The organism is Dysgonomonas gadei ATCC BAA-286, from assembly GCF_000213555.1.
Taxonomy (GTDB): Bacteria; Bacteroidota; Bacteroidia; order Bacteroidales; family Dysgonomonadaceae; genus Dysgonomonas; species Dysgonomonas gadei.
The window spans coordinates 110,821-168,491 of sequence record NZ_GL891981.1; the positions used below are offsets into that span (position 1 = coordinate 110,821).

32 protein-coding genes are annotated in these 57,671 nt (G+C 41.9%); 16 read left to right on the forward strand and 16 right to left on the reverse strand.

Annotated elements, in window-relative coordinates; genetic code table 11:
• Window positions 1-121: 121 nt before the first annotated feature.
• The 9 genes from HMPREF9455_RS07215 (at window position 122) to HMPREF9455_RS07255 (ending at window position 14,979) form a co-directional block, all read left to right on the forward strand.
• Window positions 122-2,956 (forward strand): helix-turn-helix and ligand-binding sensor domain-containing protein, encoded by a 2,835-nt coding sequence (locus HMPREF9455_RS07215; RefSeq protein ID WP_006798981.1) that lies wholly within the window; start codon window positions 122-124, stop codon window positions 2,954-2,956.
• A gap of 189 nt (window positions 2,957-3,145) precedes the next feature.
• Window positions 3,146-5,128 (forward strand): urocanate hydratase, encoded by a 1,983-nt coding sequence (locus HMPREF9455_RS07220; RefSeq protein WP_006798982.1) that lies wholly within the window; start codon window positions 3,146-3,148, stop codon window positions 5,126-5,128.
• Window positions 5,128-5,949: a hypothetical protein gene (locus tag HMPREF9455_RS07225; RefSeq protein ID WP_006798983.1), complete on the forward strand. Its 822-nt coding sequence runs from the start codon at window positions 5,128-5,130 to the stop codon at window positions 5,947-5,949. The genes HMPREF9455_RS07220 and HMPREF9455_RS07225 overlap by 1 nt, the downstream gene beginning before the upstream one ends.
• Window positions 5,950-5,961: 12 nt before the next feature.
• Window positions 5,962-6,864, forward strand: coding sequence for a glutamate formimidoyltransferase (ftcD, locus tag HMPREF9455_RS07230; protein WP_006798984.1), 903 nt, complete (start codon window positions 5,962-5,964; stop codon window positions 6,862-6,864).
• A gap of 65 nt (window positions 6,865-6,929) precedes the next feature.
• Window positions 6,930-8,180, forward strand: coding sequence for an imidazolonepropionase (gene hutI / locus HMPREF9455_RS07235; RefSeq protein WP_006798985.1), 1,251 nt, complete (start codon window positions 6,930-6,932; stop codon window positions 8,178-8,180).
• Window positions 8,181-8,399: 219 nt separating this feature from the next.
• Window positions 8,400-8,738 (forward strand): biosynthetic peptidoglycan transglycosylase, encoded by a 339-nt coding sequence (locus tag HMPREF9455_RS21320; RefSeq protein ID WP_148401854.1) that lies wholly within the window; start codon window positions 8,400-8,402, stop codon window positions 8,736-8,738.
• 4 nt (window positions 8,739-8,742) lie between these two features.
• Window positions 8,743-9,366 carry a cyclodeaminase/cyclohydrolase family protein gene (locus tag HMPREF9455_RS07245; RefSeq protein ID WP_006798987.1) on the forward strand — a complete coding sequence of 208 codons (624 nt, stop codon included), beginning with the start codon at window positions 8,743-8,745 and terminating at the stop codon, window positions 9,364-9,366.
• 3 nt (window positions 9,367-9,369) lie between these two features.
• Window positions 9,370-10,878, forward strand: coding sequence for a histidine ammonia-lyase (hutH, locus tag HMPREF9455_RS07250; protein WP_006798988.1), 1,509 nt, complete (start codon window positions 9,370-9,372; stop codon window positions 10,876-10,878).
• A gap of 510 nt (window positions 10,879-11,388) precedes the next feature.
• Window positions 11,389-14,979 carry a glycoside hydrolase family 2 TIM barrel-domain containing protein gene (locus tag HMPREF9455_RS07255; RefSeq protein ID WP_006798989.1) on the forward strand — a complete coding sequence of 1,197 codons (3,591 nt, stop codon included), beginning with the start codon at window positions 11,389-11,391 and terminating at the stop codon, window positions 14,977-14,979.
• 57 nt (window positions 14,980-15,036) lie between these two features.
• Here HMPREF9455_RS07255 and HMPREF9455_RS07260 read toward each other — a convergent pair whose 3' ends face one another.
• The 10 genes from HMPREF9455_RS07260 to HMPREF9455_RS07305 all read right to left on the reverse strand — a co-directional run bounded on the left by HMPREF9455_RS07260 (window position 15,037) and on the right by HMPREF9455_RS07305 (window position 35,078).
• Window positions 15,037-17,256: a S9 family peptidase gene (locus HMPREF9455_RS07260; RefSeq protein ID WP_006798990.1), complete on the reverse strand. Its 2,220-nt coding sequence runs from the start codon at window positions 17,254-17,256 to the stop codon at window positions 15,037-15,039.
• 341 nt (window positions 17,257-17,597) lie between these two features.
• Window positions 17,598-20,033: a glycoside hydrolase family 127 protein gene (locus HMPREF9455_RS07265; protein ID WP_006798991.1), complete on the reverse strand. Its 2,436-nt coding sequence runs from the start codon at window positions 20,031-20,033 to the stop codon at window positions 17,598-17,600.
• Between the two features lie 21 nt (window positions 20,034-20,054).
• Window positions 20,055-22,139 (reverse strand): family 43 glycosylhydrolase, encoded by a 2,085-nt coding sequence (locus tag HMPREF9455_RS07270; RefSeq protein WP_006798992.1) that lies wholly within the window; start codon window positions 22,137-22,139, stop codon window positions 20,055-20,057.
• Window positions 22,140-22,143: 4 nt separating this feature from the next.
• Window positions 22,144-22,971, reverse strand: a complete 828-nt coding sequence (locus HMPREF9455_RS07275; protein ID WP_006798993.1) for a M90 metallopeptidase family protein — start codon at window positions 22,969-22,971, stop codon at window positions 22,144-22,146.
• Window positions 22,972-22,981: 10 nt separating this feature from the next.
• Window positions 22,982-25,447 carry a glycoside hydrolase family 127 protein gene (locus tag HMPREF9455_RS07280; protein WP_006798994.1) on the reverse strand — a complete coding sequence of 822 codons (2,466 nt, stop codon included), beginning with the start codon at window positions 25,445-25,447 and terminating at the stop codon, window positions 22,982-22,984.
• A gap of 13 nt (window positions 25,448-25,460) precedes the next feature.
• Window positions 25,461-27,479, reverse strand: a complete 2,019-nt coding sequence (locus tag HMPREF9455_RS07285) for a DUF4859 domain-containing protein (protein WP_006798995.1) — start codon at window positions 27,477-27,479, stop codon at window positions 25,461-25,463.
• A gap of 4 nt (window positions 27,480-27,483) precedes the next feature.
• Window positions 27,484-28,944 (reverse strand): DUF4859 domain-containing protein, encoded by a 1,461-nt coding sequence (locus tag HMPREF9455_RS07290; RefSeq protein WP_006798996.1) that lies wholly within the window; start codon window positions 28,942-28,944, stop codon window positions 27,484-27,486.
• A 42-nt stretch (window positions 28,945-28,986) separates the two neighbouring features.
• Window positions 28,987-30,681 carry a RagB/SusD family nutrient uptake outer membrane protein gene (locus HMPREF9455_RS07295; protein ID WP_006798997.1) on the reverse strand — a complete coding sequence of 565 codons (1,695 nt, stop codon included), beginning with the start codon at window positions 30,679-30,681 and terminating at the stop codon, window positions 28,987-28,989.
• A 13-nt stretch (window positions 30,682-30,694) separates the two neighbouring features.
• Window positions 30,695-33,772, reverse strand: a complete 3,078-nt coding sequence (locus tag HMPREF9455_RS07300) for a SusC/RagA family TonB-linked outer membrane protein (RefSeq protein WP_006798998.1) — start codon at window positions 33,770-33,772, stop codon at window positions 30,695-30,697.
• Between the two features lie 67 nt (window positions 33,773-33,839).
• Complete coding sequence (locus tag HMPREF9455_RS07305; RefSeq protein ID WP_006798999.1) at window positions 33,840-35,078, reverse strand: glycoside hydrolase family 27 protein; 1,239 nt, start codon at window positions 35,076-35,078, stop codon at window positions 33,840-33,842.
• Window positions 35,079-35,354: 276 nt separating this feature from the next.
• Here HMPREF9455_RS07305 and HMPREF9455_RS07310 point away from each other — a divergent pair, with 276 nt between their 5' ends.
• Entirely contained in the window at window positions 35,355-39,398 is a 4,044-nt protein-coding gene (locus HMPREF9455_RS07310) for a hybrid sensor histidine kinase/response regulator transcription factor (protein WP_006799000.1), read from the forward strand.
• A gap of 2 nt (window positions 39,399-39,400) precedes the next feature.
• Here the strand turns inward: HMPREF9455_RS07310 and HMPREF9455_RS07315 are convergent, their stop codons facing one another.
• Window positions 39,401-43,369: a hybrid sensor histidine kinase/response regulator transcription factor gene (locus HMPREF9455_RS07315; RefSeq protein WP_185095955.1), complete on the reverse strand. Its 3,969-nt coding sequence runs from the start codon at window positions 43,367-43,369 to the stop codon at window positions 39,401-39,403.
• Window positions 43,370-43,532: 163 nt separating this feature from the next.
• Here HMPREF9455_RS07315 and HMPREF9455_RS07320 point away from each other — a divergent pair, with 163 nt between their 5' ends.
• The 6 genes from HMPREF9455_RS07320 to HMPREF9455_RS07345 are packed head-to-tail and all read left to right on the forward strand — an operon-like array spanning window position 43,533 to window position 53,179.
• The gene (locus HMPREF9455_RS07320; RefSeq protein ID WP_006799002.1) at window positions 43,533-44,576 is read left to right on the forward strand and encodes a glycoside hydrolase family 130 protein; all 1,044 of its coding nucleotides are present in this window, start codon (window positions 43,533-43,535) and stop codon (window positions 44,574-44,576) included.
• A gap of 17 nt (window positions 44,577-44,593) precedes the next feature.
• On the forward strand, window positions 44,594-45,856 hold the full coding sequence (locus HMPREF9455_RS07325) for an MFS transporter (protein ID WP_006799003.1): 1,263 nt from the start codon (window positions 44,594-44,596) through the stop codon (window positions 45,854-45,856).
• Window positions 45,837-47,573 carry a hypothetical protein gene (locus HMPREF9455_RS07330; protein WP_006799004.1) on the forward strand — a complete coding sequence of 579 codons (1,737 nt, stop codon included), beginning with the start codon at window positions 45,837-45,839 and terminating at the stop codon, window positions 47,571-47,573. The genes HMPREF9455_RS07325 and HMPREF9455_RS07330 overlap by 20 nt, the downstream gene beginning before the upstream one ends.
• 31 nt (window positions 47,574-47,604) lie before the next feature.
• Window positions 47,605-50,616, forward strand: coding sequence for a SusC/RagA family TonB-linked outer membrane protein (locus HMPREF9455_RS07335; RefSeq protein ID WP_006799005.1), 3,012 nt, complete (start codon window positions 47,605-47,607; stop codon window positions 50,614-50,616).
• A gap of 12 nt (window positions 50,617-50,628) precedes the next feature.
• Entirely contained in the window at window positions 50,629-52,065 is a 1,437-nt protein-coding gene (locus HMPREF9455_RS07340; protein WP_006799006.1) for a RagB/SusD family nutrient uptake outer membrane protein, read from the forward strand.
• 19 nt (window positions 52,066-52,084) lie between these two features.
• Entirely contained in the window at window positions 52,085-53,179 is a 1,095-nt protein-coding gene (locus HMPREF9455_RS07345) for a LamG domain-containing protein (protein ID WP_006799007.1), read from the forward strand.
• 86 nt (window positions 53,180-53,265) lie between these two features.
• Here HMPREF9455_RS07345 and HMPREF9455_RS07350 read toward each other — a convergent pair whose 3' ends face one another.
• The 5 genes from HMPREF9455_RS07350 to HMPREF9455_RS07370 form a co-directional block, all read right to left on the reverse strand.
• Window positions 53,266-54,099 (reverse strand): hypothetical protein, encoded by an 834-nt coding sequence (locus tag HMPREF9455_RS07350; protein ID WP_006799008.1) that lies wholly within the window; start codon window positions 54,097-54,099, stop codon window positions 53,266-53,268.
• A gap of 11 nt (window positions 54,100-54,110) precedes the next feature.
• The gene (locus HMPREF9455_RS07355) at window positions 54,111-54,476 is read right to left on the reverse strand and encodes a GntR family transcriptional regulator (RefSeq protein WP_006799009.1); all 366 of its coding nucleotides are present in this window, start codon (window positions 54,474-54,476) and stop codon (window positions 54,111-54,113) included.
• A 3-nt stretch (window positions 54,477-54,479) separates the two neighbouring features.
• Entirely contained in the window at window positions 54,480-55,322 is an 843-nt protein-coding gene (locus tag HMPREF9455_RS07360; protein ID WP_006799010.1) for a hypothetical protein, read from the reverse strand.
• 13 nt (window positions 55,323-55,335) lie between these two features.
• Complete coding sequence (locus HMPREF9455_RS07365; RefSeq protein WP_044215755.1) at window positions 55,336-56,166, reverse strand: ABC transporter ATP-binding protein; 831 nt, start codon at window positions 56,164-56,166, stop codon at window positions 55,336-55,338.
• Window positions 56,167-56,438: 272 nt separating this feature from the next.
• A complete protein-coding gene (locus HMPREF9455_RS07370; RefSeq protein WP_006799012.1) occupies window positions 56,439-57,119 on the reverse strand; it encodes a helix-turn-helix domain-containing protein in 681 nt (226 codons plus the stop codon).
• Between the last annotated feature and the right edge of the window lie 552 nt (window positions 57,120-57,671).

Sequence of the window (57,671 nt, forward strand, 5' to 3'; positions counted from 1 at the left end):
GAGAGAGAGAGAGAGAGAGAGAGAGAGTAAATACGAGTTGTACACCATCAGGAAACCTTATTCCAAATAGTTGAAAAAATTATTTGGAATAGGGTTTTTTGTGCATATATCTTAAATCGACATGAAATATATATATATTCTAATCATAGCTTTTCTTGTGTCTGCATATAGTTATGCAAACCCTGTATGGAAACGGAAAGTTATTAATTATGAACGCGGGCAGTATGAGGCAGGGCCTCAGAACTGGATGATAGATCAATCTGAAAACGGATGGATATACTGTGCGAATAATAACGGACTACTTGAATTTGATGGGGTTAACTGGTCTTTATATCCAATCAGGAACAGGATTTTACGTTCGTTAAAAATTGTCAATAATAAAATATTTGTAGGCGGAAGTTCTGAGTTTGGCTACTTTGCACCTAATCAGATGGGATTTTTGGAATACAGATCTTTATCAGAAAAAATTACCGGTTGGACAGGAGAAGTGTGGAAGATATTACTGAACGATAATATTATATATTTCATTAGTGATATGCATATACATATGTATAAAGACGGCCTCGGGATAAGAACTATAGCTATAGATAAAAAGATAGATTGTTCGGGCATAGTAGGAGGGAAGTTATATATAGGCACTACAGAAGGAATCTTTTTTTTGAATAAAGATAATAAGATGGAATTTTTACCCACATCCTCTTCATTATTGTCTCATAAGCTAGTTAGTATTCTTCCATATGAGAATCGGTTATTGGTGACTACTGCACAATTTGGCCTGTATTTACTGGATAATAATAGTATACAACGGGTACATTCTGTTGCTGATGATTTTATCTCTACCAACCAGATGTTCAGCACTTCTATACTGGGGTCGGTAGTTGCGTTAGGTTCTGTACAGAGCGGAACATTGCTCTTCGATTTGAAGAATCCGCGATTTAAGGAGATCTATAATCTTGATAATGGTCTGAAGAACAATACTATTCTGAGTTCATTTTTCGATAAAGACAATAACCTTTGGCTGGGGCTCGACAAAGGTATTGGCCTTATAGATCTGAATACTCCCGTAAGCCACCTTTATGCGACTGTTTCTCCCATTGGCACCGGATATTGTTCGGCCCTTTACAGGAATGAATTTTACCTGGGTACCAACCAGGGATTATATAAATCGGAACCCGATGGTACTTGCCGGTTAATAAAGGGATCGGAAGGGCAGATATGGTCAATGCTGGAATATGATAATTCTCTTTTTTGCTCCGGAGATAATGGAATTATGGTTATAGATGCTACAGGAACATATAAGATAAATATCCCCGGTATATGGGAAACTCATCCGATAGCTCCGGATAAGGATAAGCTGATAGCAGGAAGTTATTTCGGTTTGGATATAATAGAGAAAAAAAACGGCAGATGGGTACCATCGCATCGGGTGGAGAATTTTAACAATTCGAGTCGGGGATTCATTGAAGATGACGAAAATCCTTATAGTTTCTGGTTAGTAAATGATAAACAGAAAGTGGAAAAGATAACTTTCGATTCTGTATTCTATGGCATAACCAACAGAAAAGAATATACATTAGGTAGTTCGAGAACCAGTGAAAACCTGTTTTTCCGGAAGGTTGACAATAATCTTATTATCTGCGGGCTGGATGGAATTTACCAGTATAGCCGTATTACAGATAGTTTCGACAAATATACACAACTCGAATCAATGCTTGAAGGTCCCCGGTATTATGAGTTTTTATTTGTAGATAGACTGAAGAATATATGGTTTGTGACAGACAGTAAGCTGAAATTCAGGAAATATTCGCCTAATGGTTATAATGCTTCCATATACAACTGGGGACTGTCCAATGAACTGATAATTAATCACGAGAATGTTTATCTGCCCGATTCTAAATCTGCGGTTATATCTGTAGATAATGCTTTCATAAAGATAGATTTGACAAAAGATATTCATAAGTTAAAAAATATAAAGACTTATATAAAAAACCTTTCCAGTAGCCGGAATGATAGTATTATCAGTACAGGGCAGGCTACTGCACTTGTTTCTTTGCCCTATTCTTTAAATTCAATAAAGATAAATTTTGCAGCAACAGACTTTACACAGACATCGGATATACTATATGTATACAGGCTTAAGGGTGTAGATGATGAATGGAGCTTGCCGTCATCTATCGCATCAAAAGAATACACAAATCTGTCAGAAGGAAAGTATGTGTTTGAAGTAAAGGCATTTGTAAATGGGAGTGCGGATTCGACAAATACAGCTTCTGTTAGCTTTATGATTTTCCCCCCATGGTATAGATCCTCTTTGGCGTATATATTCTATTTCCTGATAATTATCATTTTCTTATTTGTTCTGTATAAAAAGACAATAAGTAAACAAAAGAAGATAATATACCAGAAAGGTGAAGAATTGATAGCGCAAACCAAGCGTTATGAAGAGGAAACCAAGCTGAAAGATCAGGAAATATATGAACTTCAGAACGAAAACTTGAAAACTGAATTACGATATAAAACACAGGAACTCAGTGGATATATGCTGAATGTAATCCGTAAAAATGAAATTCTTGAAGATGTTAAAAAGAATGCGTTGAGTATATCAAAATCTATAGATGAAGAGAAAGAAGTAAACATAATAAAACAAAAGGTAGTAAGGCTTATAAGTCAGATCAATAGCAATATAGAACATGATACGGATTTTGAGGTATTTAAATCCAATTTCGACCTTGTGCATCAGGATTTCTTCAGGCTACTGGATGAACGCTTTCCGGGGCTGAGCCGGAATGATAAAATATTGTGTGCCTACCTGTATATGAACCTTTCAACGAAAGAGATAGCTCCTTTATTGAATATATCTACACGTGGGGTAGAGGTAAACAGATACAGATTGCGAAAGAAGATGAATCTCGACAGGGATATAAATCTCTCGGAATATCTACAAAATCTCAAGTGATATTTTGACGTTTTGATATATTTGAAGGCTGGTATCTACTGATACCAGCCTTCATTTTTATTAAAATATTCAATTGAAGCTTTTTTATTATGAAAATTGTCGTTAAACATGCTTAGAAATATATCAAATATTTTCATCGGGAAAAATATAAATCTTATCTTCGAAAAATACAATATAGAATAAACAATCATGGAAATCAGACTCAATAACCAGCTGCCTGCATATCCTTCTTTCATTGAAGGAATACGCCGTGCTCCCGACCGGGGATATAAACTGACTCCTGCCCAAACAAGAATTGCTCTCAAGAATGCTTTACGATACATACCTAATGAACTTCATGAAACTATAGCTCCCGAATTTCTGAAAGAATTGAAAACCCGGGGGCGTATATACGGATACCGCTACCGTCCTGAAGGAGATATTTATCCGAAGCCAATAGATGAGTATAAGGGAAACTGTATAGAAGGAAAGGCTTTTCAGGTGATGATAGATAATAATCTGTGCTTCGATATAGCTCTTTATCCCTACGAACTGGTTACATATGGCGAAACCGGACAGGTATGTCAAAATTGGATGCAGTACCACCTGATAAAGCAATATCTGGAGATATTGACGCAGGAGCAAACCCTCGTTATAGAATCGGGACACCCTTTAGGTTTGTTCAAATCGAAACCGGATGCACCGCGTGTTATCATAACTAATTCTATGATGGTCGGTATGTTCGATAATCAGGCCGATTGGGAGATTGCCACACAGATGGGTGTTGCTAATTATGGACAGATGACTGCCGGCGGATGGATGTATATCGGGCCTCAGGGAATTGTACATGGCACATTTAATACGCTGCTGAATGCAGGACGGTTGAAACTGGGTATTTCGCAGAACAAAAACCTGAATGGTTACCTCTTTGTATCTTCCGGTCTCGGAGGTATGAGCGGTGCTCAGCCAAAAGCTGCCGATATAGCAGGAGCGGTATCTATTACGGCTGAGGTGGATTATTCTCGGATAGAAACCCGTTATAATCAGGGTTGGGTGCATCATATTGTTTTGGATGCGGGTGAAGCCTTTAAATTAGCTAAGAAAGCCAAAAGGGAGCGTAAGTCTTGCTCAATCGCCTATCTTGGCAACGTTGTCAACCTGCTTGAATATGCTCAAAAAAATCAGATACACATCGATCTACTATCCGACCAGACATCCTGCCATGCTGCATACGAAGGGGGATATTGTCCTGTCGGAATCTCTTTTGAGGAGCGTACACGTTTATTGAAAAAAGACAGGAACACTTTCCGCAAGCTGGTGGATGAATCGTTAAGACGCCATTTCGAAGTGATCCGTAAGCTCGTAAACCGAGGTACCTATTTCTTTGACTATGGTAATTCTTTTATGAAAGCAATATATGATGCCGGGGTAAAAGAGATTTCTAAAAACGGTATAGATGAAAAAGACGGATTTATATGGCCATCTTATGTTGAGGATATTATGGGTCCCGAATTATTCGATTACGGATACGGTCCTTTCCGCTGGGTGTGCCTGAGCGGAAAACATGAAGACCTGATAAAGACCGACCATGCGGCAATGGAATGTATAGACCCTGCACGAAGAGGACAAGATAAAGACAATTACGACTGGATTCGCAATGCGGAGAAAAATCAATTGGTAGTAGGTACACAGGCGCGTATCCTTTATCAGGATGCTTCAGGGCGTATGAATATTGCCCTGAAATTCAACCAACTGGTACGCGATGGTGAAGTAGGCCCTATCATGCTCGGTCGAGATCACCATGACGTAAGCGGTACCGATTCCCCTTTCCGCGAAACGGCAAATATAAAAGACGGCAGCAATGTAATGGCTGATATGGCTGTGCAATGCTTTGCCGGAAATGCTGCCCGTGGTATGAGTCTGGTTGCACTTCACAACGGAGGAGGCGTCGGAATTGGCAAGTCGATAAACGGAGGATTCGGATTAGTTTGCGATGGCAGTGAACGAATTGACGATATTATTCGTTCATCTATGTTGTGGGATGTGATGGGAGGTGTTGCCCGCCGTTCGTGGGCAAGGAATGGAAATGCAATAGAAACCTGCGAATCGTTCAATCAATCCCATAAAGACGGATACCATATCACGATGCCTTATCTGGCAGATGATGAATATATAAAGCAACTTTGTAAATAATGAAGAAACTAGTAACTCTGATATTATTGTTTATTTCACTAAACTCTTTCTCCCAACTGGATCTGGCTAAAGTGGCCATGGATATCACTATAGAAGGAAAATACCTGTATCAGCTCGAAAAGGCTGCGTGGAGTGGAACAGATATATTTTCCAAAAGCTATAAAGAACCTCACCGGATAGGAGGCTACTTCTCCTTTATGGATGGTAATAAACCCAAATGCCTGGTCTTTTCCAAAGGGAATAATCCGAGAGTTCTTGGTGTTGTGTCTTTTGGCGATATCAGTATAGTCGAAACTGCTACTATAGATTTTAAAGAAAGAGATTTCAAGACTTTTGAGAAAGAGTTATATACCATCCGCACAAAAGCTTTCGAAGAAGTGCAGCGGGATACATTATTCAAGGCTTATAACAATACCAGTCTGAATCTGATCCCCACAAATAAAGGAGGAGAAAAGATCGTATATGCTCTCACAGCGCCCAAAGTAACGGGTACAGTTCTTTTCGGGAACGATTACCTGATGGTCTTCGACAAAGATAATAACCTGATAGAGAAAGAAAAACTTCATCGCAACCTTATTCCCATTATGTTCGATGATGAGCAGGAGGCTGTTGCTTCGGTACATTCTCATGCAGAAGGAACAGACGAATTTATCACAGCTACCGATATATGCACACTGATGCTATATGCGAAGTTTGCCGGCTGGAAGCAGCATATTGTAATGTCCCGATATTATGTAAGTATCTGGGACTGCGAGAATGAATTGCTTGTTATAATGACAAGGGATGATTATGAGAAATTGGGGAAAGAACCTAAAGGATAAAAACAACATACCATGAGCACTAACAAAATCGTAGAATGCGTGCCCAATTTCAGCGAAGGGCGCGATTTGGAAAAGGTAGAAAAGATAGCGAATGCTTTCCGTGCAAAAGAAGGCGTAAAGCTACTCGATTACAGTACAGATAAAGACCATAACCGTATGGTAGTAACCGTAGTAGGTGAACCCGAATCTCTAAAGAAAGCTGTAATAGAAGCTATCGGCATTGCCGTAGAAATTATCGACCTTAACCATCACAAAGGCCAGCATCCGCGTATGGGCGCGGTAGATGTAGTACCGTTTATTCCTATTCGCAATGTGTCGATGGAAGAAGCCATCAATCTATCCAAAGAAGTAGCAAAAGAAGTCGCGGACAAATACAATCTACCTGTTTATTTATACGAAAAAGCAGCCTCTGCGTCACATCGCGAAAATTTGGCGGCTATCCGCAAAGGAGAGTTTGAAGGTCTGATAGATAAAATGCAATTGCCCGAATGGAAACCTGATTTCGGCCATGCACAGCCGCACCCGACTGCCGGAGCGACCGTTATAGGCGCACGTATGCCGTTAGTAGCTTACAATGTGAACCTGAATACGGATAAGCTGGAAATAGCCGATGCCATTGCCAAAAAAGTACGTTTCCTCGGCGGCGGACTTCGCTTCTGTAAGGCTATGGGTGTGGAGCTTACCGACAGAGGTATTGTACAGGTATCGATGAACCTAACCGATTTTACGAAGACAGCTATCTATCGTGCACACGAGTTGGTACGCATCGAGGCTAACCGCTACGGAGTAACCATTGTAGGGGCAGAGATTATCGGCCTTGTTCCTATGGATGCGCTGATAGATACGGCTGCCTATTACCTTGGTTTGGAAGGCTTTTCTACAAAGCAGGTATTGGAAACCCATCTGATGGAATAAAGTAGGATTTAAAGATTTGGCTTATGCCGATTTTCAATTCATGTTTCAAAATTTAAAGATTCAAAATGAAGCAGGGGAATATTATTATAAAGAACGCAGCGCAACTAGTTACTTGTAGCGGATTTTCAGCAAAGAAAGGAAAGGAGATGTCCGATCTTTCAGTGATAGAGAACGGAACGGTTATCATTACCGGCGGCATTATCACCTATGTGGGAAAGGATGCCAATTGTCCGCCTCTATCCGATTTTCCCGACCATGAAGTAGTTGACGCTACGGGCAAGGCTGTACTTCCCGGATTTGTGGATTCCCATACCCATTTCGTATTCGGTGGATACCGCGAAGAAGAATTCTCGTGGCGTATGCGTGGCGACAGTTATATGTCTATTATGGAGCGCGGAGGTGGTATTCACAACACGATGACAGCGACACGCAATGCTTCGTTCGATGAATTAAAAGATTCAGGCCGGAAACGTCTCAACAGCATGCTGGCAATGGGTGTCACTACCGTTGAAGGAAAGAGCGGATACGGTATGAATAAAGCAGCCGAGTTGAAGCAACTTGAAGTCATGAAATCGCTGAATGAAGAACATGCCGTGGATATTGTCAGCACCTTTATGGGGGCGCACGCTACTCCTGCGGAATATAAAGGACGGGAGAACGACTTCCTTGACTATATGATTGAAGAAGTAATGCCCGAAGTAAAAGCAAAAGACCTTGCTGAATGCTGCGACATCTTTTGTGAAAAAAATGTATTTGATATAGAGCAGTCACGCAGATATCTTATTGCAGCCCGCAATCTGGGTTTTAAACTGAAAATACATGCCGATGAGATTGTCACTCTGGGCGGTGCGGAACTCGCAGCCGAGTTGAAAGCCCTTTCTGCCGACCATCTGCTACAAGCCTCGGATAATGGAATCGGGGATTTGGCAGAGAGCGGAGTAGTGGCTACATTGCTTCCATGTACCGCATTTTCTCTAAAAGAACATTATGCGCGGGGACGTTATATGATAGACTCCGCTTGTGCAGTGGCTTTGGCTACCGACCTCAATCCGGGAAGCAGTTTTACGAACTCTATTCCGTTACTCTTTGCACTGGCTTGTATCTATATGCAGCTATCTCCCGAAGAAGCTGTAACAGCCTTAACCATAAACGGAGCGGCAGCAGTGGGAAGGGCTGATAAAACCGGCAGTATAGATGTTGGCAAGCAAGGCGATCTGGTTATTCTGGAATATCCGTCATATAAGTTTTTGCCTTACCACATAGGGATGAATATTGTAGAGAAAGTAATAAAAAAAGGAAATGTTGTCGTTTCATAATTTATTAATTTGAAAAAGGGAATAAAAATATTTTGTTTGATATCAGTAATTTTTATTACTGGTCTGTTCTTCTTTTTTCATTTCAGAGGTTTTTTCATTATAGATAAATCAGAAAGGGAAAAATTCATTTCCGAGATAAAAAATAGTCCTCAACTCCCTGAAAAGTTTTATACAATATACAATATAATTCATCCTCATTCTTTAGAGTCAAAATCATGGATGCATTTTATAAATCATCAGGCCGGAGAGAATCGTTATTGTGCTTGCCGAGAACTTGTATATGCAGGATTATATCCTTTTTATACAAAGGCTTGGGATATAATACCGATTATAACGATGGTAGAGAAATACGCAACACAGGAAGAATGCCTGAACTATTATATCCATAAAAAAATTAAGGATGAAAATATCGATATTCAAAATATAAATGAATTGGGTGATTCCGAAATAGCAGAGTTGATTCTATTAATTGAGAATCCGTCTTACTATAACAAAAAGCGATACCCGGAAAGGATGCATAACAGAGTTAGCGAAATATTAAACAAACTAAATAAATGATACCATGCTTGTAAATCTATCAGTAAAAGAATTCCTATCCCAAACCGCCGGCAATGATCCTGTTCCCGGAGGAGGTAGTATTGCCGCATTGAATGCCGCGATTTCGGCAGCCCTTGCCGAAATGGTTGCTAACCTTACCATTGGCAAGAAGAAGTATGAAGATAAAGAAGAGATGATGAAGAAGCTTGCAGCATCGGCAAACAACTATCGTGCACTCTTTATCCATGATATAGATGCCGATTCGGATGCATACGACCAAGTCTTTGCTGCATTCAAACTTCCGAAAGAAACTGATGAGGAAAAGGCCGAGCGTAGCAAACAGATACAGGCTACTACTAAAATAGCTGCCGAAGTGCCTATGGATGTCGCGCGTAAAGCCTTTGCTATAATGGAGATCATAAAGGAAGTTGCCGAACATGGCAACCAGAATGCTATAACAGATGCTTGCGTAAGTATGATGGCTGCGCGTACAGCTGTACTGGGTGCGATACTGAACGTGAAGATAAATCTCTCTGCATTGAAAGATGAAGAGTATGTCGCACGTATGAGAGAAGAATGCGGCCGGTTGGAAAAGGCGGCTGTAGCTGAAGAACAATCTTTGCTGGAAAAGGTAAATAAAACACTATAACCTATGAAGAACGTCTATTATGTAGGTTCAGGTGAACTAACCTTCGAGATACTGGAGCAAATCATAAACAGGAATCTGAAACTGGAACTGGCTCCCGAAGCCAAAGATCGTATCCAGAAATGCCGCGATTACCTCGATGAAAAAATCAAGTCGCAGAAAACTCCTATGTATGGTATCACCACAGGTTTCGGTTCGCTCTGCAACAAAAATATATCTCCCGACGAACTTACCCGTTTGCAGGAGAATCTTGTAAAATCGCATGCTTGTAGCGTGGGTGAAGAGATATCTCCGGTCATTGTCAAACTGATGCTGCTGCTCAAGGCGCATGCCCTGTCTCTTGGATATAGTGGCGTGCAGGTGATAACGGTTCAGCGTATTATCGACTTTTTCAACAATGATATTATCCCTATCGTTTGCGATCGTGGTTCTCTCGGCGCATCGGGTGACCTGGCTCCGCTTGCTAATCTTTTCCTCCCTCTGATTGGAGCGGGAGATGTTTACTATCAGGGAAAGAAGCGTGAGGCAATAAGTGTACTGGATGAGTTCGGCTGGAAGCCTATCCGCCTGATGAGTAAGGAAGGACTGGCGTTGCTCAACGGGACACAGTTTATGAGTGCCAACGGAGTGTTTGCCATGCTCCGTGCATTTGCCATATCAAAGAAAGCGGATTTAATAGCTGCCTTATCACTCGAAGCCTTCGATGGTTGCATAGACCCGTTCTACGAAGGCATACAAAAGATGCGTCCGCATCAGGGGCAGATCGACACAGCAGCCAACTTCTGTAAGCTACTTGAAGGTAGTGAACTTATTTCGCGGGAAAAGGCGCACGTACAAGACCCTTACTCTTTCCGCTGTATTCCACAGGTACACGGGGCAACCAAAGATGCAATGAACTATGTGGCATCAGTCTTGTTGACAGAGATAAACTCGGTGACCGACAACCCGACCATTTTTCCAGATGAGGATAAAATCGTGTCGGGCGGAAACTTCCACGGGCAGCCATTGGCTCTTTCTTACGACTTTCTTGCGATTGCATTAGCCGAACTCGGGAATATCTCTGAGCGGCGTGTGGCTCAGTTGATTATGGGGCTTCGCGGATTGCCTGAATTTCTTGTCGCTAACCCGGGTGTCAACTCCGGCTTTATGATTCCACAATATACATCCGCATCGATGGTTAGCCAGAATAAGATGTACTGCTATGCGGCATCGAGCGATTCCATCGTATCGTCCAATGGGCAGGAAGACCATGTGAGTATGGGGGCGAATGCAGCAGTCAAATTATTCAAGATAATGGATAACCTGAACCATATTCTGGCTATAGAGCTGATGAATGCCGCGCAGGGAATAGACTTCCGCCGTCCGGTGAAAACATCGCCGATCCTCGAAAATTTCCTGAAGGAATACAGGAAAGAAGTAGCTTTTATCAATGACGATATTGTAATGTACAAAGAGATACATAAGACAGTAGCATTCCTCAACAGGGTTTCTCTGGATTTTATTGATTGGCAATAATTTTTTCTATCTGCATAGATAGGAACCAGATATAAAAAGTAACAAAAGTAACACCTTCTCGGGTTTTGCTTCTTGTTACTTTTTGTATTTTACCAGAGTGCAAAAAGCCAGAAAAGACAAGGTTTTGTTTCTGTTAAAATATCTAAAAGGTAACACGGAAAGCAATTAATAATTAATAATTCCCTTGTCTTGTTGAGGAACGAAGCATCCCTTTCATTAAAAAGGTAACAAAGGTTACACTATTTCATTCATTTGCTAATTTACAAATCTGCTAATTCATTTTTTCAAAGAGCTATAAGCTAATAACTAAAGGCTATAGGCTTAAAAAATGTATAGATAAAATTTCAGCTAAAAATAGCAACTATACAGCTCTTTATTTACCCCCTTAATTCATAATCAATTGGTAAGAATAAAAGAGAAGTTTTTGAATATGAATTGTTAAAAGATTATCTTTGTTTGTCCAATAGAGAATGAACCTTATAAACCAGGAAACCATCAAAAATTAATTGCATGCGAAAACGAACAATCTATCACCTTCTATTTGTGATAAGCCTGCTGTTTATCAGCACGAAAGTATCCTCTCAGGAAATCAATCCTGATGTTTTATACAAATTGGTAAGCCCTTCGGGTCTGGTTATCGATAACCGTGATGCACCTGAAAATTCGGCAAATATGTATCTGGCCAAAGATGTGAAGAATAGTCATGGTCAGGTATGGAAGATAGTCAAGTTGGCTAGTGGTTATTATACTATTACCAATCCGTTTATCAATAAAAGCATTGATAACGATAATGAACCGGCTGGCAACGGAAATCCCATTATACAATGGGATGCTAATCCGACAAACAGAAACCAGCAATGGAAGTTTACTGTCACCGGAACCGGTGCATACAGCATTTCGCACAGAAGCAGTGGCCTGGCAATTGCTTTTGCCGGAGAAGATGCAATAGGTGCACGTATATTTCAAGTGCCGGCATCATCGCAGGTATGGAGATTGGTTCCGACCAACATAAAAGCCCCAAAAGAAGTAAAGCAGAAACCGAGTAAATATGATTGGGAGAACGAGACTATCTTTGCTATCAACAAAGAGCCCGGACATGCTACTTATTATACTTTCCCTTCCTTGGAAAGTCTCAAAGCGGATAAAACTTTTGACAAACCTTGGGAAGAACCGGCATCTTCTTTATATAAGTCTCTGAATGGCAATTGGAAGTTTCACTGGGTGAAAAAGCCGTCGGAACGCCCTGCCGATTTCTACAAGATGAATTATGACGTTTCTTCATGGAAAGAGATACCTGTACCTTCCAACTGGGAGATGCACGGCTACGGGACACCTATATATACCAATATAACATACCCTTTCAGAAACAATCCTCCGTTTATACAGCCGCAAAGAGGATATACCAACGAGATAGAAGTAAACCCTGTAGGGTCGTATCGCCGCGATTTCTCAATTCCTGCCGATTGGGATGGAAAAGAGATATTCCTCCATTTCGACGGAGTATATAGCGGACTTTATGCATGGATAAACGGAAAGAAAGTGGGCTATAGCCAGGGTGCGAACAACGTGGCCGAATTTAATATCACAGACTATGTAAAGACCGGAGACAATACAATTGCGGCGGAAGTATATCGCTGGACGGACGGTAGCTATATAGAAGACCAGGACATGTTCCGCCTGAGTGGTATCCATCGGAGTGTATTCCTGTTTGCTACTCCTAAAGTGCATGTGCGTGACTACTTCCTTCAGTCCGAGTTTAAGGGGGACGACTACAGTAGTGCGGCATTTAAAGTCAATGCTTCAGTAAAGAACTATGATAAGAAAGCGTCCCAACCTGCGACCGTAAATATATCCTTGCTTGATATGGCAGGCAAAGAGGTGGCCAGCCTTTCTCAACCTGTAGAGGCTCTGAAAGGCGGACAGGAACAGGTTTATGATCTGCAGACTACAATAAGCAAACCTACTCTATGGTCGGCAGAAAAGCCGAATCTTTATACGGCTGTTGTTACTCTGAAAGACAATAATGGAAATGTAGTGGAAGCGATGTCGTCCAAATTCGGCTTCCGTAAGATCGAGATAAAGAACAAGCGTGTATATGTAAACAATGAGCAGGTATTCTTCAAAGGAGCAAACCGTCACGATATTCATCCGCAGTTCGGTAAGGCCGTTCCTGTGGAATCTATGATACAGGACATCCTGCTGATGAAGCAGCATAACCTGAATACAATCCGTACAAGCCATTATCCGAACGACCCCCGTATGTATGCCCTGCATGATTATTACGGGCTGTATGTGATGGATGAGGCCGATTGCGAAAATCATGGTAATCATTCTATCAGCGGTATGCCAAGTTGGGCTCCTGCATATAAGGACAGGATGGATAGGATGGTAAAACGCGACAGGAATCACCCGTCTATAATCTTCTGGTCGTTAGGTAATGAAGGCGGAAACGGCGACAATTTCGATGAGATGTATAAAGTGGGTAAGGCGCTCGATTCTTCACGTCCGATACACTATGAAGGAAAGAATGAACTGGCGGACATAGATTCGCATATGTATCCGGATATGGCCCGGATGGCAGCTTTTGATCAGCAAGATTCCGATAAGCCATATTTCCTTTGCGAGTATGCCCACTCTATGGGGAATGCTCCGGGCAATCTCGCCGAATACTGGGATTATATCGAAAATCAGTCGCAGCGGATGATTGGCGGATGTGTATGGGACTGGGTAGACCAAGGGCTGAATATGTATGGAAAGCCTGCCAACCAATACTATCTGGGTGGAGACTTCGGTGATAAACCGAATGACTTCGACTTTGTAAACAACGGGCTCACTACCCCTGACCGCCGGGTTACTGCCAAGCTGTTGGAGGTAAAGACGGTTTACCAGTACATTAAGTTCAAAGCCCTGTCTCTAAATACAGGCAAAATCGAGATTGAGAACAAGTATGACTTTACTGATCTGAACGAGTTTGACATCACATGGGAAGTCATCAAAGACGGAGTAAAAACAGAGTCGGGCAAAATGAACCCTGTTGACTTGGCTCCTAACCAAAAGACAGTAATAACAATCCCTTACAATAAGAATCTGGATGCAGGCAGCGAATACTTCCTCAATCTGTCTTTCTCTTTGAGAAAGGATGCAAGCTGGGCTAAAGCCGGACATACAGTTGCTGCCGGGCAATTCGCCCTGAACAGAAGACTACCGTTGGCGGCAGTGAATACTTCGGCGATGCAGAATGTTGTCACTAGTGTGGACGGAGATAATCTGATAATCGGTGGCGCAGATTTCAAGACCGTATTCAATACTCGGACCGGAATTATGACCTCATTGCAATACAATGCCAAGGAGATGATATTCAATAACAACGGCTTCAATCTGAACTGGTATCGCAGTGTGAACAATGACAAATATACCGACCAGAATTACTACCCGACAACAAATGATAAGCCCTTGTTTACTTATCAAACGGCTGCTGATGGCAAGTCAGTTACCGTAATATCGAGCACTACAGCCACCATCAACAGCGAGAAACCGGTTCGTGTACCGTATCTGGTCAAATATGTGATCTACGCCGATGGTACAATAGATGTGGACGCCAGTTTCACTTCTCCGCAAGACGGACGGATCATACATCGTCTGGGACTACAGGTTGTACTGCCTGAAGACATGGAAAATATCCGTTACTATGGTCGTGGCCCGCATGAGAACTACTGGGACAGGAAACATTCCGCATTCTTCGGCCAGTATGCCACTACTGTAAAAGGCATGGAAGAAGAGCATTATGTCCGTGCCCAGAGTATGGGCAACCGTGATGATGTAAGATGGGTCAGCATTACAAACCAAAGTGGTCAGGGATTGAAGATATCATCCAAAGACAGGCTGGGATTCACTGCTTTGCATTTTACCGACCAGGCTTTGTGGGAAGCTATACATGACTTCAAGCTGGATGAGATCCGTAAACCGGAGATTTATCTCAGTCTGGATTGCATCCAACAAGGACTTGGAAATGCAAGCTGCGGGCCTCTGCCTCTGCCTGAATATATGATCCCTGCCAATCAGAATCTAAGTTATTCGTTCAGGATACAACCTGCAAAATAAATAGTTAAAGCTTTAAGAAATCCGTCTGTATTCTCAAAATACAGACGGATTTTTGTTTTATTTGTTCCATACCGGTGCTTCAATCCCAAGTAAGTGCTTCACAAAGAAATCGCGACGCTTACGTTCCCCGTAATCCCCGCCTAAAGTATGTCTTACTCCCGGTAGCATCACAAATTCAAATTCTTTATTCTGCTTTATCAGTTCATCTACCACCTGTAATGTGCTAGACGGATCTACATTACTGTCCAGTTCGCCGAGTATCAACATCAGATTGCCTTGCAGCAATTTGGCATTCACCACATTCGAACATTCTTCATATTCTTTGCCTACAGGATAACCCATCCATTGTTCGTTCCACCATATTTTGTCCATCCTGTTATCGTGGCAACCGCAGGCTGCTACACCCACTTTATAAAATCCGGGATGGAACAGCAATGCGCCCATTGCATTCTGTCCTCCTGCCGAAGCTCCGTAGATACCGACATGCTCTACATCCATTTCCGGATATTTGGCTGCTGCCGCTTTCATCCATGCGATGCGGTCGGGGAAACCTGCATCTTTCAGGTTCTTCCAACATACATCGTGGAATGCTTTTGATCGGTTAGCAGTGCCCATACCGTCGATCATCACCGTTATAAAGCCGAGTTCGGCCAGTTCGCTGCACCGTTGGCTGATGGCAAATGATTTTGGAACGTGCGAATCGTGCGGACCTGCATAAATATATTCGATCACAGGATATTTCTTATTCGGGTCAAAGTTCGTTGGGCGTATAATTACTCCCCATATATCAGTCTGTCCGTCCCGACCTTTTGCCGAGAATACTTCCGGCATACGCCATCCTGCTTCTACAGCTTTAGTTATATCCGGTTGTTGCTGAGGTTTCAATATAACCTTTCCATCTGTCGCAGACCGCACGACAAGGGTAGGGGGCAGGTCGACGCGCGAATAATTGTCGACAAAGTAAGAATAATCGGAAGAGAAGGTCACATTGTGATTCGCATTCTCCGGCGTAAGCGGCTGTATTTTACCATTATCTATATTTAATGAATAATACTTTTCCAGATATGGGTCTTCCCCTTTGTCCATGCCACAGGCTTTGAATATCAGTGTCCGTTTCTTTTCATCCACATTGACAACTGATTTTACCACCCACTCGCCTTTTGTCAATTGTTTCTTCACCATTCCTGTGAATACATCGTAGAGATAGATATGCCGCCAGCCGTCACGTTCTGATATCCATAGCAGTTCTTTTCCGTTTTCGAACCAATGTTGGTATAATGCATTGTAATAAACGAATGTTTGGCTTTTTTCATCTACAACAGGGCGTAATTTCCCCGTCGAAATATCTCCTGCATAAATAACATACTGTTGATGTCCGCGCTTATTGAAACTGAATGTAAAGTAACGGCTCTCTTTATCCCATTTTATATCATCCAGACTGAATTGCGCTTCCACATCAGGGACTTTAAACTCAATGGTTTTTCCTTCATCTACCAGAAATGCCACAGGACGCCTGATAGGGAGCGCATCACCCGGCTTCGGGTAATCATACTCCTCCGTTTTTGGCTGTAGCTGGTCTTTTGGAGAAGACGCGATAAGTAATAATTTACGTGTTTCGGCAGGACGGTATTTGCAGCATACTATCTTCTTAGAGTCGGGCGACCAATAGATATTTGACGAATAATATTCAGAAACAGAGCCGTCGATACTTATCTTCTTATTCTCTTTTGTAGCCAAATCGGTCACCCAGAGATTGCCTTCCGAGATGTACGCCTCTTGCTTCCCGTCAGGTGATTTCACCTTATCTTTCCTGTCTTCCTTAAAGATACCACCCCAATAATAATCATTACGGGGAGTTTGATCTTTGTCTTTGGAGATGGTGTAGTCGGCTAACAGACAGGTATATTTGGTTTCATCTACAGAGAAGTAGATCGAATCCATATTCTTACTGTATTGTAATGTCCTGAATGGTAGTTTATACGGATCAGTTTCCTTATTGATTACTTTGGCTAAAGCTGTAGCCAGCTTTTGCTGATCGAAGGCCGGACTGACCTCTTTTTTATCTGCATTTATCAGGAAGAATTCACTTCCTTTCGGTGTACGGGTCAGATACCAGAAGCTATGCGATTCGTTTACAGGCTTAATATCTGACAAACCATAATAGTATTTGTCAGTATATTTATCTCTGAACCTGTCAGCTTGCTTGTACAGGCTGTCGATAGTTTGCCCGTAGGCAAAAGAAGAAATAAGTAAAGTGAAAAGCAGTAATTTTCTCATTGTATATTTATTTGCATATATTAACGATATATAGTTAAAAAGTAACAGAGGTAACGGAAAATCAGTGAACAGTTAGCAGTCATCAGTTAACAACTCGTATCTCGTCTACTCGTAACTCGTAACTGCCCGCAGGGCGAAGTAACTCGTAACTCTTAAAAGGTAACAAAGGTTACACTTTAATCTGTTAATTTACTAATTATTTTTTCAAAGAGCTATAAGCTAACAGCTAAAGACTATCGGCTTTCAACTGTATAGATAAACTTTTATCAAAAAACAAAAGGATATGCATACTAAAACTTTACAAATCGTTTCTGCATATCCTCTGTCATAATTTACATGTGCTATTTCACTTCGAATTCATAAACACCTACCGATTCTTGTACAGGCAACTGGAATAGCAGGCGTACACTCTGGCTTGTTACAGGTTCGAATTCTATTTTGTTCAGCGCATTCTTTTCCGGTTTAGCCGGCGTTTTGGCGTTCACATTTACCCATTCTCCCTTATCGTCCTTGTATTGTACACCCCACGACAGAGGAATGCGGCAGCCGCCCCAAGGCCCGTCGTCGTACCAGAATACCGATGCAGTAGAGAATGTTTCAGGATTGTCGAAATCGTAGACAATCCATTCCTGTGAATTATTCTTCGGCCACAAGGTAAAGAACGGTACATGCCTGTCATTCGAGTCCTTCGGCCAATAACCGTCGTTTACACTGCTCATCGATTTGTTAGGAGACGAGGACGATACTTTCGCATTCGTACAGAAAGTCGGAGGTGGCAATGGGCGTGTCGATTCCACTGTGCGCGGTATCCATACAGCCATTTCACCCGAGCCACGGTTCGACCATGCATAATACGGGATAGCGGTCAGGTGCTTGTCTTCTACAATTACGTTATTGTCTTTATCCCGCGATGCGCTTTTGGCATTTGCTTCCAGTTGCATGATTCCGCTCAGCTTATCGGATAGGAAAGTTTCTGTAAATACGATATTATCGTCCAGTACGGCATTCAGTACACGGTCTTTATTATCTACCCATTCCAGGCAATATACGATAGGGCCGCGCTCAATAGCTACTTTTCCCCTGTCGTCTTCTACTTTCTCGTTTGCCACGTCTTTGTGGACATCCATCGGGAATGATACATCTATCTTATCTCCCTTTTTCCATTTCTGTGAAAGAGTTACATAACCGTTACTTCCTATTGTGTAATCTACATCTTTTCCGTTCACTTTTATCTTTACAGTTTCCTTTTTCGGATTCAGGTAAGTGTAAAGGTCGCTTGGTACAGGTTTATTCAATGCCCATCCCGGTATTCTCACCAGCACATCGAATTTCTCTGATTTCGCAGGGTCTACATTGATGGTTACATTGCCATCCCACGGATAACCGGTCTTCTGTGACAGATTGATTTTGTTTTTACCCAATTCTATTTCACCTTCGCTTTCTACAAAAAGGCTCACATATATCTTATCATCTTTCTTAGCATATACATATCCCGGTATCGAAGGCATAAAGCGGCATACATTGCTCGGGCAACATGCACAGCCGAACCATTCGCTGCGTCCGTGCTGTCCCACCGATTCCAGCGGGTTCGGATAGAAGAAGCGATTGCCGTCGAGGTTGATACCCGAAATTAATCCGTTGTATAAAGTACGTTCCAGCACATCATAATATTTCGAATCACCGTGAAGCAGGAACAATCTGTGATTCCAGTACACATTGGCGATAGCGGCGCAGGTTTCGCAGTAGGCCGACATATTCGGCAGTTCGTAATTCTTACCGAAAGCTTCGCCGTGGCCTGTTGCTCCGATGCCCCCTGTGATATATAATTTCTTGGTAACTACATTGTCCCAAATCTTGTCTATGGCGTGAAGGTAAGCCTCATTCCCGGTCAAAGCAGCCACATCGGCCATCCCTGAGTACATATAGGCAGCACGCACGGCATGTCCTACAGCTTCGTCCTGTTCGATGACAGGCTTGTGTGTCTGGCTATATTCGCCGCTGTGTCCGTGGCCTTTCAGGTCGAGGAAATATTTGGCGAGGTCGAGATATTCTTTTTTACCCGTCACACGGTACATCTTTGCCAGTCCCATTTCTACGATCTGATGTCCGGGTTCGTAAGCGAGTTTACCCGGCCCGAAGTCTTTTACCAGCAGGTCGGCATTTTTGATAGCCACATCGAGCAGGGAGCGTTTTCCTGTCGCCTGGTAATGAGCGACTGCCGCTTCGTACAAGTGACCGCAATTGTATAGCTCATGGCTGAGGTCAGGGTCTTTTTCCCAACGTTTTTCGCCTACCCATTCGTGCAGTTTACCCGGTTCTCCTGCAGTACGTGCCGTATATAGATATCCGTCAGGTTCCTGAGCCTTTTGTATGTAATAGATCAGAGTATCCATACGGGCTTCCAGTTCCTTATTAGGGAACATCTGAATAGAATAAGCCGCGCCTTCGATGATCTTATAAATATCGGTATCGTCGAAAGTCAGTTGAGTAGCAAAATAACCCGGTATCAGTTTACCCGCTTTCTTGAAATTATCTACCCGTCCTGTATTGTAACAATGGCCGAGAGCAATCGGTATTGTCACATCCTGATTGATACGGATACGCGGTGCCCAGAACTTATCCGAGAATTTAACTGAAGTAAAGGCTACCGGCTGGATAGGGTAGTCCTTATTGTCTCCTTTCTGCTCATGTACATGGTTGTGTCCGGGATGGTTGCATCCCCAGCCTGTTAGCCAGTAGCAGGTGAGTAAAAGAACTACTAAACTTAATTTTTTCATAGCTATATCTGTTTTGTTATATTATTTTCCTTGATTATAAAGTTCCGATATTTCATTCTGTGTCAATGGTGTATCATAGAACCTGAGAGAGTTGAGGTATCCGGTGAAACGATGTTCTCCATCAAATTTAGTACCTAAAGTAATTTTTTCGCTTTTTCCTACACGCAGAAAAATATCCTTTTCTTTTACAAATATACCGTTAATATATATTTTTTCCTTATATCCATCGAAGGTAACAACTATATGTTTCCAGTCCCCGTCGGTTCTAATATCTTTGATTCCCATATCTTCGTACCAGCCGTGATGCATGGTGATTCCGCTGCGGGGACTGCTTCCATACCCGAAGATTATTTTCTCCAGTTCGCCATACGATTCGTTGATATCGAGTATACATTCGTTTTCTTTCGGATTTTCGGATGCTATCCATGCTGAAATGCTGTAAGGTGCATTGCCTGTCATAGTTTCGGGCAATCCGAAATCAGACCTGAACTGCTGATATCCATTAAATGCGAAAGCCGTTTTGCTCTTATAGTTTTTGATAGGAACAGCCATAGAGAAAGCGTCGAATCCTTCTTTTTTGTTCTTTTCGTTAAATATCCTTGCCACCAGAGAGCCTGCAGGATAACTGTTTGCATTGATTTCGAACAGTAATCCTTGTCTTTTCGGCGTGGCTACCTTTGCCTGCTTGTCGAATGGCTGGCTGTTATTCGGGAATGGGTCTTCTCCTTCTGAGAATACTTTTATATTCCATACGGCAGGGAATAAACCATTTTTCTCGTTTCCTGTAACTGTCAGTCGGATATACCTTGCTTTTACATCGCCATGGTCTGTCATCGGGCTTCCGGCAAGTATATTATTGCGTTTGTCAGAAAAAACCGTCCATATTTTACCATCGGCAGATGTTTCATAGAAATATTGATAAAATGATGTGGCATGTTCGAATTGTGTCCATATACGTTTAATATTCTGTTCTTTACCTAAATCCAGTTCTATCCATTCATCTTTGTAGCAGCTTTCGGCACGCCAAAGTGTAGCATTATTATCATCTACGGCATATTCGGGTTTAAAATTCTCATCGTAATACGATGAGGCTTTTACCCTTGCCCCGAAAGCGATATTCTTATATGGATTAGAATCTTTCTGTAAGAACCCGATTCCTTTATGTCCTGCATCTACTTTTTGTATGCGTCCGTCCTTATCGAATTCGAGTTTGTCGGCTGCTATCTGTCTGAAAAAGCCACGTGTCGATTGCGGAATGTTATGCCTGTGGTAAACGATATAATAGTCGTCACCCTCTTGCAGTATACTGTGATGCCCCGGCCCATGAATGGTGCTGTCGGCACTTGTAGACAGTATCGGATTATTGTCTGCAAATTCGAAAGGTCCCATTGGCCCTACCTTGCTGGTCGCATATTGCACGCGGTAAGTATGGTCGTGGCACGAACCCGAAGAATAAGTCAGGTAATAAATATCATTGCGTTTGAATACATACGGCGCTTCAAAAAAATCGGTAGCCTGTGTATTCGGTATCAGCGTAGTATCTACAAGGTTTTTCATATCGGCGCTCAGTTTGCCTACACCGCAGCCGTGATCTTTGTATATTCCCCATGTACCCCAATAGAGGTAGGTAGAGCCATCGTCATCGATGAAACTTTGTGCATCGAGGGTAATGGACATTTTCACATAACGGTCGGGAATAAGTACTGCCTCATCCGGGCCGAGTATATTTGTCCACGGGCCTGTGGGATTATCCGATACCCCGCAGAATATTTTACATGCCTGACTATAATAATTATAATATCGTCCGTCGGTACCCTGCATCACGTCCGGCGCCCATATCTGGTTGGCTGTTGGCCAGTTCATCGGTTCGATAGTCCAGTTTACAAAATCTTTTGATTTCCAAACCTGTGCAGGGCCTACACCCAGCCCTGTGCCGTCGGTAGTGGCATAGATATAATATGTATCTCCGAACTTACGGACTGTGGGGTCGGCAAAGTAACCCGGAATAATAGGGTTTCCTGCTCCCGGAGTATTATATTTTACTTCCTGCCCATACAATGTATGGAAAGAAAGAATAAACAATAGGATATATAAGGCCTTTTTCATATTGTTACAGATTAGTCTTGTTATCACTGCATAAATCCAATTCTATTTTGGGAAAATATTGCAATAAAAGGTTATACATGTCGGGGTCATATTCTTTCAGTTTCTCCCGTGTGTTAATAGAATTATGTACTCCATTTGGTTCGGCCGAATATTTATTGCAGTCGAAAAATGATTGCACTGTTTCTGCAAAATACTCTTCTTTGTTGCTGATAGCATACGTATTTTCCCACAAACCTTTTTCTATCGCTTTCAGCCGCAATGCTTCCAGTTCGTTGTCGAAATTTGGATTTATACCCAGAATACCCACCATATGAATGATATGTGCAAATTCGTGTACAAGAATGCTTTCCCCCTTATATCTATCGCCGGACAGACAAATCACATTCTCCTCGCCGCAACTGGCACTGAAGTCGTGTTCGGGTGCTCCGCCGAAGCCGCGTGCCCGCTTGTTCCAGTAAGCAATGTTTTCGGGAGTATCGCATATTTCCTTATATTCGGGAATATCGCAGACTTCTTCCTTTTCTCCGATAATCATTACCTTACAGCCTTTGGCTATCATGGCTTTCTTCACATCTTCGCGTTTTGATAATACCTGAGAAATCACTTTACTTGCCCTGACGAGCGCTGAGTCGTTTACATTTGCCGACGATACTACGGGAATTCCCCCGGCATCTACATATTTTTTGTAGAAAGGGTCTATGCCTAGTGTATCGGGTACAGCGGTAACCTTGACTTCATCGGAAGAAAGCTGCCCCTTTTTGTCGGAGCAGCTATAAAGAGATATTATCAGTAATATAGAAAAGAATGAATATAGTAATCCTGTTTTCATCATTGCTTCTGTTCTATGGGTTAACTTTCCATTCTATGACACCGCCCGAATACCCCTTGCGGCCTACATCTACTACCTGAGGCCCGTTTTCATCCGAAGCACCTTCGGCTTTCGGTCTTTGCAACTGGGCTACCAGCTTCAATTCTGTAGTGGTTATTGGCTCAAAGGTCACCTTATTGTATTTGTCGATTTCCGTGCCGTAAGACGAAGTGTTTTTAACTTCTTTCCATGCGTTTCCGTCTTTATACAGCAACTTCCATGATTCGGGAGCTTTGTAAATAACATCGTAATGCTCGAATGCGAGCCAATATACTTCCACGCTCGATACTTTCTGTGGTTTCTGAAACTTATATCCGATAGATTCTTCTGTTCCTGCCTTGAGCCACCAGTAGTGGTACGGGGTATTAATATCGTCAGAAGACTTCGGTTCGAACTGGTCGTTGAATCCCCATCCGCCTATCTGCAAGGCCTGAGATGCGATAGTAGGTTCGGGTTTTGGAATAGCGTATTGAGATGTTTCGGGTGTCCATACTACCAACTGCCCCTGTCCGCGATTGTTCCATGTGCTGTAAGGGATAGCCTTGAACGTAAATGGTTTTTCTATTGTGTTGCCATTTACCGAATCTTTCTCTACCGAATAAGCGTTTCCTTCGAGTACCATAACGCCGTTCAGCAGATTCTTTTCGAAATGAGACTCGATTTTCGAATCACGCGGAATCACTACATCAAATAGATAATCTTTCTTCTGGTCTATACTTTCCAGTCCATAAACAATGGGGCCACGCTCCATAGATAAAAGGCCTTCATCGTATTTCACTTCTTTATGTGCCTGTACTCTTCTTACCGGCATATCCATATGTATGGAGATTTTATCTCCGGCCTTCCATTCACGTTCGATAACCGCGTATCCGCCCCGGATTTTTTTCTTTGCATCTTGTCCGTTTACCGAAATCTTGACTTCCGGTTTTGCTCCGTCAACATATTGATACAGGTCGGAAGGAACAGGCTGTCCTTTTGCCCATCCCGGAATACGAACCAGCATGGTAAACTTCTCTTTCGCCGCAGGATTTACTTCTATTTCTACTTCTCCCTGCCATGGATATTTGGTCTTCTGTACCAGTTCCACCTCATTGTTATCCACTTTGATTTTGGAATTCCCTTCCACAAACAGGTTTACATAAATATCTTTTTTATTTACAGCATATGCATATCCCGGAACAGAAGCCATAAAGCGGGTAACATTTCCCGGACAGCATGCACAACCGAACCAAGGTGCACGTTCGAATCCTCCGTCCGATGCCAGCGGATTTCCATAGAAGAATTTATCTCCGCTCAGGGAAACTCCCGCTATCAGTCCGTTGTAAAGAGCTCTCTCCAGTATATCTACATATTTGGATTCACCTGTGGCAAGGAACATGCGCTGATTCCAGTATACATTGGCTATCGATGCACATGTCTCGCAATAGTTATTGAAGTTATTCAGTTCGTAATCAGGGCCGAATCCTTCGCCCTGTGCCCGCGAACCAATGCCCCCTATGATATATAGCTTCTTGCTCGCCATATTATCCCATACACGGTTCACAGCATCGAACAGTTTATGGTCGTGCTGCATAGAAGCTACATCCGTTACTCCCGAATAGAGGTATCCGGCGCGTACGGCGTGCCCTACGATTTCCTCCTGTTCGAGTATCGGCATATGGTCCTGGCTATATGGACTGAGCCTGTGCCCATCGGTACCACGTCCTGTTTCGTCGACAAAGTAACGCGCCATATCCAGATACTTCTTATCATCGGTTACACTGTATAGTTTTACCAAAGCCATTTCTACGATCGGATGTCCCGACGGAACATGCTTTTGTCCTTCGTTAGGGCCGAATACCTGACAAACGAGGTCGGCATTCTTGATGGCCACATCTAATAATGTCCTCTTCTGAGTTGCCTGATAATGGGCAACGGCTGCTTCGTAAAGGTGACCGCTGTTATATAATTCGTGGCTGTTGATTTTCTCCCAGCGGGAACTTCCCCACCAACCCGACAGGCGTGTACATTTGTTGGTGACGCAGGTGGTAAGATAGCCATCCGGCTCTTGAGCTGCTGCAATAAGAGTGATTACACTATCGAGGTATGCGTCTAATTTCGGATCGTATTTTACGGCGAGGGAATAAGATGCTCCCTCTATAATTTTGTAAGGGTCGGTATCGTCGAAGGAGAAATCCCCTTTGTGTTCACCCTTTATAAGTCCTCCTGCCAATGCAAAGTTGTCGAACCGTCCATTGATTTCACACTGATGAAATGCCGACGGGATAGAAACCGTCCGGTTGATTTCCATACGCGGCAGCCAGAATTCGTCAGTAAAATGAACATCTGTAAACGGAACTTCCTTGATTTCGCCGAGCTTTACAGCTGATGGCTCCTCCATAGTTTCACACGAGAACATTAGCCCTGCAGTAACAAGAATTAATGCTAGTTTTTCTTTCATGTATCTTTAGTTTTTATTGAATAGTAACATTGAATGTAAATGTTGCCTGTACCGTTTTTCCGGCCTCATATTCGTATACTAATGCCTGCCGGATGGTATACTTATCTCCTGATGAAGAATGCCCCGGATATTGCCCTATTGTAAATGTGAAACCGGACTCGGAATATTCCGAGAATACTTTGCTGACATCTCCCCAGTTGCATACATTTCCTGCGGCATCGAACCAGTGTCCGTAGCCATTCGCCGTAGTTGTGGCATTCAGGCTCCCGCTACTCTCCACGGCATAGAATTTGATGCTTTTACCTAAGGCAGATGTTATTTCGCCCGGTTGAAGCACGAATGCCCTTGCCAGTTTTACCAATTCGGTATAATCCAGGCTGACGGTTCCTCCGGTATATTCCGTTGCACTTGCAGGGAAGCGTGCATCGAATGTAAACTCAGTGTTTTCATGCTTTTCATCTCCTGTAAAATTGATATTTCCCAGAACGTCCGTATTGGCAAAACTTATTTTATATGGCCACTGTTCATCATTGCTTTCGTCTTCATCCCAGGGATGCGATTTGTATGAACCCGGTGCACCTAATACGACGAACCATAGTTTTTCGCAGTTTGCAGGGATTGTGAATTCCACATCGGCTTTCGCTTTCCGGTTCATTTCGCCATATACACGCTGTCCGTTGCTCAGCAGTGCTACATATCCGTAACGCCATCCTGCTCTCGTTAGACTACCGTTATTGTATTTGGTCACAGTGCTGGTTTTCTCACCGATGGTACATATCCCCGGATCGCCGGAAGCCAGTGAAGAACCCGGTTGCAGGCCTTCGAAGGAAGTAGTGACAACTGTTCCCTCTGCCGGTACATTCAATGGAATAACGTTGTATCCTGTTGTACCCGGGCAATGGCTATATGCTACCTGATAACTTTTATCAGGGAGGGTATAGAGTTTATAGCTGTGCTTGCCTATATAGTTGCTCCCATTGGTGCGGATGGCATCTATATCCCACGTTACAAAGCGGGTGGCAGCATCATACATTTCGGCATTGAAGTTATCCATGCTCAGGTTGCTGAGACGGATATGTGCTTCCATCGGGTCTTCCGGGCTAACGGCTTCGCGCCATAGTTTACCTATGTAGTCTATCCCGTGCTTATCCGTCCAGTAATAGTGGATGAAATAGCTGGCATAGCGTTGCCACTCGTGTCCGGTATGACGGAAATAGTTATCCATGTATACGTTGAAGTTATAAGACTCGAAAGCTTCCGTCGGATATGATTGGAAAGATTGCCATTGTGCGGTCTGTTCCCAAAATCCATTACCTCCGTTGCCTCCGTATCCATATCGGAATCCACGGGTGAAGTCGTTGGAACTTCCGTTCGCAATCAGGTCGGCGTAGACCTGATACTGGAAACTGTGCCCGATTTCGTGGGCAATCGTCGAGCCTACGGGTTTGCAGGTGCTTGGATTCACCCACAGCCCGCCGATGATGTCGTCGTATCCTCCGCCTGTCGCCAGCCATTCGGTCTGGTAAAGCATATAAATCTGCATCTTGTATTTGTCGAGATTGGATTTACCTTTACCTGTTTCTGCAAATTTCAGCGTGTTGATATTTGTCTCATAATAAGTTTCTGCCTTCTTTAGCAGATCGTCTATATCTACGCGCAATGCTTCGGAAACCGTCGATGCATTGGGATTGTCCCCGAATCCTTTTTCCCAAAAGACTATAAAGTGGTCTGACTGCTTGCTGCGTACAAACGACCATTTGCTGTCTGCCCGGAGCATATCCATACTGCTGAACTCCTTCGGTTTATAAATTTTTTCATAGTCTTGTATATCTTCAGGTTTCAGAACAGTGACTGTATCTATTTTTGTTGTGTCTTCAGGTTCGGGTTCAGGTATTACTATATCTTCCTTACTATCGCTGCAACCGGATAAAGCAGTACTTGTAATTCCGGCGATAAGAAAGAAAAAAAGTGCGTAGAAGCATAAGCCTGCCATGGCAGGCTTATGTAATTTTATATTGAATCTGAACAACATGATATTATTCGCTGGTAAGGGTAAATGTAATATTGAAAATGGCTTTGCCACCATTGCACGTAACTATCATTTTAGTTGAAACGGCATCACTGGCAACGGCATTGTCAGGATGATTACCTCCATATAGGTATAATTCGGTTTCGCTGTGGCCTATACTGCACCACACAATACCTTCTGCCCATGCTGCTGACACACCTTCCTTGGTAATCCAGTAACCCGGAGCGTCACCTGTATAAGTAGGGTCTTCGGCAGATTCGGTATTCAGATATACTTTCAGTTCTTTGGAAGCAATCGCTTTATGTATCTGATAAGTAGTCATCTTGAAAGCATCCCGTAATATATCCTGAATATTTTCCTGCACGCTGGCATAGTCGTTACTCCAAGGCTTGCTCAACGATATATTCTTTTCTATTGTAGTCGGTGTGCCTGCCGGAGGTGTTTCCGGATCTTCGTAGGCAATAACGTTCACTGTGATTTTGAACATCTCTATTTTGTTATTGGCAAGGAAAGCGTAGCGGATAGTGAAGGACTGTCCTTCTTCCAGATTGTCAGGCATCTGCCCTATTCCTATTTCATCATCCTCAAAGTCTCCGTAGGTAGTGTATACACTGGCATTGTCACCATACTCGCCGACAAATCCGTTCATGTCATACCAGAATCCTGTACCTGTAACAGCTTCCTGAGCATAACTGCCGTCTTCTTTCACACCGAGGAATTTTATATCATCCATCGAAGATATACCCAGATCGCTCATTGTCTGCGTCAGGTTGAACTTAAGTGGATCCTGATCGTAGCTGCTTCTTGGTGTTACATTGATGCTGAGTTCCTGAGTATTAATTACCGGAGCAGTTATTGCACCTGCTGTTTTGGCTTTTACTGTTATAACTACAGCTGCACGTTTTTCATTGTATTTCAGGCATTCGATGAACTTAACGGTTTGCCCTTCTACCAGATGTCCCGGATATTGTCCTATCGCGAATTGTTTATCTTCCGTATTATATTCGGCAAATACCATGGCATCTGTACCCCATGTGGTAATATCGCCGTTCTTATCCCACCAGTGCCCCCAGGGAGCATTTGTATTTGTCATGGAACCAGCGTCTGCATGCGTGGTACCTAGTATACCGAAACCCTTGATTTCGGGAGCTCCGCTTTCTCCTGCAATGCCCAGTATCAATTGCTCTTCGGTGATTCCGAACAGCTCAGCTATTTTATTCATTTCTACTACCAGTGTGGCGCCATCATAAAGGGTCTGGCTTATAACCACATCCACTGAATATTCTAATATCAGATCTGCATTGATTTTGTTTTTCTGCGCCTCTTTTTCAGCTTCCTGACGGGCAATTTCATCAATCTCCTCCTGAGTTAATGTATGCAGTCCCCAAAAATCCGAGTTATCGCTGCAACTGCTCAAACCTACGGCAAAGAGAGCGATAAATATTATATATAGATATATGCTTTTCATTTTGAATTTCTCTTTTTATTTAACAATTGTTTTCTGAATGGATTAATTACTATATCCCTTATTCTGAACGAGAGATATATTTCCATCCATCGCAGATTTAGGTATCGGGAAATAGTCCCAATGTGTTTCGGTAGTCGCATCTTTACAGAACCATGATTTTCCGTTAAAGACATTGCGGCCGTCGGTCATTTTGAATCTTATCAGATCCTGACGACGATGATGTTCACCTACAAATTCCCAGGCCAGATCGTCGAGTAAGCCTCCTAATACAATGTCATTCCCTTTTTCCGAAGTACTCTTGTAAGATGCAGGATCCCAGTTTGCATAGCCTTCGCTGGTATACTCGCGGTGACCGTAATCATATACGCTTCCGCCTTTCAGATCGGCAATTGTGCGGGTTGCCTTTGCCGCAGAATCGAATGAACGCTTGCGGATATCTGTAATCAGACTGGCAGCAGTCTGTTCGTCCCTGCCTAATCGTAGCAAGCATTCCGCTTTGATGAACATGGCATCTGCCAGACGGAAAAATGCAACATCGTTACCATATGTGCCTGCATCACCTCCTACGATTTCACTTTTTACAAAACGGTAGCCCTCTTGCTGATATGCTCCGGGATTATCTATAGAGTGTACATTCTTTGAATAATTGAGTACTCCTTGTCCCGACCAGTCATCGGATGTGAAAGGTATCGGGTCTCCGGACTGAGGGATATAGTTGCCATCGGTATCTTTAGTTGCACTTTTCTGTACACCGCCTGTCCATGTATATTTACTACGGTTGTCGGCTGCGTCGTAGCTGTCGATAAACTGAGGTACTGCACAACTGCCGTTCCAAGGTGCTCCTGAATATCCGTAGGCAGCTGCTCCTGCACCTACCAGGCATTTGTTAACCAGATAATTGTGGGCTGCCCTTTTCTTATCCAAAGGAATTGCGAATATAACTTCGGGTGATCCTGAAATATCAGCTTTGAAATTGTCAAGATAATTTGGAGCCAGAGAGAATCCGCCGTCGGTAATCACTTCGTTTACTTCAGTCAGCGCTTTTTCATAATAATCAGTGCCTGTGGTCCCGAAGTATGCATTGTAATTCAGATATAACTTGGCCAATACCATACAGGCAGCATAGCGGTTAGGATAGCCGTGTATTTTTTCTTTGCTGAGATCGTCTTTGATGGCATTAAGTTCACTTACACAAAATTCGAAAATCTGTTCGGCATTCTGTTGCTGAGGAAGATGGCCTTCGGGTATATTCTGTGTTGTTTCCAAGGGTACATTGCGGAATGCATCAAGCAGGATATAGTAGTTCAGTGCCCGGATAAAGCGCATTTCGGCCTGTTCTACTCCCGTATCCGATAATATATCCAGACATTTGTTGGTGTAGCCGATACCCACATAGGCATAATTCCACAAACCTTCGGTATGGCCTAATGAAGAGTTCCAGCTGTGTTTGTGCATGGATACATATAAGTCGCCCCAACCCACACCGATGCGTTTTGGTGTCATATACGTATCGCTGCATTCTTCCATCAGGTCGAAATAACCGTTCCATCCCCAATAGAGATAACGCAGCTGTGCATATGCTTCTCCCATCATTTCGCCTACAGCCTGTTCGTCTGTTATATCTATTGTTTCATCTGTCAGTTGGTCGTATACATTTTCAGATAGATCTGTACAAGCTGCGAAAGTTAACAATGAACTTACTGCCAGCCCTATTATAGTATTTTTAATTAATTTCATGATTTTACTGGTATTAGAAATTTAGATTTACACCTATTGTGAATGAACGGGTGGTAGGATATTTGTCGCGGCCGTCTATACCCGGTGTCCTGAAATAGTTAGATACTTCCGGGTCCAGGCCTGAATAGCCTGTAATACAAAACAGGTTCTGACCTGATACGTATACTCTGGCTTTTTTGATATATTCTTTGACGGCTCCTGATAATGGCAGATTATATCCTAATGTCAGATTAGCTAATTTCACAAAGTCTCCGTTCTCGATATGGTCACTCCATACGCCTTGCGACATCGAGCTTGATAATTGTACCTGCAATTGCTGTCCTGTAGCCGGATCTATTACCGGCGCACCGCTTGTGTCCACTGCCCCATACCATTTGGCTGCCGATTTCAGGCGGTTGTAAGCTATCGAATTGTTTTCGTAGAAAGCCCGCTGAAGATTTAAAATCTTAAATCCGAACTGACCTGTGAATTGCATGCTAAGGTCTAAATCCTTGTAGCGGAATGTATGTCCCCAACCGGCATATACCTGAGGCAGGCCATTTCCTAGTCGTTGACGGTTGACTTCTTCGTTGTATTTTGAGTCGAATTCTTTTACGACCCAGCCTCCGTTACCATCCGATACTTCCACCAGCACAAAGCCGTCTTTGCTGACGCCTACAGATTTTAGTCCCCAGAAATCTCCCATGCGGTGACCTACTTCCAGGCAGTGTGTAGGCACAGTTATAGGGTCTCCGGCATTTCCTTCCTGTGCGAAGTTGCGTGTTTCATACAGGTCGTTGGACAGGCTCAGGAGTTTGTTGCTGTTGTGGGATAATGTCAAAGTGGTATTGTATTCAAAATCCTTATTTTTTACAGGTACGGCTTTGATCAGTATCTCTATCCCTTTATTACTCATCTTTCCGGCATTAGCCAGAGTGGAATTATACATGTTGGGAGGTACAGGTACTGTGTAGCTGTATAGTAAGTCTTTTGTCCTTTTGTTGTATACATCTATAGATCCGCTCAAACGTCCTCCGAAAATACCCCAGTCGAGCCCGACATTGAATTCCTGAGTTGTTTCCCATTTCAATTTCGGATTTGGATTCTGAGTTACCTGCAACGATGGGCTCCATTGTCCGTCTTTGTTCAGATGGTCGCCATAAGGGTCGTAACCGAACAAGGTCAGCGAAGTATAAGACGACAGGGCGTTTACTCCCGTTTTTCCATAGCCTGCACGCAGTTTCAGGTTGTCGATCCAGGTCAATGGTTTCATAAAGCTTTCGTTGCTGACAGTCCAACCCAGCGACAGGGAAGGGAAGGTTCCCCATTTATTATCTTTACCGAATACGGAAGACCCTTCACGGCGTACAGATGCTAAAATATTGTAGCGGTCATCGTAGGCATAGCTCACACGACCGAAGAACCCAATCAGGTGATTGTCATTTTTGTATGACCCCATACTTGCTGTTTTGTCTTCGTCTTTCAGGTAAGTACCCTGGCCTAAGTTGTTGTATAAGAAAGATTCCGATGAGAAGTTACCATTTCCTGCACTGAAACCGTCATTGACATTGTACAGGTAGCTATATCCTATCAGAGCGTTAGCTCTGTGTTTTCCTATAGAGAAGTCATATCTGGATGTCAGGTCTAAGTTATCGCTGCGGCCGTTGCTCGATGATTTGGATGCCCAACCTTTACATGCTGCTATTACCTGACTATAATAATCACTTGTATAGAATGTTTGTCCGGTAGAAGAGTTTTCTTTCAGGGATACCATCAGTTCGGTTTGCCATCCTTTTATCGGCTCTAGCGTAACCCTTCCTGTGAGGCGGGAATAATGGGACCTTGTGTCGCCAATCATTTCGTTTTGTATTTCCACCGGGTTGTAATACTGAAAGCGGCTATACTCCTCGTAATATGAGCCATCCTCGTTATAAATAGGAGATGAAGGATTGTGTATCAGGGCTTGCCTGTATACATAATTATTATCATTGTTGGTATTCTTGTGATTACCATACAATAAATTAACATTGAATTTCAGGATATCTTTCATCGCATATTGTGTGAAGTCGAGCTGCATTTTCAGATCGCGGCTGTCGCTTTTGCGCATGATCCCTTCTTCGTCGCTATATGTTACATTTGCAGAATAGGCCGATGTCTTGGAACCACCTTTCAGCTCTAGGGAATGATTCTGAGTATAGCCGGCCTTGCGGGTAACTGCTTTGAGCCAGTCGGTATCATACCCCTCATATGGGAAACTGGTACGTGCATAGATAATATCGTTTGTATCCATAAAATCGGCAGTCTTATACCAATTGGAGAAGGACAGATAGCCCGAATAGTTCACTTCCGAATGGGATTCGCGCCTGCCTGTTTTCGTAGTGATTATAATAACTCCGTTTGCACCGCGCGTACCGTATATAGCGGCAGCAGAAGCATCTTTCAGGATATCTATCGATGCGATATTCTCGGGAGCGGCGGTTGTCAGGCTACCCTCGATTCCGTCGACTAAAACCAGTGGCTGTACATTTCCGTATAAGGTAGAAATACCCCGGAGCATGATGCTGGAAGTTGCATTCGGGTCTCCTGACGAATTGGTAATACTCAATCCGGCTACCTTTCCTTTTATAAGTTCGGCTGCATCGCCTATCTTTCCTACAGAAAAGTCTTCGGATTTCACACTGGCGATAGCGCTGGTGACATCGCCTTTTCGCTGGGTGCCGTAACCGATGACGATAACTTCATCCAGCATTTTCAGGTCTTCGGAGAGTGTTACCGATATGTTCCTTTGTCCGTTCAGGTTTATTTCCTGTTTCTGGAAACCTACGTATGAAAATACGAGCGTACAATCGGTGCCGGATACCGAAAGTGTAAACTTGCCGTCTACATCGGTAGTTGTACCGTTTATCGTGCCCTTTTCTACTACCGATACTCCTATCAGTGCATCGCCTTTTTCATCTATGACTGTTCCCGAAACCGTTGTCTTTGATTGCTGTATTTCTTTGCTGTTATCGGCAACCGATACCTGAGGGTAAGCCAGCCCGCCCAGCATAACACATGACAGTAGTATACAACAGGCTGTTTTGTGTTTAATTTTTAGAAGGTTTGTTCTCATCTTTAGATTTAATTAGTTTTCGAATTCATGGTTGTTAGTAATTTATTCTAGTGTGTTTTTCTTCCGGTTATTTCCTGAGCCGGACGAATAAACTTTCATGAGGTTCCAGTACTTTTTTCAGAGGGGTATCAGTAGTACCCATTTCCTGCTGTGTCCATATGTTTTTGATTTTTCTCGGTATGCGTTTCATGTATAATGAGCCGTTTTCGAGGCTTTCGTCATATACTGTATCGAAATTCCAGTTATAGTCGAGGTCGATATTGAAATTATTCCGGTTTATGAACAGGAATGCCACATCTCCATCCGATAAGGCTTTGACGAGAATGTCTATACCATTCAATGTGACAAACCGGAATGCTGTTTTGCCTAACTTATCCTGATTGATTGCGATAGCCTCTTTGTTGAGAAGTATTTCCTTTGTCAGTGCGTCCATATTGCGGATATCGTTTCCGGCCATTAATGGTGCCGACATCATGCTCCAGATAGCGAAATGTGAACGATACTCATTTTCTGTCTGTCCTCCATTGCCGATTTCGAGCATCTCCAGGTCGTTCCAATGCCCGGGGCCGGAATATTGATTAATGGTGAGTGCCTTGTCTAATATTTGTAATACGCCTACTCCTCCCCAGTTGAACTTACAATCATAACAGTCACGTATATCGGCTGTGATGCGCCATAGATGGCCTATGCCTTTACCCCATTCCCAAGGTTTGTTTTCGCCCCATTCGCATATGCTGAATACGATAGGTCTGCCACACGCCTTTAATGCGTCGCTCATCGTTTTATAGGCGGCTTTAGCATCCTGGCCTTCATTGTAGCACCAGTCGTATTTGAGGTAATCGACACCCCATCCGGCATACTGGCGTGTATCCTGAAACTGGTATCCACGGCTGCCCGGCCTTCCCTGACATGTTTTGCTCCCTGCACAGGAGTATATCCCGAATTTGAGACCTAAACTGTGGACATAGTCGGCAACAGGTTTCATTCCGTTGGGAAAGTGGTCTTTATCTACTATAATATTTCCTTCCTCATCGCGTCCGGTTTGCCAGCAGTCGTCGATCACCACATATTCGTAGCCGGCATCTTTCATTCCTGATGAAACAATGGCGTCGGCCATCTCTTTAATCAGTTTTTCGCTGACGTTGCATCCGAATTTATTCCAGCTGTTCCATCCCATTGGTGGAGTTTGGGCAAGTTTGTCAAATTCAGAAATGACTGATTGGCCTTGTTTCCCAAATTCCTGTTGAGCAAGGGAGAAATTACAAATACCTATAAATAATAAAAAGAATGTGATAATGCTTTTCATACTATAATAAGTTTTAGATTCCGGTAATAATCAAAGAATTGAAGCGGGCAATTCCTCTATTGCAAAAGACGTTAAAATATGTTGAAGGCATATGCAACGAATCTCCAGAACAATGCGAAATTTATCCAAATTAATATTTTAACTATGATACAATAATTAAGATTAAATTGCATTAAACCAGTAGTTTGGGTATTCATTTGTAGGATTGTGCTATCTTTTTGAAATTTTGTGTTACCGGAAAAAGTGCGATATTTACACTTAAAACCTTTATACTATATGAAAACACGGATATTAAAGACATTCCTGGTGATAGTATGTTTTTTTCTTTTTACTTCTCCGCTTACAGGAATTGAGCTGAATTTTAAATATTACTTTGTAGAGAACGGACTGTCGTCGAACACTGTATATGCTATTGAGCAGGATTCGAGAGGTTATATCTGGATAGGAACAGAGGATGGACTCAACCGTTTCGACGGATATAATTTTCATTCATACAGGAATATACCAAGGGATAGCACATCTATCGTAAATAATTATATATATAGTCTTTATGAAGATATAAACAAGAAACTATGGGTAGGGACTGAAACCGGAATCTCTATTTATGATTATCAAAGCGACCGTTTCCGTACTTTTACAAATAGGACAAAGGAGAATATTCCACTTAACGATAAGATACAGAATATTTTATCCGATGAGAATGAGAATATATGGATAAGTTCATTTAAACAAGGAGTGTTTTTTTATAACAGACACACAGATGTGTTAAAGCTGTACTCCTTTAATAAATACGTGAAAAACAAACAGGAGCCGGTTTTTACGACCTGTGTTTACAAAGACCGCGATAATACGATATGGGCATTAGTTAATAATACAATATATCAGTTATATAAATTAGATAAGAAGAAAGATGAGTTTGTTCCTGCATTTCCTGATACTAACTCCGATCTGTTGTGCCAACTCCGAGGATATACCCTGTTGGAAGATACCTTCGGTATGCTATGGCTGGGAACATGGACTAATGGCCTTTTCGAAATAGATAAGAAAACCGGAATTAAAGGTAATTATCTGAACACAGAGAATGCAGACAAAATACTCCATATTCATTCCCTGATGGAATATGAGCCGGGGAAGCTGCTGATAGGCTCGAATGACGGGCTGACTTCTTTCAGCATATCGCCTGTTATCGGCAATAAGAGAGAGTCTCATATCAAGGAGCCGGTATTATCGAACCGTTTTGTTTACCCTATTTATAAGGATAGGGAAGGCGGACTTTGGATAGGTACTTATTATGGAGGTATTAATTATGCATCTCCTAACAGGAACTATTTTACAAGTTATACGCACGATAGATATGAAAATTCGATAAGTGGTAATGTTGTGAGTACATTCTGTGAAGACGCATCCGGTAACCTATGGATAGGGACAGATGACGGGGGACTGAACTTCTTCAATACAAAAACAGAAAAATTCATTGCATATAAGCCCGATAAAAAAAGGAACAGTCTTTCTTATCACAATGTACATGCTCTGTGTATATACGATGATAACTTATGGATAGGAACATATTCGGGAGGGTTGAATGTGATGGATCTGCGTACGAAGAAGTTTAAGTGCTATTATAACAATCCGTCAGATTCGACTTCTCTGGATGCTAATAATGTATATGCTTTATATAAGGATTCCCGTGATAATCTCTGGATTGGTACCACAACAGGAGTAAATCTCTATGACCGCAAAACGGATAGTTTTCTCCGTATGAAAAAATTGAATACGTTGATTATAGATATACTTCAAGTGGAAAATACGATCTGGGTAGCTACTATCGGAGACGGGATTCATACCTACAATCTGGATACAAAGCAATGGCATGCATACCAGTTTGATCCGGAGGATAAGTCTTCTTTGATCAGTAACGATGTTATTTGCCTTTGTCTCGATGAGTCCGGCCAGCTATGGATAGGAACAAATAGCGGTTTGTGCCGGTACGATGCGAAAACTCAATCTTTTATACAAATATCGGTTAATTTTCAGAGCAATTCAATTTGCAGTATATTCAGTGATAATGGTTTCCTGTGGATAGCAACCACCCGCGGGTTAGTAAGTCTCGACCCTAAAACCAATCAATACCGTATTTTTACTAAAGGGGATGGATTGTTGAGTGACCAGTTTACAGGAAAGTCTGGGATAAAGACATCTTCCGGCAGAATATATTTGGGGACAGCAACCGGATTCAATGCTTTTTATCCTAAGCAGATTGTGATAAACCGATCTATTCCGTTAATAGAGATTACAGATTTTCAGTTGTTTAATAAGTCTGTGAATTTTTACGATTATCTATCATATGGCGAAGATAGCATCCGGCAGATAACATTACCCTACAATAAAAATGGCTTTAGTTTCGAATATACGGCACTAAGTTATTTTGCCCCTGAAAAAAATGAATATGCTTTTATGCTCGAAGGTTTCGATAAGCACTGGAACTATGTAGGTAAAGTACGTAAGGCAGCTTATACGAATATACCTCCGGGAGAATATTTCTTTAAGGTCAAAGCATCGAACAATGACGGTATATGGAACGATACGGGATTGAAAATTAAACTGGTGATTACCCCTCCGTTCTGGTGGAATAACTGGTCTGTGACCTTTTATATATTGTTAGCCACTGCTGCATCCATCGCTTTTCTTACTTATATAAGGAACAGGGATGAAAAAAGGAATAGGGAGAGGATTGAGAAAATAAAGAATGAGCAGGAAAAAGAGGCGTATGACTCTAAAATAAATTTCTTTACTTCCATTGCTCACGAGATACGCACTCCTGTGAGTCTTATTATAGGGCCATTGGAACAAATTATAGAAACTTCGGATACTTTGCCCGAGCATATAAAGGGCGATCTGAATATTATAGACCGTAATAGCCAGAGGCTTCTTAACCTGGTGAACCAATTACTCGATTTCAGAAAGATAGAAAGGGAGACGATACAAATTACTTTATCGGATCAGAATGTATATGAATTCTTATTAAATATGTATGACCGCTTTAAATCTTATGTGGAACATAAGCATATCAGATTCGTTTATACATACGATGATAAGGACTTCCGTACCGCAATAGATGTAGAGAATCTGACAAAGGTGGTAAGTAATCTGCTCAACAATGCATCCAAATATACGAAAGACTACATAGAGCTTATATTTCGCTCTGATGTAGAAGGTAATAAATATATAATATGTGTAAAAGATAATGGAGATGGGATATCTGAAAATGAGAGGGAGAAGATTTTTAAACCTTTCTATCAGATATCCGGTAACCATAAGGCTGGTACGGGTTTGGGGCTCTATCTGGTAAAAACGATTGTGGATGCTTGTAACGGGAGTATAGATATTGAAAGTGAACCGGGTAAAGGACTTTCTGTATCTATTACACTTCCAATGAATATTATAAACGTGGAACAGTCGATTGAACAGGGACGTGAATCACACGAAGAGGTATTGCAAAGCGATGTAAATGATACTCTTTCAGATATTAACTTAAAGGAGTCTTTACAAGAGGAGGACAGGCAAACTATCCTGATTGTAGAAGATAATCCGGATATGCAGGAATTTATCAGAAAGAATCTGATTTTAGGATATAATGTCCTTCTGGCAAATGATGGCATAGAAGGAATAAAATTATTGGAAAAGGAGGAAATCGACCTGATCATAAGCGATATTATGATGCCCAATATGGATGGGATAGAATTCTGTAATAAGGTAAAGAATAGTTTACTCTGGAATCATATCCCTTTGATAATGCTGACGGCCAAAACTAATATTGCATCGAAGATCGAAGCCTTGGAAACAGGAGCCGACGCGTATATAGAGAAACCGTTTTCGATCTCATTCCTTTCAGTGCAGATAAGGAATCTGCTCGAATCGAGGCGAAGCCTGTTGAAGAAATTTACGGAGACACCATTTGCCTCTTTGAAAAGCATCGCGGGAAACAGGGGAGACGAAGAGTTCCTTGCAAAGGTGAATGATATTATAGAAAAGAATATTGCCAATGTTGATTTCACAATCGAGTATTTAGCAGAAGAGCTTCATATCAGTAGTTCCGGCTTATTTGCCAAGATAAAAAACCTGTCGGGTATCACCCCGAATAAACTGTTACTGATGGTAAGACTGAAAAGGGCGACAGAATTATTGAATGAAAATAAATACCGCGTAAATGAGGTCTGCTATATGGTCGGATTTAATAATCCGTCGTATTTTGCCAAATGTTTCCAGAAACAGTATGGGGTACTGCCATCTGATTTTCTGGAAAGGCGTGATAAAACCTGATGCTATTCTTTAGTTTTGGATAGCCTGTATTCTTTCGGCGACATATCATATTGCTTCGAGAATTCCCTGTAGAAATAAGACTTGTTGGTAAATCCGGATTTGAACATGATTTCAGATACGGTCAGCTTCGTAGTTATCAAAAGCTGTGATGCGTAATTGAGCCGGATTGTTCTTACAAATTCGCTGGGGGTCTTATCTGCCATGTTCTTTAATTTCCGGTACAATGTTGCTTTACTCAACCCAAGAGCGTCGGCTATTGCATTCGGGTTTAATGATTCGTCGTCCATATTCTTCTCAATGAATGATACTATCTCCTGCAACAACCGTTCATCATCCTGATGAATTGTTATGCCGTCTTTTACAGTAATTGACGAAAGGCTCGAATTGAAAAAATCTTTCAGTACGGAGCGTTTATTTACCAGGTTTTGCACGGTAGTCAACACATGACGTGGATGGAAAGGCTTTGTAATATACAGATCCGCTCCATGTTGATATGCATTGATATGGTCTTCCACCGAGCTTTTCGCCGATACATTTATAATTGGTATATGCGCCGTCTTCGGATCGGATTTGAGTTTATCTATAAGCCCCATTCCATCCATATTCGGCATCAATACGTCACTTAATATTATATCCGGCATATTCTGCTCTATCATCGATACGGCCTCTTCCCCGTCTCCGGCCTCACTGATATTATAGTAGGGGCTTAATATATCTTTAAGAAGTTCCCGTATATTTTTTTCGTCTTCGACAATCAAGATAGAAATATCTTTCTTATCATAGATTTGCGGACTTATAGCTATCCGGTCATCATCCTGGCTGTCTATTGCTGAAATCAGCTGATTGGATTTCATCGGAGGAATATCTATTTCGAACATGACGTATTCTCCCAGTTTGCTTGATACACTGATTTCTCCGCCGAGCATTTCGGTCAGGCTTTTTGTCAGACCTAGTCCGATGCCTGTACTTGTCGAGTTCTGTAACTTGGATGTTTCCAGGATTTTGAAGCGGTTAAACACTTCGGACATTTGTCTGTCTGTTAGTCCCTTTCCGGAATTCTTAATACTTATATGCAGATTATTGTTTTGTGTAACGCTGATAAGTATGAAGCCATTCGCCGGGGTATATTTGAAAGCATTAGAAATAAGATTGAATATAATTTTTTCCAATGAATTACGGTCGGTAATAATAGTAGATATACTACCCGTTTCCACCCTGAATTCTATTTTGTTTTCCTGTGCTATTTCCGTATAGTTATCCGTGATATATTCTATCAAAAGTTTTATATCTATACTTTCCGGATGCAGAGGTGTGTGTCCCGATTCTACTTTCCGGAACTCCATCAGTTCGTTGATCAGTTTTTGCATCCTGTCGGCATTGTTTTTTATTATCTGTATATACCGTTTTGTGTAGCCGTCGAGGTCCGCTTTCTCGAGCAAATGCTGCGCGGGTCCGTATATAAGTGTGAGCGGAGTAAAGAATTCGTGAGCAACATTGGTGAAGAAATTGAGTTTCGACTCGTGCATCTTCTCCTGGTTCTGTTTTTCTATATGTTCGAGCAGTAATTGCCTGTTGAGTCTTATCCTGTTTCTTATCACTGAGTATGCTATATACATGATGATAAGTGCCAAAATAATGTATATAATAAAGGCCATAGTACTCAGCCACCACGGATATGCCACATCTATACTTAAAGTATATATATTGTCACCCCATACCCTGTCGCCGTTTGTCACTTTTACTTCCAATTGGTATTTTCCGGGAGGTAATTTTGTGAATACAATGTTGGGATTGTTGCCATTGTTTATCCATTCATCCGAAAAGTTGAGCAAACGATAGTCGTATTCACAATTTTCGTTATTGATGAAGTCATGCGCAATGAATGAAAATGTTACATATGCTTCGTCATATGCCAGTTTTAGTGTATTATCATTTATGCGTTCATTGATATTCTGTGCGGTATTGAATATCCTCAGATTACTCAAGCCAATAGATGGGTTAAAGTCTCTCAGATGTATCTTTTCCGGGTTGAAATAATTGAATCCGTTCACTCCTCCGAAATAGAGAATCTTATCTTCATCCTTATAATAGGCTCCGTCAGAGAATTCATCGTTCTGAAGCCCGTCCTTCGATGAATAGTTTGTAATACTATGGTCTGATAGATTAATATGGGAAATTCCCTGATTGGTACTGATCCATATATCGCCTGTCCCATCTTCAAGAATACCGTGTATCGTATTGTTGGCCAGTCCTTCTCTTTCTGTATATTCCTGTATCCCTGATGGATTGTTGTTCAATCTGAGGCGGTTAAGCCCATAGCTTGTGCCAATCCACAGACTTTCAGTATCTCTTGTCAGGGAAAGAACGTCATTGTTTGTCAGGGAAAGATTATTGTCTATATCTTCTATCCGTTCAAATGATTTATCCTCTATATTAAACCGACTTATGCCTCCTCCACGCGTACCCAGCCATAACTGGTTTTTATCCACTCCCGAAGTTATTGAGTATATGACATTGTTATTGAGTGAATTATGTGTGTCGGCAGATGTGTATTGTTCTATGTCCAGCACTTCATATTGGTTTGCTCTTTTTGTCAATGCTATTTTTATAAGCCCGTAGCCGGATGTCCCTAACCATAACAACGAGTCATTATTTGTAAAATGGATGCTATAAACTGCTCTAAAGACAGGGTACTTAGCAGGAATACTTAGTCTGCGCAGCTCTTTATCTTTCGATAATATATTGATACCTTCACCTTCAGTGCCGATGAATATATCTCCTGATTGGTTCTTTCTTATCGTATATACAGAGTTTGATATTAATCCCGAACTGATATTTAAGAAGTCGGATAATTTCCCTGTTTCCTTTTCGAACATTTTGATCCCGTCTCCCTTCGTTCCTACTAATATTTCATTCCGGTTATACTGACAAAAGCTTCTTACCGGATGGTTCGTATAAACTGTTTTGAACGGAGAGTCATATTCATATGCCTTAAGTATACCCTGACCGTCCGTTCCTATCCAAAGTATATCCTGACTGCCTGAAAAAAGCGAGAATATGGATATTCTGGGAGAAATACTCTGTATTGGCTGATATACTTTCGTATTCAGATTATAGGTTTCACAGCCTCCTTCGTAATAGCTTATCAATAAGTTACCTTTATAAAACACAACCTGAGAGATAGTCTTGTTCTTGTCAAAGTCAATGGTACTTGGATAAAGATTCTTGTCATCTATTATTTTTAAATATCCCGGATAATTCAGTACCAGCATATTATTATGTAGCATAAATATGTTGGATACAGGCTTTTCCTGCTCTAAGTATCTGGGTTGGGATAATGTAATCTCTTTATCCTGATATAATAATTTAGACTGATGCAGTTTTCCGTTTTCATATAAGAAATATATATTATCATTTCTATCAATCGCAAAGGTTTTGACAGTACCGTCAATTAGGGAATGGTTTACCGGGATAAACGTCTGCTGCCCGGTATCGAAACGGAATAGTCCTTGCTGCTTTACATAACATATGATATCTTTCCGGGAAGTAATTCCAATGAGAAAAGACCTCTCTTGCTTCGGTATCTGATGTTCTGTCCCTAGAAAATAATTTGTAAATCCCTGAGACTGTTTATTCCACCTGTTCACGCCATAATCTGTTGCTATCCAGAGATAGTTTGGGTCTGACTCCAGAATTTGCCGGATTACATTATTGCTTATCGAGGATTTGTTATTCCGGTTGTAACGGTAGGTTTTAAAATCTCTCCCGTTATACGAATTGAGGCCGTCCCATGTGCCTATCCATATTGTTTGTTCCGAATCCTCGAAAATACAGTTCACAGAATTATTGGACAGCCCGTCGGTATTGGACAGTTGTTTAACCGTATTCTGGGAATAAGTAATCATAGGTATTATAAAGAAACAGAATATAATACCGGAGATAATAGAATATATGGTTTTGAATGAATTCATATTACAAAGATATCAGCATATCGAATCGCAAATTTAAACGAAATATGTTGTATAGCATATGTATACCCTTTTGAGAATATAGTATACCTCTTTCCAGATGCGGGTTTATAGATTTGTTGCGAATTCGGAATTGTAATGATACTAATTTTTAATCATGAAAAATATGGATATAGCAAAAAGATTTTCTCAAAACCCATTATTAAAACCTTCAGACCTGAAACCGGGAATCGAAGGTATGGAAATAACCTGCCTCCTGAATCCGGGTGTTTTCAGATTTGATGGCAAAATCTGGCTGCTGCTACGTGTGGCCGAGCGCCCCACTCAAAAAGAAGGAATCATCAGCTTCCCGGTATATAACAAAGATGGTAAAATAGAAGTTCTTTCTTTTGACGCTAAAGATCCTAAACTGGATGCATCCGACCCGCGCGTGATAGGATACGAAGGTAAGAATTACCTGACAACAATGTCATACCTTCGATTAGTTTCCAGCCAAGACGGGATTCACTTCAAAGAGGAAAGTGAATATCCTCCCATCTTTGGAGAAGGAGAACTGGAATCGTTTGGTATTGAGGATTGCCGCGTGGCTACGACAGAAGACGGCTTCTTCCTGACCTTTACCGAAGTGTCGCCTGTAGCGGTGGGAGTAGGGCTGATACATACCCGAAACTGGAAGGACTATACACGTCATGGCATGATATTCCCTCCGCATAACAAAGATTGTGCATTGTTTGAAGAAAAGATAAATGGAAAATATTTTGCGTTGCACCGTCCAAGCAGTCCCGAACTGGGAGGAAACTATATCTGGCTGGCCGAATCGCCGGACCGTCTCCATTGGGGTAACCACAGATGTATTGCGACCACACGTGACGGTATGTGGGATTGTGCCCGCGTAGGGGCAGGAGCAGCGCCTATTAGAACGAAGGCCGGCTGGCTGGAGATATATCACGGGGCCGATTTCAATCACCGTTATTGCCTTGGTGCTCTTTTGCTGGACCTGAATGATCCGTCTAAAGTTCTGGCACGCAGTACAGAGCCTATTATGGAGCCAATAGCGCCATACGAGCAAACCGGATTTTTCGGTAATGTGGTATTTACAAACGGGCATCTGGTAGATGGCGATACAATCAGAATGTACTACGGGGCAAGTGATGAGGTTATTTGCGGAGCCGAATTCTCGATAACAAAAATCCTTAATACATTAAAATAATAGGCTAAAAATCTGAAATGAATAAACTGAAAAAAGAATATATGTTCTTTAAACAGCAAGAGCCGAATATGCGCACCTTGCTGATGACTAATATGCTCTATGCATTGGTTCTCCCTGTAGTGGAAATATTTGTGGGGGCCTATGTTATGCGCAATACCAGCGACCCCATATCGGTCGCGTTCTACCAACTGTTCATGTATATAGGGATAGTGGCAACCTCATTCCTGAATGGATATCTGCTTCGTTATGTAAATGTAAAGACATTGTATGCCGGGGGAATTTTGGTCAGCGGATTATCAATGTTTGCAATGATGTCTGTCAAATCACTTGGTTTTGTGGAACTGGGGGTAGCAGGCTTTGCAATAGGTGCCGCCTCAGGTTTTTTCTGGACAAACAGGTATCTGCTGGCATTGAATAATACAACCGATAGTAACCGAAATTATTTCTTCGGACTCGAATCATTCTTCTTCTCCATTGCTTCCATTAGTGTTCCGTTGGTGATAGGAGCTTTCCTGAGTCAGATAGACGGTAAAGAATTGTTTGGCATGGTGGTGAATATAAATCTGGCTTACCAGCTGGTAACTATCGGTGTCATCATATTGACGGTTATCGCGTGTATTGTATTGTGGAAAGGAAAATTTACCAATCCGGTACAGAAAGATTTTATATACTTCCGCTTTTGCCTTCTTTGGCGCAAGATGTTAGTTTTGTCGTCTTTGAAAGGCATGGTTCAGGGTTTTCTGGTAACAGCTCCGGCAATTCTGGTGCTCAAACTTGTCGGTGACGAGGGGGCGTTGGGGCTTATACAGGGGGTTAGCGGAGCATTAACAGCGATTCTTGTCTATGTTCTGGGACGTATAGCCCAACCTAAAGACAGGCTGAAAATATTTGTGGCGGGGTTAATTATATTCTTTGCAGGAACCTTATTCAATGGAATTTTGTTTACAGCGACAGGAGTGATTATTTTCGTATTATGTAAAGTGATTTTCCAGCCGTTATTCGATCTGGCTTACTTCCCTATTATGATGCAGACCATAGATGCCGTTGTAAAAATAGAGAAACGCAACGAGTATACTTATATCCTTAGTCACGAATTCGGCTTATTTATCGGACGTGCAGCCGGATTGATCCTGTTTATTATACTGGCTTTCGGAGTTTCGGAAGATTTTGCTCTGAAGTACGCCCTTATTCTGGTAGGAGCTATCCAGCTGATAGCTTATCCTTTAGCAAAGAACATTATCAAACAAACGAATACTATTAATGAAAATGAACAAAACTAAAACGCCTTTAATCTGTTTGATTTCCTTACTATTTATGGCTTGCTCCGGAAAGGACATTTCATACGGGAGCAAAGTGGAGCAGGTCTCGATTGCACGGGTCGATTCTATGCCCGATATGCCCGGCTCTTATAAAATGCTGGATTGGGAAGCCAAGGCCAAATCTTTTGACAGCTTCGTTTTCGACTGGAACAATAAGAGTGAAGTCGGTTCTATGATCTGGCTCGATGATAGCCGCAGGAACATAGAGCAACCTACATTCGGACTATACACAGCCGTAAAAGATATCCGTCAGGGCAAGAATGCCAATAACGGAGAATTCCATGAGAGCCTGAACTCATTGGCTGCGCTTTTAGGAGCGGGGTTGGTAGGGATAGACAAAACGAATCAGGATGGATATAACTATGTGAAAATGGTTCAAAACTATTTCAACAAAGATAACGGGTGGAATATAGTGATGAATAATACAACGCCCGAAGTAGGTATGCTTGGCGGCGGATATGGGCGCGACTGGTGGTACGATGTGTTTCCGAATGCGCTGTACTATGCAGTTTGCGATGTATTCCCAGATGTAGACGGAGCCGAGCAGATACAACGCTCTATTGCTGAGCAGTTTGTTAAAGCAGACTCTGTTTTGGCCGGGAACTACGATTATTCATACTTCGACTATGCACGGATGCAGGGAATGGTGAACCATATACCGTTGCAACAGGATGCGGCAGGCGGACATGCTTATGTATTGCTTTGTGCCTATAATAAGTTTGGTGATCCCCGTTATCTGGCCCATGCCAAGAGCGCAACAGAAGCATTACTCTCCCAGAAAGAAAGCCGTTTTTATGAAATACTGTTACCATTGGGAGTTTATGCAGCTGCATATCTGAATGCCACAGAGGGTACAAATTACGATGTGCAAAAGTTACTCGATTGGACCTTCGATGGCTGTAAGAATCCCGATGGACGCAATGGCTGGGGAATTATTGTCGGCAAATGGGGTGATTATGAAGTTAACGGACTCCAGGGCAGTATTATCGACGGTGGAGGCTATGCCTTCCTGATGAATAGTATAAAGCCGGCGTGGCCTTTCGTATCTATGGTAAAGTATGAACCGAAATACGCTAAGGCAATAGGAAAATGGATGCTCAACAATGCAAATGCATGCCGTCTGTTCTTCCCGATGGAAATTGATGATGAACATCAGTGGGACCCTGAAATGAAGAGTATTACGAACGACAATATTTCTTACGAAGGACTGCGCCGTGTAGATGATTACGGCAAGTCTTCACTCAAAGGAAAGACTCCGGTCGCTCTGGGCGATGGACCAAAATGGGCGAAAGGGAATCCTCCGGCAAGTATGTTCAGTGTATATAGTTCCTCGCCGATGGGTATTTTCGGAGCTATAATAAAAGGGACAAATGTTGAGGGTATTCTTCAATTGAACTGTAATGCGACGGATTTCTATGCAGAGCGTCACTACCCTGTTTATTTGTATTATAATCCTCATAAGGAAAATAAATCAGTGAAATATTCGACAAAGGGAATTGTAGACCTCTTCGATATTGTAAGTAAAGAATATGTAGCTAAAAATGTATCGTCTGACGGTGTCTTCGAAATGCCTGCCGGTGATGCGCGTATTATAGTAGAACTTCCTGCCGGAACAAAACTGACCACAGATAACAATAAGGTGATTGCTGACGGCAAATACACTATTGCATACAAATAATAAATCTCACAAACCAATAATAAATAAAACCATGTTAAAACGTTTATTTTTCACTTGTCTTTTACTTTCTGTCTTTGCGAATATATTTGCACAGGAAGTAAAAACAATCTCCGGTGTGGTGACAGATTCATCTACAGGAGAGGCGTTAATCGGTGTTACAGTGGTAGAAACAGGTACTCCTAATGGTACTGTAACCGATATTGACGGCAAATTCACCCTGAATATCAAGGGAGATAAAATCACGGTTTCCTATGTCGGGTTCAACGCTCAGGAAATCACAGTATCCAAATCTACTGAAATGAATGTAAGGCTTGTGCCTAACACAGAACTGGATGAGGTAGTCGTAGTAGGCTATACCTCGATGAAGAAAAGGGAAGTATTGGGTGCCGTAACTAAGGTAAATTCGAAGGAACTTACGCAGGTTCCGGCTCCGGGGGTGTCTGAAGCCCTTCAGGGACGTGTTGCCGGGGTACAGGTCACTTCCGCTACAGGAGCACCGGGAGCCGGAGTTACAGTGCGTGTACGTGGTACAGGCTCGATAAACTCTTCTAATGATCCTCTATATATTATAGACGGGATTCCTTCCGAAAACGGGCTGAACTCTATTGTTCCTTCCGATATTGAGAATATTTCGGTACTGAAAGATGCATCTTCTGCTGCTATATATGGTTCCCGTGCAAACAATGGGGTTGTGTTGGTCACTACTAAAAAAGGACAGAATGGCAAGGTGAAAGTTGCTTATAACGGCCAGTTCGGAGTGCAGACTCACGGAAGCCTTCCAAAGATGGTAAACACGAACGAATATATAGATATTTATAATGTAGCGGCTAAAAATGACGGAAGAACATTGATAGAAGGTGGTCTGGTTAAGGATTTTGCAAACATAAATCACTTGGATGAAATTTTCAGGACTGCGCTACTGAATGTGCATGAATTATCTGTAAGCGGAGGTAAAGATAAGTTCGACTATCTCGCATCTTTTTCTTATTACAATCAGGAAGGTATTATCAAGAATAGTGATTATGAGAAATTCTCAGGACGTGTAAATCTAAACTATAAAGCTGCAAACTGGCTGAAACTGGGTCTGAATGTAAACGGAGGAAAGGCTAAGACTCATGTTGTACCAAGCTCCGGAGATGGTTACGGCAGCAATGAGGGCGGTAGTGTTGTACGGTATGCGTATATGCGTAATCCGGCAATTCCGACTTATGATGCAAACGGAAATTATGTGGATTTACCGAGCGAATATTTCGGACAGGCTGAATACAACAGCTTTTTCGGTGACGGTTACAATCCCGTAGGACTGGCGAATATGACGGATAGGGTGAGAGACGAAGATACTTTTCTGGGTAAGTTCAATGTAGAGGCTAAATTGCCATATAATATCGTATGGAATACCAATTTTGGGATCGACTATAGGAAAAGTGATTATAATATCAATAACAAAACTTGGGGAACAAATGACAGGATAAATAATCCAAGTTCCCTATTAGGGCAGAATAACGAAAGTCTGGGATGGACACTAAACTCTGTCTTCAATACAGTTCAGACATTCAACGATGTGCATACATTGAATGCAATGGCAGGTACAGAAGCGATCCGCTACAATGGTACGGACAAAAATACATCATCTTCTGTAAATGGTGATACCTTCTATTCAAATGACTGGGCTTATTCTTTACTTTCATTCTTTGGTAAGGTCGATTATAATTATAACTATAAATACTACTTGTCGGCATTGATTCGTCAGGATGGATCTTCACGCTTTACCGAAGGAAACAGATGGGGTACATTTTACTCAGTTTCTGCGGGATGGGATATACACGAAGAGGATTTCATGAAATCCATTAAGGCTATCAATCTCTTGAAACTACGTGCCGGATGGGGAGCTGTAGGTAATCAGAATATAGCTTTATATGCGTATACAGACAAATATACTCCATATTCAAACTATCCTTTCGGTGGAAATCCGTCTGTCGGATATATTCAAAGCCAATTGGGTAATGAAAAACTGAAATGGGAAACCAGCAACCAGTTTAACCTTGGATTGGATATGGCCTTCGCAAAAGGAGAATATGGCTTCAGCGTAGATTATTATAATAAGAAATCGAGCGATATGCTTGTACGTGCCCCACTGCCTCCGTCTATCGGCAACGCTTCCCCTTATTGGGTGAATGCAGGAAAAGTATTGAATGAAGGGGTTGATGTGGAACTGTTCGTTCGCAAGCAGTACAAGGATATGGGCTTTTCTGCTTCATTGAACTGGGGTTATCTGAACAATGAAGTCTTGGAACTGGATGCTCCTATACAGGCAGGCCGTGTGGATAATGGCGTTTTTGCAAAATATATAGAGAAAGGATATTCTATCGGTTCATTTTATCTTTATCAGATGGATGGAATATTCCAGAATGAAGAAGAAATAGTGAAATCGGCATATCAGGGATCAAATGTAAAACCGGGGGATGTTAAATATAAAGACCTGAATAACGATGGTGTAATTGATGAAAAAGACAGGAGCCATGTGGGTTCTTCTATTCCGAAACAAACACTCGGATTGAATCTTCAGGGTAATTATAAGAACTGGGACTTGTCCATCTTCTTTCAGGGAGCGTTTGGTCACGATATATATAACCAGATGGCTACTGAAACGGAAGGATTCTTCAGGGGTTTCTCCGTATCGAAAGACATGTATGATAATTATTGGAGAGGAGAGGGTACCTCTAACGAATATCCGAGACCGTCGTGGAGTGCGAAGTCAAATAATGTGATAGCATCTACCCGTTTTCTGGAAGACGCTTCATATTTGAGATTAAAGAACATTCAGCTGGGATATACTTTCCCTATCAAATCGAAATATATCAGCAGTCTGAGAGCGTTCGGAAGTGCTACCAATCTGTTCACCTTTACCGGATATAGCGGACTTGATCCCGAAATGACAGTAAGTTCCAATTCGACAGGAGAAGGTGATATGGCCAATGGTATAGACTGGGGTACTTATCCTGTTTCTAAATCCTTTACATTAGGAGTAAACATAACCTTTTAAAAATTACCTGAAATGAAAAAAATAGTAACAATACTAACTATATTAGGAATATTCTCCTTCAGTTCGTGTAACGATTTTCTGAATGAAGAGCTGGACGGTGAATATACATCCAACAATATATACAATACCGAAGAGGAAGCGAATCTGGCACTGACCGGAGTATATAACAGCTTGAGCTTTACCACTTCTTCAAATATGATCTGGGTATTCGGAGATGTTGCATCCGATGATGCTGTGAAAGGCGGAAGCGCATCCGACCAGGCCGAGATAGGTATGATTGACGATTTTAACATCAAATCGGACAACGGGATTCTGCTTTCATACTGGAAGTTTGCTTATGAAGGAATTAATCGCGCCAACAATGTAATACATGCTAACTATGGTGCGGGTGTTGATGATGGTGTTAAGCAGCAGATGATTGCACAGGCCAAGTTTATCAGAGCATATTATTATTTTAACTTGGTAAATATCTGGGGTAAAGTACCTTTAAGGATAGAGCCGGTAAATACTTCGAATGTAAATATGGGTTTGAGCGAAGTTGCTCAGATATATAGCCGGATAGAACAAGACCTGAATGATGCCGCGGGAGTATTACCTCCGGCTTATACGCAAACTGCAGACAAAGGGAGGATCACCAAAGGCGCTGCTTATGGTTTACTGGCTAAAGTGCAACTTTATCAGAAGAAATGGGATGATTGTATAATAACTATTACTACCAAGTTGGAGCCATTAGGGCTTTATGGACTTGAAACTAATTATGAAGACTTGTTCAAATTAGGAGCTGAAGACAGCAGAGAGGCAATATTTTCAATCCTGCACGAAAGCAATCAAAATCCCGGACTGGGTAATTCTCTGAATCAATGGTTTGCACCGCTTGTAGAAGGAGGATATTACTTCAATGCGCCGACAAATAATTATGTTCTGAGTTTCAGCGAACAAACAACGACAGGACAGACCGATCCCCGCCTCGATGCATCAATCGGCCGTTCGGGTAAAGAGTGGTTGAACGACGATGTGTTTGACCTCACATGGAGTATTACCGGTTATCTGGTGAAAAAGCACAATCAACCGCTGGCAGAAGTTCCGGCCGGAACAAAGGGTGATGGCGGACTGCCATATATCTACTTGCGTTATGCCGATATCTTGTTGATGAAAGCTGAAGCATATACGGAGGCAAATGATCTGGATAAGGCTGCCGCAGCTCTTAAACTGGTAAGGGACAGAGCCGGACTTGCGTATACCAAACCAGTGAATCAGGAGCAGATGCGGTCGGTTATCTATCTGGAACGTCGTCGCGAGCTTGGTTTTGAATTCCATCGCTTCTTCGATCTGATGCGTTGGGGAAAAGACGTGGCAACTCAGGCTTTAGGTTCTGATTTCAAATGGCAGGAGCCTCGCTATTATTTCCCTATACCGCAGAATGAATTGGATTCAAACAATGGTATTTAATCAACTAAAAACAATGACGATGAAAAAGAATAAGATATTTAGTATACTAATATTTGCCCTAATCCTTTCTTCTGCACTATTTATCAGTTGTAGTGACAGTGATAAGGAGGAATTTGTGGCAGGAGATACTACTAATTTAAAGAAAGAATTGAAAGAATGCTATGATTCCATTTCTGTAGCTACACCCGATAAGTTTACTACCGAGACTGTTAATGACTTCAAAAGCAAGGTAGATATTGTTAATGATATTGTAGAGCAAGGAAATGTTTCGCAACAGGAAGTTATTAACATGAGCATCCATATCAGAGAGGCCTTTACCCGTTTCCTTAATTCCAGAATGACAGGTATTCCGGAAGAAAATCTGTTAGCCGGATGGAGCTTTGATGAAGGAACAGGTACCTCACTCGTTGGTGACGGGGTAAAAGCCCTGACTGCTACTTTGAAACCGGGACCTTCTGAAATCTTCTCAACATCTGTACTACCGGAATTTGTGGATGATGGAGTAAACAAAGCGCTTTATTTCAAGAGTGGAGCACATCTGGAAGTAGAGAATTACAACCCTTCTGATTTCTTGGGCAAGAAGCTGAGTATTGCCGTATGGTTGAAGCCCGAAGTAATAAAAGGTGGTAATTATGTGGTTTCCATGAACTATTGGAACAATTGGAAATTCCAGATACAGGAGCAAGGTAAAGCATTCTTTACCATCAAATCTCAGGCTGGTTTTACCGATGCGGATAATGAAGCGGACCTTTCTGTTTCTACCGGCAGTTGGAAGCATGTTGTAGTTGTACTTGACCTCGAAAGTTCAAAATTGTCATTCTACATAAACGGATTACTGACAAAAGAGTGGACCAGCACCGGTAAGCCGAATCTCGTAGGCAGCCAGTCTGCACCGTATGTTTCTCCATTGGGTACTCAACTGCCGCTGATGATTGGGGCGGCAACGACCTACGCAGAGGCAAAAGCGTCATGGGATTGGTCAGGATGGGATACACCTACATCATGGGATCACTTCCAGGGGATGATGGATGAAATTAAATTCTATAATACGGCATTATTGAGCGGACAGGTTCAGTGGCTTTACAATCAGGAAGTAGAGAAACTGAAACAATAATAAAGGCTGACTTTTACCGGTCTCAGTATAGATCAAAATAATAAAGGAAGAGGCTATGCGATAGTAACCTCTTCCTTTTACTTCCATTATGGAAATACTACTCTTGCCGTATCAGACCCTAATGATACATTTAGGGAAGCCTTTTCATCCTTTGGATTCCAGTTCATTACCCTGCATTCGCTGGCCTGTACCTCTACATTATGGTTTCCGCTTCCTGTCAGGTTTTCAGTATCTATATCACATTGTTCTATTTTCCAGTTTTGCAGATAGTCGAGATCGGCATTAAATACCTTTGTCTTGGAATTCTTCATTACAAAGCTCCCCCAATCCCTTATTGCAGGTGTGATTATATCAGCTTCGCAATTCTCTATATTCAGATCTCCACGCAGCATATCTATATTGATAGATCCGGCTTTCAATCCCTGCACATTAGCTCTTAGCCCATCTACCCTGCTTCTTATATCCACACAGGAATCTGCATATACAGTGAAGTTTAGTTCCCTTATTGCTGCCGGGGATGGTATTCCGTTTTTGTAATGATTCGCCAATAATTCTGCCGTCTTCACGCGCAGTATCGTTTTATCATGTACTGTGGATATCTCCAGGTATTCTTTCAATTGTTCCGGTATATACAGTTTACCTTTGTCTCCTTCGTTCGTCACGGGTTGTATATTGATGAGTCCATCGAAGATAACATAATACTTATCCTTATCTCCCCGGCCATCTTTCGCAGGTATTGTATCTGCATATATCTCGATCACTTTCTGTCCGGATATATCTATGCCCGCAGTTTCTTCCTTTAATATAAGCCCGGTCTTTCTCCCACCATCATAATTTAACGAAAGATAGCATATACAGCCTATGGCAATTAAGAACGCTGCGGCTATAATACCCAATACTATTTTGGTTGTAAGTCTCATATCATTTATTATTATTGTTTCTTAATATACTCTTTATACATTTCCACGATATCCTCTATTGGAATATCCAGTGTATATATTTGTTTGAAAAAGTCCTCGGCTTCTTCCTTCATAAAGGTGTTCTTACGCAGTCTGAGTATCAGGTCCTTGGCCTTCGGAGCCACAAAATATCCGATCCCTCTCTTATTGTAGATGATCTCCATCGATTGGAGGTAGTCGAAGGTACGCATGACGGTATTGAAATTGACTTCCACAATAGCTGCATATTCGCGTACAGACGGAACCCTTTCTTCTTCTTTATATTTGTCCAGTAATATCTCATCACAGATGCGATCGGCTATCTGCAAATAGATTGCTTTATTTTCTTTAAAATTCATAAGCTAGAGTCGTTTAATTACTTCAGATTCCCTGAATCTGAAAAATGCTAATATCCAGTTTATCACAGCGAAGATGAAACATAGGATTGTCAGATATCCCACTATTGTAGAATCTTCAACTCCAAATGTTCTTTGCTGTAACGCATTTCCAAAGCTGTCCATACCGTTTTCAAAAACAAGAGAGATTGCGCACCAGCACACCAGTAGAAAAGTGATAAAGATGATGATGCCTGCCGAAAATGTTTTTACCAGCGAGTTTTTCGGCCAGAATGTCGACCCCAGAATAAACAGAGACTGGGCGAAGACGAAAAGGCCAACAAAAAATTTAAATTGTGATACTCTCTCAAAAACATATTCGTAACGATGATCATCGTTTCCTATTAATCTGTCAAAATGAACAGATTGCACATCTATATCAGGAAAGCGGATAGAGCAGATCAGTACCCGTGTGGCGTCTGACAACCAAAACAGGATAAAGAAAACGACCATGTAACCGATTGTCATGATAAGCCAGCGGGAAAAGTATTTTTCAAATGCCGATGACGGATTCATCAAATATACAAGCCGCTTTGTTTTGCTATTAATAGGTTCCATTGCCATGGACGCGCTGATACACCCAAATATGAAGAAGACGAAAGCCGTGAAGACGATCAAATCCCTATTCAGATATTTTAAACGATCAAATCCCTGTTCAAATTCGGAATATGAAAGAAAAGAATTCCATGTAGTAACAAGAGTGAGTGCTCCATAAATTGTAAGGATGCGGATAAGATACTTTTTCCAGTTTTCCTGTATGTCTTTCCTTAACAGCAAGACAAATCGGTTTATATCAAACGTATTATTCATAATTTATCAGATTTTATTGTAGTATTGCTGTTATCTTTTCCGTATTGCTTAGCGTTGCATTGAACAATGTTTCCAGATTCAGGGAAGTTTCTTCATTGTTTTCATTTTCAAGGATTAGCTTGTATCCTTGTATCGATGGTGAAGCGTACAATGCTTTTTCCACATCCTTTTCGCTAAAGCTTTCCAAAAAGCGCAGTTTCTCACAAATCCTTGATACGGAAGCATTCATCAGCACTTTATTATTGTCGAGGATGATCACCTGTTCCAATAACTTATCCACATCCTGTACCTGATGAGTCGAGATCAGGATCGTTTTTTCATCGGTCATCCCCGAAGCTATAAATTTGCGGAACTGGCTTTTGCCGGGTATATCAAGTCCGTTGGTAGGCTCATCCATCAGCAATAGGGGAGTATTTGCGGCCAAAGCAAAGCTCATAAAGACCTTTTTCTTTTGACCAAGAGAAAGTTCGTTCAGATGCACATCGGCTTCCATCTCGAAGCACTCCAGATTTTTATCCAGTTGTTCCTGACTAAAAGCGGGATAGAACGGACGATTGATTTCTACATACTTTCTTAGTGGTATACCAGGTAATTCAAATTCTTCGGGCACTATGAACATATCCTGCAATGTAGAAGGCTTACGCCTTGCCACATCCTCGCCTTTATATTCCACCTTACCCTTTTTAGGACTTAAGAGGCCTGTAAGCAAATACAACATAGTCGATTTGCCCGCTCCGTTCTTTCCTAACAATCCGCAAACTTTTCCCTTCTCTATAGAGATTGAAAAATCATCGAATATTAGCTTTTTCTTATACCCGAAGGTAACGTTACGCATTGATATCATATTAATTAGATTAAAAATATAATAGTGTAATAGTATAATAGTATACGCAAATGTATTGATAATTTTTATAAATACAATAATCAAGGCGATTTTTTTGAAAAATATTTTTCAGGAAAAACAGATACAAGCTATAAAAAATACGTCACTAATTTTTATTAATTACTGATTCTCATTACTTACTTTGTATTTCATTCTCTAATCTTTATTTATTGTTAAAAAAAGGTGACACAAGTAACAGAATTAATGGAAAATAAAAAGTGAAAGATTAAACGTTATTTTCTCCGTTTCTTTCCTCTCTTTCCTGCCGGACTGAATACCGGATGGTTATTACTCGCTTTTATCGTGCGTTTCCGCTCAGCCTTGACCCTGTACAGCCTGTCAAGCATTATCTTTGCTTCAGCTTCTTCAGGATCATCAACCGGGCTTTCTTTTTCCTCTGCCGGAACAATCTCTACTTCCTCAACATACTCTGCTATTTCATTTTCTTCCGTATCCTCCGGAATAGTTACGTCAACGGTAATTATCTCCTTTTTGCTTGAAATACCTTCCATCTCCTTTTGAGTTAGTTGGGTGTCGGCAATTCTATCCTGCCTGTCCAGTAACAGCTTAATTGTTTTCAGGTCGGGCAGGCAAGATTTCCTGCGGATAACTTTCGACTGTAGTACCAGTTTTTCCGGTTCATGTTCGTCCGGCAGATATGTTTCTTTTTCTTCTACCATCATATACCCGTCCAGCCGCTTTTTAAGGGATGAATATAACATTTGCCTGATCCTGTCCTCGCGCCTGCATTCCGCGTCGAATATCTCTTTTGCCAAACCCGGAACTGTTTCTTTCCAGCAGTAGAAAGTCTTTCGGCTGATACCCGTAACCCTGCAAATTTCCGCTACAGAACAAAAATCATCCTCTATCAGCGAAACAATCGTTTCTGCTACACCCTCGTTATACTTTGCCATAAGATTAAAGATTAATAGTTTTTTATGATCAATTGTTTTTCAGTATAGATAAATGCAGATGAAAATGATTGTCTTTTTTAACATAAAGTTTTATGGATTAGTCGTTGGGATTAAATATTCTATTTTTTCTAACGCGCCATCCGGCTTGTTTTTCTTAACTTTTTCTTGATAAAAAGTTACAAAAATCAAGACTGCATCCCTCCGGCGACCCAAAACCGCAGCTCCGGTGGGGCAAAATAATACGGAGTCATCTTTTACCGGATTATCAGCTGTGTATAGCAGCTACCCTATTTTGCCCTACACCTCTGCTTTACGGATTGGGTACCCCGCCTGCGGAATGAGGCCGGAATCGCGATGCGGCGGCAAGACAGAGATTTTTCAGGCTTTAGCCCCGCGTGCGTCAGCCCTTGCGCATTAGTGACGCAGGCGGGGTACCCAATCCGTTGCAGGCGGCGTAGAATCAAACGGGGCGATAGCCCGTTTGTTTGATTCAGCTGTCAAAACGGTTTTGGGTCGCCGAGGAACTTAGCGCTAGCTTTTTGCTTCCTTTTG

Bases quoted from the DNA above. Each gene is read 5' to 3' on its own strand.
- HMPREF9455_RS07215 (WP_006798981.1), top strand. From the start codon at position 122: ATGAAATATATATATATTCTAATCATAGCTTTTCTTGTGTCTGCATAT.
- HMPREF9455_RS07220 (WP_006798982.1), top strand. From the start codon at position 3,146: ATGGAAATCAGACTCAATAACCAGCTGCCTGCATATCCTTCTTTCATT.
- HMPREF9455_RS07225 (WP_006798983.1), top strand. From the start codon at position 5,128: ATGAAGAAACTAGTAACTCTGATATTATTGTTTATTTCACTAAACTCT.
- ftcD (WP_006798984.1), top strand. From the start codon at position 5,962: ATGAGCACTAACAAAATCGTAGAATGCGTGCCCAATTTCAGCGAAGGG.
- hutI (WP_006798985.1), top strand. From the start codon at position 6,930: ATGAAGCAGGGGAATATTATTATAAAGAACGCAGCGCAACTAGTTACT.
- HMPREF9455_RS21320 (WP_148401854.1), top strand. From the start codon at position 8,400: ATGCATTTTATAAATCATCAGGCCGGAGAGAATCGTTATTGTGCTTGC.
- HMPREF9455_RS07245 (WP_006798987.1), top strand. From the start codon at position 8,743: ATGCTTGTAAATCTATCAGTAAAAGAATTCCTATCCCAAACCGCCGGC.
- hutH (WP_006798988.1), top strand. From the start codon at position 9,370: ATGAAGAACGTCTATTATGTAGGTTCAGGTGAACTAACCTTCGAGATA.
- HMPREF9455_RS07255 (WP_006798989.1), top strand. From the start codon at position 11,389: ATGCGAAAACGAACAATCTATCACCTTCTATTTGTGATAAGCCTGCTG.
- HMPREF9455_RS07260 (WP_006798990.1), bottom strand. From the start codon at position 17,256: ATGAGAAAATTACTGCTTTTCACTTTACTTATTTCTTCTTTTGCCTAC.
- HMPREF9455_RS07265 (WP_006798991.1), bottom strand. From the start codon at position 20,033: ATGAAAAAATTAAGTTTAGTAGTTCTTTTACTCACCTGCTACTGGCTA.
- HMPREF9455_RS07270 (WP_006798992.1), bottom strand. From the start codon at position 22,139: ATGAAAAAGGCCTTATATATCCTATTGTTTATTCTTTCTTTCCATACA.
- HMPREF9455_RS07275 (WP_006798993.1), bottom strand. From the start codon at position 22,971: ATGATGAAAACAGGATTACTATATTCATTCTTTTCTATATTACTGATA.
- HMPREF9455_RS07280 (WP_006798994.1), bottom strand. From the start codon at position 25,447: ATGAAAGAAAAACTAGCATTAATTCTTGTTACTGCAGGGCTAATGTTC.
- HMPREF9455_RS07285 (WP_006798995.1), bottom strand. From the start codon at position 27,479: ATGTTGTTCAGATTCAATATAAAATTACATAAGCCTGCCATGGCAGGC.
- HMPREF9455_RS07290 (WP_006798996.1), bottom strand. From the start codon at position 28,944: ATGAAAAGCATATATCTATATATAATATTTATCGCTCTCTTTGCCGTA.
- HMPREF9455_RS07295 (WP_006798997.1), bottom strand. From the start codon at position 30,681: ATGAAATTAATTAAAAATACTATAATAGGGCTGGCAGTAAGTTCATTG.
- HMPREF9455_RS07300 (WP_006798998.1), bottom strand. From the start codon at position 33,772: ATGAGAACAAACCTTCTAAAAATTAAACACAAAACAGCCTGTTGTATA.
- HMPREF9455_RS07305 (WP_006798999.1), bottom strand. From the start codon at position 35,078: ATGAAAAGCATTATCACATTCTTTTTATTATTTATAGGTATTTGTAAT.
- HMPREF9455_RS07310 (WP_006799000.1), top strand. From the start codon at position 35,355: ATGAAAACACGGATATTAAAGACATTCCTGGTGATAGTATGTTTTTTT.
- HMPREF9455_RS07315 (WP_185095955.1), bottom strand. From the start codon at position 43,369: ATGAATTCATTCAAAACCATATATTCTATTATCTCCGGTATTATATTC.
- HMPREF9455_RS07320 (WP_006799002.1), top strand. From the start codon at position 43,533: ATGGATATAGCAAAAAGATTTTCTCAAAACCCATTATTAAAACCTTCA.
- HMPREF9455_RS07325 (WP_006799003.1), top strand. From the start codon at position 44,594: ATGAATAAACTGAAAAAAGAATATATGTTCTTTAAACAGCAAGAGCCG.
- HMPREF9455_RS07330 (WP_006799004.1), top strand. From the start codon at position 45,837: ATGAAAATGAACAAAACTAAAACGCCTTTAATCTGTTTGATTTCCTTA.
- HMPREF9455_RS07335 (WP_006799005.1), top strand. From the start codon at position 47,605: ATGTTAAAACGTTTATTTTTCACTTGTCTTTTACTTTCTGTCTTTGCG.
- HMPREF9455_RS07340 (WP_006799006.1), top strand. From the start codon at position 50,629: ATGAAAAAAATAGTAACAATACTAACTATATTAGGAATATTCTCCTTC.
- HMPREF9455_RS07345 (WP_006799007.1), top strand. From the start codon at position 52,085: ATGAAAAAGAATAAGATATTTAGTATACTAATATTTGCCCTAATCCTT.
- HMPREF9455_RS07350 (WP_006799008.1), bottom strand. From the start codon at position 54,099: ATGAGACTTACAACCAAAATAGTATTGGGTATTATAGCCGCAGCGTTC.
- HMPREF9455_RS07355 (WP_006799009.1), bottom strand. From the start codon at position 54,476: ATGAATTTTAAAGAAAATAAAGCAATCTATTTGCAGATAGCCGATCGC.
- HMPREF9455_RS07360 (WP_006799010.1), bottom strand. From the start codon at position 55,322: ATGAATAATACGTTTGATATAAACCGATTTGTCTTGCTGTTAAGGAAA.
- HMPREF9455_RS07365 (WP_044215755.1), bottom strand. From the start codon at position 56,166: ATGATATCAATGCGTAACGTTACCTTCGGGTATAAGAAAAAGCTAATA.
- HMPREF9455_RS07370 (WP_006799012.1), bottom strand. From the start codon at position 57,119: ATGGCAAAGTATAACGAGGGTGTAGCAGAAACGATTGTTTCGCTGATA.